We start from the raw sequence: 57,671 nt of genomic DNA on the forward strand, positions 1-57,671 counted from the left end.
CAGATTTCTTTGGAAGATAACTGGAATAAGTGATCATAATAGCAAAACCAACAGATAAACTAAAGAAAATTTGACCATATGCCGCGATCCAAACCTTTCCATCTCCAATTGCGCTCCAGTTTGGTTTAAAGAAAGCATGTAGACCTTCCATTGCTCCGTCTAACGTAACTGCTCGAATGACAATGATTAAAAATAGAATAATTAGTGTTGGTAGAAAGATTTTGTTTGCGGCTTCAATTCCTTTTTTGATTCCTTTTAATAAGACACCTAATGTCACAATCCATACAAGTACAAGCGGAATTAAAACGTGTAATACGAGGCTTCCTGTTTGTCCTGGTGCTTCAGCTAACTTTAAGTAATCTCCATATAAAAACGCTTCCGTATCGTTTCCCCAGCTTAACTTAAATGAAAAGATAAAATACGACATCGCCCACGCGATAATGACGGAATAGTAAACCGAAATAAAAAAGGAAATAGCTACTTGCCACCAACCTAGCCATTCAGCCTTGGGACTTAGTCTTGCTAATGATAAAGGAGAGGAACCTTTATATTTATGTCCAATAGCAAATTCCATGATTAAGATAGGAATCCCTGCCGTCAACAAAGCAAATAAATAGGGGAGAAAAAATGCCCCTCCTCCATTTTCATATGCAGTGGCTGGAAATCTCCATATATTCCCTAGTCCAATTGCTGAACCTGCTGCTGCTAAAATAAACCCTGCTCTTGATCCCCACTCCGGCCTATTTTCCACTGTAATTCCCCCTCTTGTTCTCTCCCTACTCTCTTTTTATCGTAGATCAACGAGAATTTTTATAATTTTTAGATTATTTTTTCTGTAACTTCCTATCTCAAATTATAGAAGGGAGAAGATAGTATGTCAAAATATTTTTTATAGAAAATTCAGACAAATTTCCCAATGAATAAAAGCAGATATGAAAGTATTTTTGAACTTCCGTACCTGCTTTTAAAATAACACTTTATCACGTTAATATAATATTGTTAATTTTTCTTCGGAAGTTCAATTGCCGGAGAAGACGAATTTCCACCGTTAAAATAATCAGGAACATTTCCAGGGATAACAGTCCCTCCTACAGGAATTGTAGCCGTAACGGTTGTTTTTCTCGTTGCAAACGGGATAATGATTTGCATGTTTACTTTTACTTTGATGGATACTTCAAGAAACGCATTATTTATTCCATACTCCTCGATTTTTCGCACTACGTCTGTTTGAACGTCACCAATAGCATGAAATTTAACCGGAATCAGCGGACCTAGATTTCCAAGCAGCGCATTATTAGTTGCTTGCCCAAGAGGAACTTGGTATACAATCCCTTGATTCCGCAGCTTTTCATTTTTTTCAATACGAATATCTGTTGGAAGTTCCAGTGCATCTAAATTCCCTTTCTCTGCCTCTTTTAAATTAGCTTGAACAAATGACGTAGTCTGAGCTCTAACCCGATTTACAAGCGCTGTGTCAATTTTCGCTACTTGACCGTTAGGTGTAGATTCAACTTTAATAACATCTACATCCAGTTGATCAAGTACCTGTTTATTCACCGCTTTATTAATAACTAAAGTTGCAATCTCTTTTGTTTGTGCTTCAGCATATTTCATTAACGTCGGTTCAATCCCTCTATTAATTAGCCATAATCCTACCCCTGTGGAAAGCATAAAAAAAAGAAAGGTGAGCAACAGAACGTAGCGAAAAGGAAGCGGGCCTTTTCTTGTTAATTTCCGACGAAGTTTAACCAAAAAAAATCCCTCCTTACAAGCTATATGTATGCATGTATAAGGAGGTTCACGCTTCTTTTAAAAAGTTTTATCTTAAATTTCCCACTATATTAAAGCATTTTCAATAAAGCATCTTTGCCAATTGTTCCTTTAAAAATTCCTCTTTTTTCAGCTTCAAGCGTTACAGATTCAAGCGGCGCTTCAAGAAGCTGTTCAATTGTACGTACACCTACAGCTCTTCCAGCTATTATTTGACGATCAGCTAATTTATCATTTAATAGACCTACGTCTAGTGCTCCGCACATAATGTACCCTTTATCTGATGAGATTGTTAACAGAGTTGTTTTTGGCAGCAATACGGTAACCGCATTAAATGTATGACCTTCAATTACGATAGGCTCTAAGGTAATCATAGTAGCTCACTCCTTTCTTAATCAATTTATGATTTTGAAAGAAAAAAAGTGAGGTTTTACATATACTTTTCTACCTATTTGACGTTTATATTCTTTCTTCCTTATTTATATAAACTTTTATAGGACTCAGTGCTAAAATTCATTAAAAAAATCTAATTGTTTAGGAGCTAAATTCTCATATTCAATATTTAATAAACTCATGAGCTGTTTGGCATTATGTACAGCATCTCCGCCGGAGTTATTATTAAATAACAGGTAAATGTCCTTCGTTTGTTTTTGCAGCTTTTCAAGACGTTCTTTCCACTCTAGGAGCTCTTTTTCATTGTAACGATACAAAAACCTTACTGCTCGCCAATTGCCTTCTGCGGGCTTGTTCCAGCCGTGTACGTTTCGTCCGTGAAAACGGATAAGTGTTTTCTGTTTATCTGTAGCATGAATCACAATAGGAATAGAGCCTTCTCCTGCCTGCGGTTCATCACAAATACCATGAATCCACTTCTCTTGTTCCATAAACGTCAGCGTTTTATCGTAGAAAAATGGCTTAAACCAAGATTGATTTCGAAACTCAAGAACTACTGGCAAATCTCCAAACTTCTCGCGGCTATATCTCAAATAGGCTACGTTTTCTTTTGTACAGTCAAACCAGGGCGGCATTTGAAATAAAATCATACCAAGCTTATTCGATGTTACGTAAGGCTTCACTGATTCTAAAAATGCATGAAACATTTCTTCTTTGCTATCAAACGGATTTCCTTCTCTCATATGCCCTGTCATACCTTGATAGGCTTTTACTACAAAACGAAAAGATTCCGGTGTATCATTCACCCACTTTTCTACATTTGATTTAGGTTGAATTGCATAAAAAGATGAGTCGACTTCAACAATTGGAAAATGGCCTGCATATACGGCAAGCTTGTCTCTTGATGAAACCCCCGCTTCATATAATGAATCATGATCTCCCCAGCCTGTAACTCCAATATAAATCATGCCACTCCTCCTCTATGTTCTTAGCTTCGCTTTTCTTTATTTTAATACAAACGATACAAAAAAACTCGTTTGCATAAACAGCAAACGAGTTTTGATCTATTATTAACCGATTGAACCTTCCATTTCAAATTTGATTAGACGGTTCATTTCTACTGCATATTCCATCGGAAGCTCTTTTGTAAATGGCTCAATAAAGCCCATTACAATCATTTCTGTTGCTTCTTCTTCAGAAATACCGCGGCTCATTAGATAGAATAATTGTTCTTCAGATACTTTCGATACCTTCGCTTCATGCTCAAGTGAGATGTTATCGTTTAAAATCTCATTGTACGGAATTGTATCAGAAGTTGATTGATTATCCATAATTAGCGTATCACACTCAATGTTCGCACGTGCACCCTCTGCTTTACGGCCGAAGTGTACGATACCACGGTATGTTACTTTACCGCCTTGTTTTGAAATTGATTTTGATACGATCGTTGAAGATGTGTTCGGTGCTAAGTGAATCATTTTTGCACCAGCATCTTGGTGCTGTCCTTTACCAGCAAGGGCAATAGATAATGTCATACCACGTGCACCTTCACCTTTTAAGATAACAGCTGGATATTTCATTGTTAACTTAGAACCGATGTTTCCATCAATCCATTCCATTGTTGCGTTTGCTTCACAAACCGCGCGTTTTGTTACAAGGTTGTATACGTTGTTCGCCCAGTTTTGAATTGTTGTATAGCGGCAATACGCATCTTTTTTAATGATGATTTCTACAACGGCACTGTGAAGAGAGTTTGTTGTATAAACAGGTGCTGTACAGCCCTCTACATAGTGGACGTGTGAGCCTTCATCAGCAATAATTAACGTACGCTCAAACTGTCCCATATTTTCAGAGTTAATACGGAAATAAGCTTGTAATGGTGTATCTACTTTTACGCCTTTTGGTACGTAAATAAATGATCCACCAGACCAAACCGCCGAGTTAAGAGCAGAGAATTTGTTATCCGTTGGCGGGATAACTTTTCCAAAATGCTCACGGAAAATATCTTCGTTTTCTTTTAGCGCCGTATCCGTATCTTTAAATACGATACCTTGGGCTTCAAGATCTTCTTTCATATTGTGATAAACAACTTCAGATTCGTACTGAGCTGATACACCCGCAAGATACTTTTGCTCTGCTTCAGGAATACCAAGTTTATCAAACGTTTGTTTAATTTCTTCAGGAACTTCATCCCAAGAGCGTTCAGACTTCTCAGATGGTTTTACGTAGTACGTAATTTCATCAAAGTCTAAGCTTGCCATGTCTCCGCCCCACTGTGGCATTGGCATGTTGTAGAAGTGCTCTAGAGATTTCAAACGGAAGTCAAGCATCCATTGTGGCTCCTCTTTCATACGAGAAATTTCTTCTACGATTTCTTTCGTTAAACCGCGTTTAGAGCGGAAAATTGATACGTCTTTATCGGAAAATCCATATTTATAATCGCCGATTTCTGGCATTTTTTTAGCCATCTTTTATTACCCCCTACTTGATAGGATTGGGAATGAATGAAGGTCTTATTTTTGTTCGTTAAGACCTTTTTCCATCGCTTTCCACGCTAGTGTTGCACATTTAATACGCGCAGGAAATTTTGCTACACCTTGAAGTGCTTCAATATCTCCTAAATCTATACTATCATCATACTCTTTACCTTGCATCATGTCAGAGAAGATATGGGCCATTTTAAACGCTTTGTCTACTTCTTGACCTTTAATTGCTTGTGTCATCATTGAAGCTGATGACATTGAAATTGAACATCCTTCACCTTCGAACTTTGCATCCACCACTTTGCCGTCCTCTACTTTTAAAGAAAGTTCAATGCGGTCTCCACACGTCGGGTTATTCATATGAATGTTCACAGTATCTTCATTCAACGTTCCACGATTACGCGGATTTTTATAATGGTCCATAATTACTTGACGATAGAGAGTATCTAAATTATTAAAAGCCATTTGTAAAATACTCCTTCGTTTTTATTAATGATGATACCAATTTATCTACTTCTTCTTCCGTGTTATACAAATAGAAGCTTGCACGTGCAGTAGAAGATACGTTTAAATATTTCATCAGCGGCTGCGCACAGTGATGACCTGCACGAATCGCAATTCCATCAGCGTCTACTACTGTTGCAACGTCGTGCGGATGCACATCTTCAATATTAAACGTCACAACACCCGCTCGCTCTTTCGGTCCGTAAATCGTAATTCCATCTACTTGCGATAAGCGATCCAGTGCATACTGCGCTAACTTGTGCTCATGTGCTTGAATATTATCTAAACCAACTTCTTCTAAGAAATCAATCGCTGCACCTAAACCAATTGCACCTGCAATGATTGGCGTACCTCCTTCAAATTTCCAAGGAAGCTCTTTCCACGTTGATTCGTATAGGTTTACGAAGTCAATCATTTCGCCGCCAAACTCGATTGGTTCCATTTTTTCAAGAAGCTCTTTCTTTCCATAAAGAGCCCCGATTCCAGTCGGTCCGCCCATTTTATGTCCAGAGAAAGCAAAGAAATCACAGTCTAAATCTTGTACATCCACCTTCATGTGAGGCGTACTTTGCGCACCATCCACAACCATTACTGCACCGTTAGCATGTGCAATTTCTGCAATCTCTTTTACTGGGTTAATTGTGCCCAATACGTTAGATACTTGCATAATCGATACAATTTTGGTGTTGGATGTAATCGTGCTTTTTACCTCTTCTAGTGAAAGTGCATGATCTTCTGTTAATGAAATATATTTTAACGTTGCACCTGTTTCCTTGGCAACTTGCTGCCAAGGAATGATGTTGCTGTGATGCTCCATATAAGTAATCACAATTTCATCACCAGGTTTGAGATTAGCACGGCCATAGCTTGCAGCTACTGTATTAAGAGCTGTCGTTGTACCGCGCGTAAAGATAATCTCTTCCGTTGATTTTGCATTAATAAACTTACGAACCTTTTCACGAGCGCCTTCGTATCCGTCTGTTGCTCTTGTACCAAGCGTGTGAACACCTCGGTGTACGTTTGAGTTATATTCTTTATAATACTTCTCAATTGCTTCAATTACAGCAAGCGGCTTTTGTGAAGTTGCTGCACTGTCTAAATAAACGAGTGGGCTGCCATTTACCTCTTGGTCTAAAATAGGAAATTGTTTACGAATATCAGAGATATTCATTATCGAACTTTCCTTTCAATTAAATCTGTTAATTGCTTTTTAACCGTTTCGATTGGCAACTCGTTTACAACTGGTGCTAAGAACCCGTGGATAACTAGACGTTCTGCTTCTGTTTGCGGAATACCGCGGCTCATTAAGTAGTAAAGCTGAATTGGATCTACGCGTCCAACAGATGCAGCGTGTCCTGCTGTTACATCGTCTTCATCAATTAGAAGAATTGGATTTGCGTCTCCACGTGCTTTTTCACTTAACATTAACACACGAGATTCTTGCTCAGCGTTTGATTTAGACGCACCGTGTTCAATTTTACCGATACCGTTAAAGATTGAAGACGCGCTTTCTTTCATAACGCCGTGTTTTAAAATGTAGCCTTCAGAATGTTTTCCAAAATGTACGATACTTGTTGTTAAGTTTTGAGACTGCTCTCCACGTCCAACTGTTACCGTTTTTGTATCTCCATATGAACCGTCGCCCATTAGATACGTTGTATTTTCTGAAACAGTATTTCCTTCACTCATTAAGCCTAAAGCCCACTCAATGCGACCATCTTTGCCCGCTACGCCGCGGCGGTTCACATAAGTAGTTGTACCTTTAGCTAAGTAGTCAACAGCCCCAAATGTTACTTTTGCATTGCTGTTAGCAAATACTTCTGTCACGATATTGACAACACCGTTTGACTCTTCAGCAGTAGCAATGTAGTTTTCTACATATGTTACTGAGCTGTTGTCTTCAGCTACAACAATCACATGGTTGAATAAAGCAGCTTCTTCATCTTCACGGACAAATACAGCTTGAAGCGGCTCTTGTACTTCTACATTTTTAGGAACGTATACAAATACACCGCCGTTTAATAACGCTGCGTTTAATGCAGTTAAACGGTGCTCATCTACTTTAACTCCGTTTTTCATGAAGTACTTCTCAACAAGGTCGCTATGCTCTTTAGCAGCTGTTTGAATATCTGTGAAGATAACGCCTTGAGACTTTAGCTCTTCTGTTAATGTTGAATATGCAGCTGTTTGGTCACGCTGAACATATAAATTTTTAACAGCTTCTGTATCAATCAATGCTTTAACCACTTCTGGAAGCTCGTCTACAGATGAGATTGTGCTTGCCTGTGAAGTGTGCTTGTCAAATGCAGTAAAGTTCCATTTCGAAATGTTTGTTTTATCTGGCTTTGGAAGTGCAAGATCTTCTGCTTTCGCAAGAGCTTGTAAGCGAAGATCTAGCAGCCAACTTGGTTCATTAGCTTCTTTTGAAAAGCTGCTGATGTACTCTTGATCAAATGGTAATTTCGTATCAATAGTCATAGAGATCCTCCTAACTCTTAAGCTTCTTGCTCTACAGTTTCGTCTTCAATACCTAATTCTTGTTTGATCCAGTCATAACCTTCTGCCTCTAGACGCTGTGCTAATTCTGGTCCGCCTGATTTTACAACGCGACCTTGCATCATAACGTGAACTTTATCTGGTGTAATGTAGTTTAGTAAACGTTGGTAGTGAGTAATCATTAAGCAACCAAACTCGCTGCCGCGCAGTTCATTAATACCTTTTGATACAACTTTTAACGCATCGATATCTAAACCAGAGTCGATTTCATCTAAAATTGCAATTCCTGGTTGAAGCATCATTAATTGAAGAATTTCATTACGTTTCTTCTCACCGCCAGAGAAACCTTCGTTTAGGTAACGCTGAGCCATGTCTTGATCCATTTCTAAGAAATCCATGTTTTTGTCTAATTGACGGATGAATTTCATTAGTGAAATTTCTTCGCCTTCTTCACGACGAGCATTAATTGCTGAACGTAAGAAGTCAGCATTTGTTACCCCGCTGATTTCACTTGGATATTGCATAGCTAGGAATAGACCTGCACGAGCGCGTTCATCTACTTCCATCTCAAGTACATCTTCGCCGTCTAGCGTGATGCTTCCTTGTGTAACCTCGTATTTAGGATGTCCCATGATTGCTGAAGATAATGTTGATTTACCAGTACCGTTTGGTCCCATGATTGCATGGATTTCGCCGCCCTTAACTTCTAAATTAACACCTTTTAAAATTTCTTTACCTTCAATTGCAACATGAAGATCTTTAATTGTTAAAGTTGACCCTGCCATATTAAAACCTCCAGTTATAGACGTATATAGTAAAAAACGATATACCTATATCTTTTTAATTATTCTCATTTTATTCTCATTACAATCTTATAACAAATGAAAACTTATAGCAACCTTTTGACCCAAAAGGTTTTAAACCATTATGTACGTTTTTCAAGACTAAATCCACTCATAAAAAAGTTGCCTTAAAAGACTCTATAGAGCCTTCTAAGACAAGCTTTTTTACTCACTTTATTTACTTAGTGCGTGTGGCTAGTCAGTTCTGAAATACACTCTTGGACAAGCGTAACGGACTGACTCATCGCTGCGCCTCCGCCAAATGCTGCTGACACTCCGCATGCTTCTAAAATTTCTTGCTCAGTTGCACCTTGATCAATGCAGCCTTTTGTATGATAAATCATACAGTACTCGTCTTGAGCTACTACGCTGATTCCTAACGCGATTAGCTGCTTTTCTTTTTTAGAAAGAGAACCTTCTCCAAAACATGCTTCAGTAAACGCATTAAACGTTTTTGTTACTTCCGGCAATTTTTCGCTAAATTTCCCAACACCCATTTTATAATCATGAAGTGCTTGCTCAGTTGAATGACGTGCTTCTTGCTGCATAACGTCAGCTCCCATCATCAGTAAAGTTTTCACGGTTAGTATGCGTGAGAAAAATAAGAGTTATTCGTTTTCCCGCATACAAAAAAAGCACTTGCCCAGAGTGGGCAAGCGCTTTTCTTCTATTATTTACTTACCGGCAGTACTCCGCCTTTGTATTTTTCTTTAATGTAGTCTTGAATTTCTTTAGAGTGAAGAACTTTCACTAAAGCTTTCACTGTATCTTTATTTTCGTCGCCTTTGTGAACCGTAATGATGTTTGCATAAGGGTTATTTTCTTTGCTTTCCACTGCGATTGGATCTTTTACTGGATCTAAACCAGCATCGATAGCATAGTTAGCATTGATAACAACAGCGTCACCTTCATTATTTTTGTACATTTGAGGTAACAATCCGCCTTCAACATCGGCTTTAAATTTTAAATTCTTTGGGTTTTCTACGATATCTTTAATTTGTGCATCTGTTTTCTTTACGCCTGGTTTTAATTTGATTACGCCGGCTTTTTCAAAAATCGATAAAATACGTCCTTGCTCTGCTACTGCATCACGCATAATAACTGTGCCGTTTTTCGGAAGATCTTTTAAGCTTTTGTATTTTTTAGAGTAGATACCGATTGGTTCAATGTGAATGGCACCGGCACTTACAAAATCATACCCTTTTTCACCCTTGTGATCTTTTAGCACTGAATTCATATAAGGAACGTGCTGGAAGTAGTTTGCATCAATTTCATTGTTTGCAAGAGCTGTGTTCGGTAAGATATAATCTTGGAATTTTTTAATTTCCAAGTCGATTCCTTGTTTTTCTAAAATCGGTTTTGCTTGTTCTAAAATTTCAGCATGAGGCGTATTAGATGCACCCACAACAATTTTCTTTTCATCTTTTGATCCATTGTTAGATCCACATGCAGCTAATCCTACTACTAGCGCAGATGTTAGTGCTAAAGCCGAAAGCCATTTTTTCATAATAAATAATCCTCCCTTTATCTTTTATCAATTTTTGCAGTAATCGCATCTCCAATGAGTTGGATAATAAATACAATAATCAAAATTAAGATCGTAGCAGCTAGCGTTACATCATTATGACTGCGCTGGAATCCTTCTAAATATGCAAGATTCCCGAGACCTCCAGCTCCAATCACACCCGCCATTGCCGTATAGCCGACTAACGCAATCGTCGTTACCGTCAAACCAGAAATTAAAGCTGGCAGCGATTCAGGTAACAGCACTTTAAAGATAATAGTGCTTGTTGTTGCTCCCATTGATTTAGCAGCTTCAATAACACCTTTATCAATTTCGCGCAGACCAATTTCTACAAGACGCGCATAAAATGGTGCTGCTCCAACAATTAAAGCAGGTAACGCTGCATTAGCGCCTAAAATACTTCCTACCAATGCTTTGGTAAATGGAATCAGTAAAACAATTAAAATAATGAATGGAATGGAACGAAAGATATTTATAACTGCTGACACAATGGCATATAAAGGTTTGTTTTGCCAAAGCTGTCCTTTGGACGTTAAAAATAAAAGCAAGCCCAATAAAATACCTAGAACAAACGTGGCTATAACTGAAATAGCCGTCATATATAGTGTTTCATTTGTCGCTTGAATAAAATCATCTAAAATAACGTTTGGAAATAGTTTCTCAAGCATTTGTCATTACCTCCACTTCTACCTGCTGCTCATGAATGTATGCAATGACTTTTTCAACTTCTGTTAATTCTCCGTCTAAATGAACGAACAACGTTCCGTATGAACCTGTTTGTGTATGAGAAATCTTTCCTTGCAAAATATTAATCGTTACATCAAACTGTTTTAAAATCGTTGTAATGAGCGGTTGCTCTGCTTTTCCGCCAACAAACGTCAGCTGAATAATTTGCCCGCTTGGATATAACTCCTGTACTTGTTCAATTGTTTCAAACGTTTCTTCTGGTTCAGAAATCTGTTGAACGAATCGTTTTGTAATCGGCTGCTTAGGTTTTCTGAATACTTCTAGCACTTGTCCTTCTTCTACCACTGCCCCATTTTCCATAACGGCTACCCGATGACAAATTTTACGAATAACGTGCATTTCATGAGTAATCAATACAATGGTTAACCCTAGCTTCTCATTAATATCTACTAACAGATCTAAAATGGAATCTGTCGTTTGAGGATCAAGCGCTGATGTTGCTTCATCACACAGCAATACTTTTGGGTTATTGGCTAGCGCTCGAGCAATACCAACGCGCTGCTTTTGTCCACCGCTAAGCTGTGATGGATAAGCATTTTCACGCCCTTCAAGCCCGACTAGCTTGATAAGCTCGTCTACTCGTTTCATTCTTTTTTCTTTTGAGATCCCTGCTATTTCTAACGGAAATGCAATATTTTCTCGCACCGTACGCGACCACAAGATATTAAAGTGCTGAAACACCATACTAATTTCTTGTCTAGCTTTTCTGAGTTTTCCGCCTTTAATTTTTCCAATATCATTACCTGCTACTTCGACCTTTCCTGTCGTTGGTGTTTCTAACCCGTTTAGCAAGCGAATTAAAGAACTTTTCCCCGCTCCGCTATAACCAATAATTCCGTAAATTTCACCTTGGTTAACGGTTAGATTCACATTATCAACAGCTGTTACTTGACCGCTTTTAGCCTGATAAATTTTTGTAACGTCTGTTAATGTAATCATATTTCTTCACCTTCTTTAGTAAAAACTTAATTATGTTAGGTTGCCCTATAGGATGAAAAAGCCGTAAAACAATTTTCCCCATTAAAAAAGCCTCTCTGCGCATGACAGAAAGGCTCGATATTTAATCCTTTCTCTCATCTTTCAAAGCGCATAGCTTTGCAGGAATTGGCACCATTTCAGTTAGTCTGACGGTTGCCGGGTTTCACAGGGCTCAGTCCCTCCACCTCTCTTGATAAGAGTTCGCAACAATTATTTTGTTTTTGGGAAATATTCATTCATTTATGAACATTCATGAGTGTGATTTTAGCATGTGTCAGATAGGCTGTCAACAGATTTTACTCTTGGGATAATATCCCAAGATTTCAACAACCCCAACGGTTTGCTCTCTTTCAATTTCTTCATTTTAAACAAACGTTTGATTATCGAAGCTCTTCAAGTACGTGCTCGATGGAATGAAACGCATAGAGTTTTTTTACCATTTCGCCATTTTTCACTTCAATCAAACAAGGTACACTTTCAATTGAAAATACTTCTGCTTTTGAAGGCATATAATTTAAATTGCTCATTCCGATGGTCACACCGGGCAGCATCGCTTCTGCTACGGTTAACATTTTTTTTGCCAGCTGACATGTCCCGCAAAAAGGTGTATGGAAAAAGATAAACGCTCTTTGTCCTTCTTTCAACTGATCGTCAAGCTGTTTTTCGCTCCATTCTTGCATGTTGCTCATTCCTTTTATGTTAAAAATTCTGCATTAACATCGATATTGGCACTCAGTAATACTGTTGCTATGTGATGTCTAGGGGCGGCAGCAACCTCTCGGTACATTTTATCAATATATAGATGCTCTGCTTCCGGAAGCTCTCGTTTAAATTGTTTTCTTAGCTTATTCCCTGAATCATCAGAGTCAACGAGTATGTATACCTCTTTGTTAAACGTACAGTCAATAATTTCATCCAGCTTTGATAAACTAATCGTACCGTTTGTACAGATAATTTCAATTGGTTCTCGAATGATATCTTGAATACGTTTTTTATCTGATTTCCCTTCGACAATAATTACTTTTTCAATTTCAATTAGCCCCATTTTCATCACCCATAATCGTCAGTTGTATAGTAACATCATTTCTTTATGCTATACAATATTCGTTAATGTATCACAGTTCACCTGTTTTTTAAAAGAAATTTGCAAGAAAGAACTGTTTTTAAAGGCAGCTTAGGCCATATTTTTTCCATAAAACGAGAAAAACAGCGGCAGTTGCCACTGTTTAGCACCATCCTGCTTCTTCGTCGCAGTCTGTATATTTTTGCGTTTCACCTTGCTTTTGTACATCCGTATATTGGTAGAACTTATTATTTTCTTGCGAATACCCTTCTTCAAAGCGATATTCATTGCCGCTTGTTCCGTAACTAACTTCACCAATTGGCTGCTTATCAACATATAATTTCATACCGCCGTCATGAAATTTAGCTGTAACGCGATCTGTAACGTCCATTTTTTGTTTTTCAAACATAAAAAGACACTCCTTTAGCTTGTTTACTAATAGAGTGTCCAGTCAAAAACTTTTCATAAAGACAATTTATGGAGGAATATTATCCTTCGTTTGTCATTTCTTCGTATTGCTCTGCTGTCATTAGCTTGTCTACTTGAGAAGCATCAGATGGTTTGATTGTAATCATCCATGCTTCTTCGTATGGAGATTCATTAACAAGTTCAGGGCTATCGCTTAAGTTATCGTTTACTGCTACAACTTCACCGCTAATTGGTGCATAAAGCTCAGAAACTGTTTTTACTGATTCAACGCTGCCAAACGGCTCGTCAGCTTCTACTTTTGCTCCTACTTCTGGCAGTTCAACGAATACGATGTCGCCAAGCTCAGCTTGAGCGAAATGCGTAATACCTACGCGGACAACGTCTCCTTCTGTTTTTACCCATTCATGCTCTTCAGAATAACGCAAATCTTTTGGTGTACTCATCTTAATCCCTCCAAAATATGTATCGTAATTTGTTTATATAAAAAGCGCCTTCAACGTGGAGAACACTTTCTACAACCTAAAATAACTTCCTATTAACAGTGTAACGTAAAAGGTAAAAATTTTCTATTTGAAAACTTACTTCCACACGTCCTCAAACTGCTCTTCTTTGAAGCCAAGCGTTACTTTTTGTCCATCTGTTAGCAGCGGACGCTTAATTAACATGCCATCTGACGCAAGAATAGACAGAAGTTCGTCTTCACTCGCACCGCTTACTTTATCTTTAAGCCCTAATTCGCGATACTTTTTACCGCTTGTATTAAAGAATTTTTTTAATTCTAAGCCGCTGTTCTGATAATAAGCTTGCAGCTGCTCTTTTGTTGGCGGGTTTTCTACAATATGAATTTCTTCATATGCTACTCCGTTATCATCCAGCCACTTCTTGGCTTTTCGGCATGTACCGCACTTTGGATATGAATAAAAAAATAATGACATTTCGTCAACCACCCTTTATTTTAAGCTTTTTTCGTATTTTAACACATCCTTTATCATTTACCTAGATAGAGGCTTCTTAAACAAAAAGAAGCTCGCGAAACGAGCTCCTTTTTGCATTAAACTGTGAATTTCTCTACTTCTAGAAGCGTTTTTGCAATCTCGCGCTTTACGCTAATCACATTGATTGGTGTGTAACGCGTTAGCTTGCGAAGAGATGAAAGCATAACTCTAAGCGTATCACCTTGTTCAATGCCAATTAATGTTTCTTTTGCATCTGCTTCAATTCGATTAAATGCTTCTTGGCAAAATACTTGCGTATATTTTACTTTTAAGCTGTTTTGATCTGCTCCTGTTTTAGAAATGGCTTTTTCAGTACGTAAAACAGTGGATTCCATTGCATATACGTTACTGATCATATCAGAAATATTAACGAGAATTTCTTGTTCTTTCTCTAATTCTTTACCATACTTCTGTGCAGCTAGACCTAAAAGCAAGAGCGCAATTTTCTTTCCATTTTGCACAAGCATCTTTTCTTGATCTAACGGCTCATTTCCTACTTCTTGTGGCATAAGCATCATCAATTCTTCTTGAAGCGTTTGTGCTTTTTGAAGCAACGGAAGCTCTCCTTTTAGCGCTTTGCGTAAATACGTGCCTGGTACTAAGAGACGATTAATTTCATTTGTTCCTTCAAAAATACGGTTAATGCGGGAATCACGATACAGGCGCTCAATTTCATACTCACTCATAAAACCATAGCCTCCGTGAAGCTGGACGCCTTCATCTACGATGTAGTCAAGAGATTCCGTTGCAAACACTTTATTTAATGAACACTCAATAGCATATTCAGCAATGGAAGCGGCAATTTGCTTTCCGTCTTTTTGCTGTTCTTCTGAAAGCTGGCCCATATGGTCTTCAAAAAGTCCTACCGTACGATAGACAGAGCTTTCAGTTGCATACAATTTAGAAGCCATTGTTGCTAACTTTTCTTGGGTTAATGAAAATTTAGCGATGGGCGTTTTAAACTGCTGACGCTGGTTAACATATTGAGACGTAATTTCTAACGCACGTTTACCTGCCCCAACTGCTCCAACTCCAAGCTTATAGCGCCCAATATTTAAGATGTTAAACGCAATCACATGGCCTTTTCCAATTTCACCTAACACGTTTTCTTTTGGAACAAGCGCATCTTCAAGAATCAACGTTCTTGTTGATGAACTCTTGATTCCCATCTTCTTCTCTTCCGGTCCAACCGAAACGCCTGGGAATTCGCGTTCAACGATAAAAGCAGAAAATTTATCACCGTCGATTTTCGCATACACTACGAACACATCAGCAAATCCGGCATTCGTAATCCACTGCTTTTCTCCATTTAACACATAGTGTGTGCCTTCGGCGTTAAGGCGAGCTGTTGTGCGAGCACCGAGGGCATCGGAACCAGAACCAGGTTCTGTTAACGCATATGCTGCTATTTTTTCCCCAACTGCTAAAGCAGGTAAATATGCTTGTTTTTGCTCTTCTGTTCCAAATAAGACGATTGGCAATGACCCAATTCCTACGTGAGCACCATGAGTGATGGAAAATCCGCCTGCTCGAGACATTTTTTCAGCAATTAAAGCCGAGGTAATTTTATCTAAACCGAGTCCACCGTATTCTTCCGGTACATCTGCACCAAGTAACCCTAATTCACCAGCTTGTTTTAATAACTTTACAGAGCGGTCAAACTCATGCTTTTCTAAATATTCCACTTGTGGAAGGACTTCATTTTCTACAAATTCATCTGTCGTTTTGGCAATCATCTTTTGTTCAGATGTATAATCCTCCGGCGTATAAACGCGGCTTGCATCACCTTCTTCAATTAAAAAGCTTCCACCTTTAATCATTTGTTTTGTTTTATTTGACATGTTCATATCCCCCTTTGAAATGATTATGCTAACAATTCAAATACACCAGCAGCTCCCATTCCTCCGCCAATACACATCGTGACAATACCAAACTGCTCATTCCGACGCTGCATTTCGTGCATTAAGCTAAGAGTCAGCTTAGCTCCGGTACAACCTAATGGATGACCTAAGGCAATAGCGCCTCCGTTTACATTTACTTTATCTTCATTAATATTTAATTCACGAATAACGCCAAGTGCTTGAGAAGCAAATGCTTCATTTAATTCAAACAATCCGATATCAGAAAGCTCCAGCCCTGCTAGTTTAAGAGCTTTAGGGATGGCAGCTACCGGGCCAATCCCCATTACTTCAGGTGGAACTCCTCCAACTGCAAATGAGCGAAACTTAAGCAAAGGCTTTAAGCCTTCTGCTTCAGCTTGTTCTTTATCCATTAGAAAAACGGATGCAGCTCCGTCACTTGTCTGTGAAGAGTTTCCAGCCGTTACGGATCCTTTAATCGAAAAAGCTGGACGAAGTTTCCCTAATACGTCCGCAGTTGTGCCGGGACGAACTCCTTCATCTTGAGAGAACATCAGCTTTTGTTCACGGAGCTTATTGTTTTCATCCACTTTTCGAAGCGTCACTTCCACCGGAACAATTTCGTCGTTAAACTTCCCTTCTTGAAGTGCTTTTGCTGCTTTTTGATGGCTGCGTACAGCAAACGCATCCTGGTCTTCACGTGAAATGCCGTATTTCATCGCCACTTGTTCTGCTGTATGTCCCATGCCCATATAATATTCCGGCGCATTTTCAACCAGCTGAACATTCGGACGCGCTACGTTTCCAAACATCGGAACAAAACTCATTGATTCTGCTCCTCCAGCTAACACCGCTTTGGCTTGCCCTAGCATAATTCGTTCTGCACCGTAGGCAATACTTTGCAAACCTGATGAACAATAACGATTAATCGTTATTGCTGGCACCGTATAAGGCAAACCCGCAAGAGCGCCAATATTTCGAGCCATATTCAAACCTTGTTCTGCTTCAGGCATCGCACAACCAATAATTAAATCATCAATTGGTCCTTCGTATCCTCCTGCTCGGCGAAGAGTTTCTTTAACCGCAATGGCTCCCAAATCATCAGGTCTAACACTTGCCAGTGAACCTTTTTTTGCTTTTCCGACCGGTGTCCTAGCACCTGCTACAATAACTGCTTCTCTCATTTTTTCTCCCCCTTAATTACGCAGTGGTTTTCCTTTAACTAACATGTGCTGCATACGTTCTTGAGACTTCGCTTCTCCAACAAGGCTTAAAAATGCTTCTCTCTCTAAGTCCAGCAAATACTCTTCATCAACTTCCGAACCAAACGCTACACGTCCTCCGGCTAACACAAATGCTAACTTACTAGCAATTTTATAATCATGTTCTGATATATATCCTGAATACTTCATGGATTGAGCTCCTAGCAGCAACGTTGCATATCCTGTTTCTCCAACCACAGGAATTTTAGTTCTTACAGGTGGTTTATAGCCCGTGTCATGTAAAGCAAGGACTGAGTTCTTCGCATCATTCAGCAAGTGATCTCCGTTTACGCTGATGCCATCATGGCGGTTTAAAAAGTTTAGCTGTCTAGCTTCTGCAGCGGAAGTAGATACTTTTGCAGTAGCAATTGTTTCAAATGTTTTATTGGCAATTTGCTGAAGATCGAGCGTTACACCGTTCGGTAAACCATTTAGCTGTTTGATATAAAGCTCCTTATTACCTCCTCCACCAGGAATGAGTCCGACTCCTACTTCTACAAGGCCCATGTAAGTTTCAGCAGAAGCTTGGATTTTAGCTGACGGTAAGCAAATTTCTGCTCCTCCTCCAAGAGTCATCGCAAATGGAGCTGCAACAACCGGCTTTTCATTGTATTTCACCTTCATCATTGCCTGTTGAAATTGTTTAATGACAAATTCAATTTCAAAATAATTGTCATCTTGTGCTTCCATTAAAATCATAGCCAAGTTAGCGCCAACACAGAAATTTTTCCCTTGATTTCCTATGACCAGCCCTTTATAGTTCTTATTCACTTCTTCAAGAGACTGATTTAATAAGCTAATAATATCTAGCCCGATTGCATTATTAGGAGAGGTGAACTGCAGGCACGCCACATCATCTCCTAAATCAATTAAACTCGCTCCGCTGTTTTCTAAAATGACATTATTTTGAGAACGTAAAGATGACAGGTGAATCACCTTTTTATTTTCTTTTACTGCTTTATACTCATCATCTTCGTAGTAAAGCGTTTGACCTTCCATTTCTTTATAGAAGCTTGTAAATCCATTTTCCTGCATTTGTTTTACCCACTGCGGAACTGCTAAACCGGACTGCTCCATCTTCTCAATTGACTTTTCTAAACCAATTGCATCCCACGTCTCAAAAGGACCCATTTTCCAGCCAAATCCCCACTTCATAGCTTGATCAATGGCCACGATATCGTCGGCGATTTCATTTTTTAACTGTGCTGCATATACAAGAACGGGACTGATCACATTCCAAAGAAGCTGGCCGGCACGATCACCAGAATATATAAGCGCTTTCATTTTATTTTGTAGCCCTTTTGCCTGCTTGCTTAATTCAGTAGAAGCTGTTTTTAACTTCTTTCTCTCGACGTATTGAAGTGTACTAGGATCAAGTTCCAAAATTTCCTTTCCTTTCTTCAAAAAGAAGCCTTGCCCCGACTTGCTTCCCAGCCAGCCATTTTCCTGCATTTGTTTCATAAATAAAGGGACATCGAACACTTCTTTTTCTTTGCCTTCTACTTTGTCAAATACATTGTTGGCCACATGAATAAATGTGTCTAGTCCCACTACGTCTAATGTTCGAAACGTTGCGCTTTTTGGTCTTCCAATTAAGGGGCCCGTCACAGAGTCAACTTCTCCCACGCTGTAATTACCTTTTAACATTTCTTGAACGGTCACAAGTAAACCGTACGTACCGATACGGTTGGCGATAAAGTTAGGCGTATCTTTTGCAATAACTACTCCTTTACCTAATACATCTTCACCAAACGTTTTCATATATTCAACAATTTCTGATTTTGTGTCATGAGTTGGAATGATTTCTAATAACTTTAAATAACGCGGTGGATTAAAAAAGTGCGTTCCTAAAAAATGCGCTTTAAAATCTTCTGAGCGTCCTTTAGCCATTTCGTGGATCGATATTCCTGAAGTATTTGAACTTACGATACTTCCTTTTTTTCGTACACTGTCAATTCTTTCAAACAACTGCTGTTTAATATCAAGACGTTCCACTACTACTTCAATAATCCAATCACAGTCGCTTAACTGCTGTAAATGATCTTCAAGATTTCCTGGAGTAATTAACGATAGTGATGACTTCGACGTTAAAGGCGCCGGTTTTTGCTTCGTTAATTTAGCTAGAGCAGTTGTACTCAACCGATTTCTCACTTGCCTATCTTCAAGTGTTAGCTGTTTTTTTTCCTCGTCTGCTGTTAATGAAGTTGGAACCACGTCTAGCAAAAGCGTTGGAATTCCTACATTTGCTAAATGAGCTGCAATTCCAGAGCCCATAACTCCTGAACCTAAAACGGCGGCTTTTTTTATGTTCATAATTATCCCCACATCCCCTTTAATATATTGAATGAATGGTCATTCATTTTATGCGTAAAAAAAGAGAGTCACTGTTAATCTCTGATTTTACTATAAAACATTTTTTAAATTTTCGCAATATATTCACAATATTATCTCTAACTATTTTTAATGTGTTTGGTTATCTTAATACACAGGAGGTGATTTTGTGAGCAAATTAAAGAAGGATCCATCGTCAGCAGGCGTAAGCGCAGCAAGCGTTAAAGGAAATGCTGGACCGGTCAATGAACCGCACGGACGCGGTAAAAAGACATCTCAAAACCAACAGTACACAAAGCATAACACTCAAGGACATTAACCCCAAAATCGAACATGAGTAATCGAATCATGTTCGATTTTTGATTATTTCTTACTTTGTCATCACGACCATTTCATTATTATTTTTTTACAATTCCTTTTAAGACAAATGCGACATTTGCAGGTCTTTCTGCAAGGCGCCTCATAAAGTACCCATACCAGTCCGTTCCATAAGGAACGTACACTCTCATTTTATATTGTTCTGCTACGAGCTGAACTTGCCTTTCTGATCGAATGCCGTATAGCATCTGAAATTCAAACTGATTCATTGAAATTCCATGCTTTTTAACAAACTCTTTTGCATACTGAATGATTCGTTCATCGTGAGTAGCAACTGCTGTGTAGTGACCGTTTAATAAGTGGAGTCCAATTATGTTTTTGAAGTTTTCGTCTACATCTTCTTTATCAGGAAACGCCACGTCTGCTGCTTCTTTGTACGCCCCTTTCACTAACCTTAATTTAGGAGCATAAGCATCTAATTCACGGACGTCACTTTCTGTTCGATATAAATATGCTTGAAGCACCGTCCCTACGTGTTCATACTCATTTTTTAATTGTTTAAATAGCTTAATCGTCTTGCTGCATCGCTTATAGTCCTCCATATCAATCGTCACAAATACGCTATATTTTTCCGCTTCTTCAAGAATACGCCGCATATGATGAAGTGCCAAATCCTCTGAAATATCCAGTCCCATAGACGTTAATTTTAAAGAAATTTCTGAATCCAATCTTTCTTTGTGTATAAGGTGAATGGCCTTTATGCATTGAGCTGCAGCATGATCAACTTCAGCTTCACTTTCCACAAACTCGCCAAGATAATCAATCGTTACTTTTAATCCCTGTTCATTTAGCTTTTTTACCACACTAACAGCTTCATCGATGGTTTCCCCTGCAACAAAACGTGCTGCTCCAAAACGTAAGCCATAGCGCTTAGCCAGCTTTGTTAACTTTTTGCTTTTTGATAACAATAAAAAAAAGTTTCTTATCGTTTGTTCCAAAGCAACCCCCCGCCTTCACTTGTCATACACCTAACATAATTTATTTAATTATCATTAATTTTACCATTTTCTAAACTAGATAGATAGGCACCCTTTATTAACATATGCATACAAAATCAAAAAACGACCGAGAGCTTTTGGATAAAAAAACATCCATCAGCTTTGTGATGAATGTTTTTATTCTGGTTTTCGCTGTGACGCTCGATGCGCTTCATTCAGCTCTTTTATTTCCTTCACAATCTCGACCATTTCCGCTTTTGCTTCTGGATATAATTGATTCCAATGCTTTGTTAAAGGCGGCATGGATTTTGAGATATGGTTGTAAAGTGCCCACATTTTCACTTTTTCCTGCAGCTGTTCGTCACTTTGACCAACCATTAGTTCCGTATACTTTTCAATCAAACCGTCGAATTGCTCTTGAAAGGTTTTACTCATGCACAATCACTTCTTTCTTTGGTTTACAAATAACCGGACACGTTCGACAATAAGTCTTTTTATCTCCTGTTTGGTAAGACAAACAGCACGTTTGCCGACCTCTTATCTCCTGCTTTTGCTTCTCTACATATGGAGGAGGTGAACTGTACCTAGCAAACGGATTATGATGGTATGAACCAAAGTGGTGACCCTCAGCTTCTTCCAACACGTATCGTAAATTCTTTTGTACTTGCACATTTTCTATTTCTTCATTTGCTAAAAGCAAATCATAAAGCCAGTGGATATAAACAGCTACGTTTTCCCACAGCGTCAGCTTCGAGATTTTTGTCACTTTACGCAGCGATGACCATATCGGCTCAATGTGATGAGCAAACAATTCATCAAGAAGTTCATCAAGAAGAATTTTCCGATTGTCCTCTGTTACTTCTTTCGTCTCAATTTCTGAGATAAACACTTTTGGGATCCACATCGTTTCAGCTTCTTCTGTATGCAACGAAACATTTTTAGTCGATGCGTTTATCTTTTTTTGAAACACAATAAATGAATACAAAGCCGCCACCACAACAAAGCTATACCGCTTCGCTAACATGGAAGCAGCTGCTCTCAAGTTATCAGCCTCCATCGTCTGTTGAATCCACAGCAGCTGCATCCTCAGCCTGCTTTCGTCCATGCAGCTGGAGGGAGACAACCTATACAGCGAGTTATCTTTAAACGTACAGCGGAATTTTTCTGCTAACTCGCTTTGCTCTTTCTTATTGAGCATGCTGCGTTTCAACGCGCAGCTTATTCACAATACATCGTCCGCGCCCATGAGGAATACAAAGAGGCGTTCCAAATAACGGATCCACCGTCACTTCACAGTTCATATTAAAGACTCGCTGTACTAAATCGCAGTTAATGACTTCTTCTGGTCTTCCCTGTGCATAGATTTTTTTATCTTGAAGCGCCACAATATGATGAGCATAGCGGCAGGCTAAGTTTAAATCATGCAGCACCATTACGATGGTACGATTTTCTTTTTCATTCAGTTCAAACAACAAGTCCAAGATCTCAATTTGATGCGTCATATCTAAATACGTTGTCGGTTCATCAAGTAAAATAATATCCGTATCTTGTGCTAATGTCATGGCAATCCATGCGCGCTGACGCTGTCCTCCAGAAAGCGAATCAACTTGACGATCAGCCAAGTCTGCTAACCCTGTTGCTTCGAGTGCATTTTGTACTTTTTCTTCATCTTCTTGAGACCACTGACGGAACCAATTTTGATACGGATAGCGCCCTTGTTTAACAAGCTGAAGCACTGTCAGCCCTTCAGGTGCAACAGGACCTTGCGGAAGGATTGCTAGCTGCTTTGCAATTTCCTTTGTAGGAAGAGAGGAAATTTTAGAGCCTTCTAGTAAAATAGAGCCGGCATGTGGCTTTAATAATCTTGCTAGTGAACGCAGCAGCGTAGATTTTCCGCATCCATTACTGCCGATAAAAACCGTAATCTCACCCTTTGGGATGGTAACGTCAAGCTCATCTATAATCATCGCTTCTCCATATGATAATGTTAGCGATTTTGTTTCTAACGAATGCATGCGAATCGCTCCTTCTACAAAGAATGCTATACGTTTCTTTGTTTGTATAGTAAATAAATGAAGTACGGTGCGCCAATTGCAGCTGTAAATACACCTGCTGGCACTTCGATTGGCAAGAAAAATGTTCGGCCAATTAAATCTGCTGCTGTGATTAAAATCGCTCCGATTAGTGCCGATAGCGGTATTAAAGCTCCGAATGAAGAACCTACCAGCTTTCGGGCAATATGTGGAGCAAGCAATCCTACAAAGCTAATTCCGCCGGCAAATGCAACGGCGCTTCCTGTTAAAGCTGTACTCATCAGCAATAGTGCCAATCGATTTTTTTGAACGCGACTTCCAACGTTAGTCGCAATTTCTTCACCTAATTCTTGAACATTTAAATTTCGAATCATTAAAATCGTGATGATAACCAGCCCTATTGTAACAGGAACTAGTACGGAAACACTGGCCCAGTTTGAGCCATACACCGTTCCAGTAATCCAAATATTTGCCTGGCTGGCGCGATAGATAGGACCCATAATCATAAACAGCGTGGTCATAGCTTTCGTTAACGCTGTTAATCCAATTCCTATTAATACTAGTGTAATAGGAGAGACGCCATTTTTCCAGGCAAACACATAAAGTAAAAGCGCCACTGCCACTGCACCTAAAAATGCGCTAACAGGCATCCAATTAATACTTACGGTTAACGAGTTGCTTTTATCACTAAATAGTGTCAAAAATAACACTACACCGACTGACGCTCCTCCTGTTAATCCAATTAAGTCTGGTGAAGCAAGCGGATTTCTCACAAGCCCCTGCAAGATAGCACCTGCAATGGCTAAACAAATACCGGCACAAATGGCAACGATAATGCGCGGAAGTCTAAAGGAGGTAACAACTAACCGTTCAAACTCCAGTCCATGACCCGCTAAAATGTTAATCACACGAAAGGGATTGATAAATAAGTCACCCGTACCTGCACTTAATAAAAAAAGGGCAACAAGTGCAGCTAAAAAACCAGTGATAATCAAAGCTGCTTTTATGTTAACTAAAAATGAAATCCGCTTTAAGCGAAGAGATAAGTATGTTTTCATGACGCTTTGGCCCCTTTCCTTGCCATATAGATAAAGAAAGGTGTACCAATAACAGCAGTCATGACTCCAACAGGGATTTCTTGAGGCATAATGACATACCTGGCCGCAACATCAGCTAATAAAATTAAAATCCCGCCGGCAACCGCACTATAGGGAAATACCCAGCGATAATCTTGTCCTACAATTGCTCTTACAACATGAGGAACAATGATTCCAACAAAGCTAATCGGACCGGCTACTGCAACGGCTCCACCAGCTAAGATGGCAATAATGATCCCGCTTATAATTTTGACAAGAGCCGTTCTTTGACCTAATCCTTTAGCTACATCTTCACCAATCGTTAAAATATTAATTTTTGAAGCAATAAAAAACGTGACAATAATTGCTAGCACTACATAAGGCAGTATGCCATACAGCATTTCCACCTTGCGCCCTTGAACAGACCCAGCCAGCCAAAAGAGAACTTGATCAAGTGAAGATTCATCCACAGCCAGCAGTCCTTGTGTTAAAGAAGAGAAAAAGGCTGCAATAGCCGCTCCTGCGAGCGTCAATTTAATAGGTGTTAATCCTTCTTTTCCGATGGACCCAAGAAAATAGACAACCACTACGGTTAATGCCGCTCCTACAAATGCAATCCATGTAAAAGCTTGAAGTGAATTGACCGAAAAAATCATCACTGCAACAACAATAAAAAAGCTGGCCCCAGCGTTCACACCAATAATATCTGGTGAAGCAAGTGGGTTTTTCGTTAACGCCTGCATCATTGCTCCTGCAATTCCTAAACAAATACCTACCACAGCACCGATTATAGCGCGCGGCAATCGAATATTTTGAATAACTATGTGCTCATTCGAACCGTTAAACGCTTGAAAAGCTTCAAATGCTGTCTTGATACTTGTATCTGTGTATCCGAGTACGATACTTAATCCAATACAGATTAAAAGCAGCATGATTCCAATGATGAGCCCCATTACTTTCATTTGAATACTGCGTAGCATCATTTTCATTGCTCTCCTCTAAGATGATTCCTATATATATCTAACCTTTAGTTTAGGAAACATTGAAAAAAGTGTCAATGATTTTGAGAATCATTTTCAATTTTTAATTGACACCGCTTAAAAGTTAGAATATTATCTTAATTGTTAATGAAAATCATTATCACTTATAAGGGGGAAAAGATGTGAATACATATTCTAAAGGCAAGTTGTCATATTTGTTATCCATTCTTACCATTATGACACTGCTTGTGCTGGCAGCCTGCGGTAATTCAAACAGCGCTGACGGCGATAAAAAAGAAAAAACTGAGGGTTCTGGCGAAACTTATACAGTAAAACACGCAATGGATAAAACAGATATTAAAGGAACACCTAAACGAGTGGTCGTTTTAACAAACGAAGGTACTGAAGCTCTTCTTGCAATGGGTGTAAAGCCTGTGGGTGCTGTTCAATCATGGTTAGGAAATCCGTGGTATGACCATATTAAAGGTCAGATGAAAGGCGTTAAAAGTGTGGGTACAGAAAGCGAGCCAAGCTTAGAAGCAATCGCTGCTTTAAAGCCTGACTTGATTATTGGAAATAAAATGCGCCAAGAAAAAGTATACGATCAGCTTAGTCAAATTGCTCCGACTGTATTTTCTGAAGAGCTACGCGGAGACTGGAAATCAAACTTTAAGCTATATGCAAAAGCTGTAAATAAAGAAGAAAAAGGTAAAGAAGTATTAGCTGACTATAACAATCGCGTAGCAGATTTAAAGAAACGCCTTGGAGATCAGTTAAAACAAAAAATCTCAGTTGTACGCTTTACAGCTGGAGACGTTCGTATCTATCATAAAGATTCGTTCTCAGGCGTTATTTTAGATCAGCTTGGCTTTGCTCGCCCTGAGTCTCAAGACAAAAATGATTTTGCTGAAATGAATGCAACAAAAGAACGCATTCCGGCAATGGACGGCGATCAGCTATTCTACTTCTCTTATGAAACGGGAGACGGCGAAGCAACAAAACTTGAAAAAGAATGGATAAACGATCCGCTTTTCAAAAAGTTAAAAGTAGCTCAAGAAGACGATGTTCATAAAGTAGATGATGCTACTTGGAATACAGCAGGCGGTGTGTTAGCAGCTAATATCGTACTTGATGATATTGAAAAAATCTTCTTAGATAAAAAACAACAATAATTATGAAAGAAAGAGCTTCGACGAATCGAAGCTCTTTTTGCATGTATAATGCATTTCCTTTCATCGCACACTAACCGTGGTCTCACTTTATTAAATAGGAGTGGTGAAAATGAATTCAAAAAAACAGCCTAAAAAGCAGCCTGATACAAATGAAATGGCTGACCGTCAGTTCGAAACAGAAGATTATAACCGACAAGATGCACTCTCACAAGGTCTAGCAGAAACACATGAGCAAGTAAGCGACGCCTACCAAGAAGGATCATTTGAAGATACAGATCGTTAATAAAAAAAGAGCTGACTCTAAGTCAGCTCTTTTTTATTTTGAATGCTGCCATGCCGTTTTAGGCAATGACATGGACATCCACTGCTGGCGCTTTGATTTATCAATCGTTACTTTCTTTGCTTTAATTCCTTGTTGAATCAGCTGTTTCATTAGTTTATCAATTGACTTCATCGCTATTCACCTCAAAAGCGGAAATTTGTTTTGCTTCTACTCTTTTACTTTTTTGCGCTTAAACTTCATAAAAAACTCATAGACAATTGGAACGATAATGAGCGTAAGCAGCGTAGAACTTGTTAGTCCTCCGATTACCGTAACCCCTAGCCCTTTTGAAATAAGGCCTCCACCTTCAAATCCAAAAGCTAATGGAAGCAGTGCACCAATCGTTGCAATAGCTGTCATTAAGATTGGGCGAAGACGTGTCATTCCAGCTTCTAGTAACGCTTCACGCGTTGAGAGACCCTCGTGCTCTTTATGAATCACGCGATCAATCAGAACAATTGCATTTGTTACCACAATTCCAATCAGCATAAGAGCTCCAATCATCGAAGAAATGCTGATCGTTTCTCCAGAGATTAACAGCGCCACTAGTGCACCAATGAGTGTAAATGGAAGTGAGAATAAGATAGCAAACGGTGCTAAACCTCCACCAAATGTCAGTACTAGTACGAAATATACGATACCGATGGCTGCGAGCATAGCAATTCCTAATTGACTAAATGAGTCATTAATTTGCTCTGATGCTCCGCCAAAGTTAATATCCATATCACTTGGTAAATCAATTTTCTTCACTTCTTTTTGGACGTTAGAAGAAACGCCGCCTACATCGTCACTCTTAATATCGGCACTTACCTCTGCATAAATTTTATTATCACGGCGAGTTACCGTATTCGATGTTTTACCTTTTTTAATATCGACAACTTCATTTAATGTAACTTCCTGTCCAGTTTGAGAGGTCACTTTTGTGCTTGAAAGTTCGGCAAAAGTAGAGAAATCCTCTTTTTCTTTTGGAAGGTATACGTTAATTTCGTTTCCGTCTTTTTGGATAGTCGTTAATACTTCACGCTGTCCAAGGTTCGAAATTTGCATGCCGATTTGACTAGCAGACAAGCCCAGTTCAGCGGCTTTCTTTTGATTCGGTACTAGCGTATATTCATCAAACGTATCTGAAAGCGTAGAATCGACATTTTTCAGCTCTTTATGCTTTTCTAAAACATGCTGAACTTTATCAGCATAAGGTTTGATTTCATCTAAGCTATCTCCGTAAATAAGGACGTTTAATGAATTATTGCTGCCGCTAGACGCCGTATTCATTGAGCCCCATTCACCTTGATTCGCTTGTTTATTAAGAGCTTTTAATACTTTATCCTGCTCTTTATCAAAGTTTTGTGTATCCTCGTCATATTGCACAAATGTTAAAACGTTATTTTTGCTTCCCGGATTAAAAGAGTTACCTTCACCGAACGAATACTGAACCGTTTTGACACCATCTCTCTTCATCAAGTACGCTTCTGCGCGATTTGCTGCTTTTTCTACGTCGCTTTGAGACTGTCCAGCTTTCGGTGTATACGTAAGCGTCAGCGTTTTTTCTTGATCGGCTGATAAGAAGCTCACGCCAATAGAAGGAACTAAGAATAAACTTCCTACTAACAGTAGTACGGCTAACCCAAAGGAAATAAGCTTATGGTTTAGCGTCCAGTTCAAAATTCGCTTATATCCGTGCGCTAGTTTGCTTGGTTTTTCTTCTTTTACTTTTACATTTGTTTTAAATAACGAATGAGCAAGCATTGGCACGAGTGTTACCGCTACTAGCAGTGATGCTAACAGTGCAGAAACAACGGTTAACGCAAACGGTAAGAATAGCTCTCCTACCGGTCCTTCTACTAGACCTAACGGTAAGAATACGGCCACGGTTACGATTGTAGAAGAGAAAATTGGAACAAACATCTCTTTCGTCGCCGCGACAATTAAATCTTTTCCTTTAAGCTTTTCTTCCTGATAAGCCATGCGGCGGTAAATATTTTCAATAACGACAATGGAATCATCTACAACCCTTCCGATGGCTACAGTCATCGCTCCAAGCGTCATAATATTTAAAGAGATATCCATTGATTTGAGCGCTAAAATGGCGATTAATAACGAAAGCGGAATCGAAATAACGGCAATAATTGTTGAACGAATATCACGTAAAAATAAAAGAATAATAATAACCGCAAAGACCGCACCGATAATAGCTTTATTTAGCATCGTATGAACAGAATCTTCAATCGGTTTACCTTGATCAAAAATATTGTCAACGTGAAGGTCTTTGTTTTTCTTTTCCAGGCTATTCATTTTTTCTTTAATATCATTTACAACATTTACTGTGTTCGCATCCTTCGCTTTGACAACTTGTACAGCAATTGAAGGTTTTCCGTTCGTGCGAGAAATAGATTCTGCTTTCCCCGTCACTTTAATATCCGCAATTTCTTTTAATTTCACAGTTGGAATAGAAGCTCCGGACGGCGCCTGCTGCACGGCTCCTTGTGTCTGCTGCTGGCTCATTCCTTGTTGCTGATCTTGAGCAGCTCCTTGACTAGGAACAGCTGGAATCTCTAAGTTTTCCAAATCTTTTTCTGTTGTCATCTTTCCGTCTACCACAACAGATTTTTGAGATCCATCCATCGTATACGTACCAGCCGGCACTTTTGCATCAGATGCTTGGATAAGCTTTTTCACCGTATCTTCATCGAGTCCCAGCTGCTTGAGCTTGTCTTGTTTGAATACAAGTTCTGCTTCTTCAACTTGTTCTCCTGACACGCTGACCGAAGAAATCCCTTGCACTTTTTCAACTTGTGGAACAACGGTATTTTTTACATACTTCGTTAATTCTTCTAATGATTTTTTATCATCTGAAACGCTTAATGAAATAATCGGAAAATCACTAATGCTTTGTCTTGAAACATTTGGTTCCTCTACATCATCTGGCAGATCTACGTTTGAAAGAGCTCGTCTAACTTCGTCTTCTGCCTTCTCCATATCTTTACTAAAGCTATATTCAACTTGAATGGTAGCCATATTTTCATAAGAAGATGAGCTAACTGTGTCAACGCCGCTCAGCCCCTGAAGCTTTTGTTCAATCGGCTTACTCACCTTATCTGCCACTTGTTCCGGAGTGGCTCCCGGATAAGTTGCACTGACTGTTACAACAGGCGTTGAAATATCAGGAATGGTCTCTAGTTTCATATTAAACCCTGAATACAGCCCTGCAATAATGACAAAGAGTGTTAACAGCCATACTGCAAATTTATTTTTCAATGAAAATTTAATAAACTTCCCCAATGCATATCCTCCTTCAAATATATGTATACTAATAAAATTGACTAATTGGTCACAACAACTTAAAATATAAATGACTAACCGGTCAGTGTCAACCCTAAGCAGGCTCTCTCCTAACATGTTCATAATAAAGACATATTTACGATAAATCGTTTTTCAAAGGAACTGACTCTCGGTTTTAACTTTGATATATACCTTTATCTTTTTTAGTGTATGATACTATTATCTAACGAAATGAATGGCTAAATTGGTCAATAAAGGAGGTAGAATACATGAAAGAAAAAGAAAAGAGAATAATTGAAGCTTCGATTAAGCTTTTTGCAAAAAAAGGATTTAATGCTACCTCTGTGCAAGAAATTGTAGATGAATGCAACATTTCAAAAGGTGCATTTTACCTGCACTTCAAATCTAAGGATGCACTTTTATTATCAATTCTAAACTTTTACTATGAAAAGCTCTTTAGCTCTGTTTATGCTCTCGACGAGGAAGTAAACGATGCCCGCAGCCGCTATATGAATCAGCTCATCTATTTCTATGAATTTATTACGGAGAACAGAGATTTTATTATCATGCAAATTCGTGAAAAATCTATTCCATTTAACAAAGAAGCGGAGACCTTTGTTCATAAAATGCAGCGAGAAACGTTTTACTTTCATCGCAAAAGCCTCGTTAGCGTATATGGAGAAGACGTAACTCCTTATATCTCGGATTTAACGAAAATGATTGAAGGTATTCATCATTCCTTTTTAGAAATTATTATCTTCAATCAATACGAGCTTACCTTTAAAGAAGTAGCACAGTACATAATGGACCGAGTTGATGTATTAGTAGAAGATTTATTAGCTAGAAAACCTCGCCCCCTTATTCCCGCTTCTTTTGGTGAAGATATATACGGAAAGGAACAAACGACTTTTCTAAGTAAAAATGAGCAGGTAAAACAAGCTCTTGAGGAAATTAAACATCTGCTAGACACCAGCGATCATATTTCTGATGAGCACGCAGACAGCTTTCACATTTTACAAACGGAGCTAAAAAAAGATAAGCCTACCGCTGCTATTGTAAAAGGCATGGTTGGAAATTTAACGGAACTTAAACCGTTGGAAGAACCGCTTAATCTTTTAACAGCCTTACTCCAACAAAAATAACAGAAGGCTTCAACAAGCCTTCTGTTATTTTTCTGCTTTTGAACTAGATACTCCCCCAGATAACACAAACTTCATTGCTTCTTCCGGCTTAATATCTAACCATTCAATTTCTTCTTTTGGAATCAAAAAAGTAAAACCAGCTACTTGAAAAGTTTGTGGAACATAGACGGCGAAATGGTCTTTTAACGAGTGAATCACCTCTTCTACTTCTTCAGAGGTCACAAACCCTATGACTTTCATGGACGTGCCGGGCATCGTCACTAAAACTACTTTTGAAAAGGACTTTTTCTCTCCAAGAAAAGATTGAAACGTATCTTTAATGACGGTATATAGCGTTTTAACAAGCGGTATTCTTTCTAACAATCGGTCAATTAAGTTAATGATTTTCCCTGCAAAAAAACGAGTGGATAACCATCCTAAGAACGTAATTAAGACAAGAGTCGCTAAGATCCCAACCCCCGGTATATAATCCTGCTTCATATAGGGCTTCAATACGTTTCCTAAAATGCTGTCTAAAAAATTAAACACTCTTACCAAAATATAAATAACAAGGATAATAGGGACAATCGTTAAGAGTCCGTTAATAAAACTTTTTATGATTGCTTTCATGCAAACACCTCATTTTTTCTGACATACTGCTGTTCATTATACAATGGATTTGTTTTGCTGCGTTCCTTTATTTCTATTCACATATGTATAAACTAGCGACGTTTTATCAAAATAATAGATGGGTACATGAACATACATACTTATATATTTATTTTTTCGGAGGGGTACAATTGGGACGTTTAGAATCAAAAATTGCTGTTATTACGGGGTCAAGCTCTGGTATAGGAAAAGCAACCGCTGAGCGCTTTGCGAAAGAAGGCGCGGCTGTTATTTGTGCCGATATTAATTTAGACGGTGTGAAAAAAGCAGCACAAGAAATTAAAGACGCTGGCGGTGAAGCCTACGCCTACTATATAGATGTAGCTGAAGAAGAAAAAGTAAAAGAATTCACAGCGGAAATTGAAAAGAAATTTGGAAAAGTGGACATTCTTTTTAATAATGCAGGGACAGACACAGAAGGAGGCAAGCTTCACGAATATCCAGTAGAACTTTGGGATCGCTTAATGTCGGTAGATTTACGCGGAACGTTTCTTGTAAGCAAATACGTTATTCCGCTGATGTTAGAAAATGGCGGATCGATTATTAATAATTCATCCGTGTCCGGAATGGCAGCAGACTTAGACCGTTCTGGCTATAACGCGGCGAAAGGTGCTATTACCAACCTAACAAGAACCATGGCAATTGACTACGCTTGTGAAGGTATTCGCGTTAACTCAATTGCTCCTGGAACAATCGAAACACCTCTTCTTGATGATTTATCAGGCGCTGAAGAAGGAAAAAAATTCAGAAAAGCATATGAATGGGTCGATCCGATGGGCCGTCTAGGCAAACCGGAAGAAGTAGCCGGTGCTGTATTATTTTTAGCATCTGATGACAGCTCATATGTAACAGGTGATTGCATTACTGTAGACGGCGGTCATATGGCGTATACATGGCCTGGAAAAATGCTTTACGATAAAATATGAGAATAAAATTAGCTCTATGCCATTAGGTATAGAGCTTTTCCGCTTGAATTTTTTCTTTAAAATAGACGTGACATTATGTCAAGACAAGTGTAAACTTAAAGCAAAATTCTTTGCTTCTAGGAGGAAGACATGAAAACAAAACAATTATCAGAACGTCAGCTTCTTGGCATCGCAGGGCTCGGATGGCTCTTCGATGCAATGGATGTTGGCATTTTGTCTTTTATCATTGCAGCTCTTCACGCTGAATGGGGACTTTCCCCTACTGAAATGAGTTGGATAGGCAGCGTTAACTCGATCGGAATGGCGGTTGGAGCTTTGGTGTTTGGGTTGCTGGCTGATCGAATTGGGCGAAAAACCGTTTTTATTGTAACTCTTGTTCTTTTTTCAGTGGCAAGCGGCCTTTCGGCTCTTACTACTACCCTTGCTGCTTTTTTAGTATTTCGATTTTTAATTGGAATGGGTTTAGGAGGAGAGCTGCCTGTTGCTTCTACACTTGTTTCTGAGACCGTGGCGCCGGAAAAACGCGGTAAAGTGGTCGTGCTGTTAGAAAGTTTTTGGGCGTTCGGCTGGCTACTGGCAGCGCTTATTTCTTACTTTATAATCCCAGCTTACGGGTGGCAGCTAGCGCTTATCCTAACGGCTATTCCAGCGTTTTATGCCATTTATTTACGCATTAAACTGCCCGATTCTCCTCAGTTTGTGGAAGCGACAAAAGAAAAGAAACCGTCGATTGCGGACAATGTAAGAAGCGTGTGGTCTAAGCCTTATCGTCAATCTACCATTATGCTGTGGGTTCTGTGGTTTTGCGTTGTATTTTCATATTACGGCATGTTTTTATGGCTACCTAGCGTCATGGTCATTAAAGGTTTTAGCTTGATCAAAAGCTTTGAATACGTATTGATTATGACATTAGCTCAACTGCCTGGCTATTATACGGCTGCTTGGTTTATTGAACGCATGGGCCGAAAATTCGTGTTAGTCACATATCTGTTAGGTACGGCTGCCAGCGCATATATCTTCGGAAATGCGGAGGCACTTTGGTTGCTGCTAACAGCAGGTATGCTGTTGTCTTTCTTCAACTTAGGTGCTTGGGGTGCTTTATACGCGTATACACCTGAGCAATATCCGACATCTATCCGAGGCACAGGAGCTGGAATGGCTGCTTCTTTTGGACGAATTGGAGGAATTTTAGGACCGCTGTTAGTTGGATATATGTCAACGCAAGGTACGTCTTTAACCGTTACGTTCTCAATCTTTTGTGGAGCTATTTTAATCGGTGTTGGTTCGGTTGTTTTTCTAGGAAAAGAAACCAAACAAAAGCAGCTCGCATAAACAAAGACGCTCTTTTAGAGCGTCTTTGTTGTGCTTATTATTTATTTTCTACCAGCTCTTTTTCATCTGTCTCTACTTCCACGTCACGCTGAGCGAATACTTTCTTGGCTACGCTTAAAGCATTTAACACGCGAGGGAAACCTGTGTATGGGATTAATTGAATGATGCTCTCCACAATTTCATTCGGCTCTAGTCCAGCTGTTAAACCTGTATTTAAATGCAGCTCAAGCTGAGGCACTGTACCCTGAGTGACCAATGATGAAATGGTAACTAATGCTCGTTGCTTATTGGTTAAACCCGGTCGTGAATAAATGTCTCCATAGGCAAATTCAATAATATATTTCCCAACGTCAGGAGCTAGGTCTTTTAAGTCTTCTGTAATTTTTAAATGAGTTGAAATATCACCGTTACTCGTTAATGTATATTCCATTAATTTATCTAAACCTTTTTGATAACTATCTTGTGCCATGTAAAATCAACCTCCGTATTTTTTACTGACACCGCGCGGAATCAATGTTTGTTTTCTTGTATGTTTTCTACACTATCTACTTTAACGCACATTCTCTCTTTCGTAAAATACATATATTCAATACAACATATGCATTTTATCTATATAAAGCAGAATGCTGTTCATTCATATAGTGAAGAAATTGCTTAGAGGCATATGAAATATATTTATCTTTTTTTAAAATCAATCCTAAATCCCATGAAATTGAAGGGTTAGTAATAGGAACTGCTTTTACAATAGAGGAATCTACTTTTGCCGCAATGGACTGTGGAAAGATAGATACTCCTAAGTTTTCCGCAATCATTTCACCAATAAAATCCCATTGAGAGCTCTCGTAAGCTACGTTAGGTTCAAATCCCGCTTGTTGACATGCCTGAATAAGCCGGTCGTGAAGCGTAAAATCTTCATTAAATAAAATAAATTTCTCTTGGGCTAATTCATTAATTTCCACATGAGTTTTAGAGGCTAAAGGATGGGAATGGTGAACATATAAAAGCATTTTTTCAGAGATAAAAGGATTAATATCAAAAAGATGTTCATTTACCGGAAGCACCGCTACACCTAAATCTAACTCTCCTTTTTCTACTGCTTTTTGAACACGATTGGCTCCGTATTCAATAAGTTTAATCGTAATATCTGGATAGAGCTGCTGAAACCCTTTGATAATCTTTGGAAAGAACAGCACTCCAATCAATGGAGGAATTCCAATTTTAATCATCCCTTTCTTCAGATTCATCACATCATATAAATAAGTCGATAGCTCATCAATGGATGCCATGACTTTTTGTCCTTGCGCATACACCACTTCCCCGGCATCCGTTAAATCAATCTGTCTTGCGGACCGATCAATTAATTCTACTTCCAATTCTTCTTCTAAGTTTTTCACCATTTTGCTCAAGGTCGGCTGTGAAATATGGAGACTTTGAGATGCTTTAGTAAAGCTCCTTAATTTAGCGACTTCTAAAAAATAATTAAGCTGACGAATATCCATCTCTGCTCCTCCTATAGATAAAGCGAATATCTTTTATATTATTTATTCATTTTACCTATTATTTTTTAAGATATACAGTGAAAATATAAAGAAAAGATGGACACATAATAAATCAATTTAATCTAAATAAGGACAAATGGGATAAAGGCGCTAGTATGGACCGCTTGTGACACCGCTGTTGATTTCCGTGCAAGGCTTCGCTTTCTGCGGACGGCCGCTGAGCCTCCTCGTCACTTGCGCTCCAATCAACACCTAGAAGCTACTACATGCATGAAACCTACGCTTACCATAACATCAAAAAATCCGAACGATGAATCGTTCGGATATACCTTCACCTAAAATACTGTTGTCCCGTCCTCTTTTACGAATATTATTTAAAATGTTTTGGCTGCTTGTGCTGCTTGTTCTAGGCCACTTTCAATAATTTCTTGCGCACGATCTGGAAACTGATTATGTCCCTCAATAATAACAGAGTTCACATCCGTGATTCCAAAGAATTGAAGTACGCTGCTGACGTATTTAACGGCCATTTCGACCTCAGCTGCTGGACCTTCTGAATACACTCCGCCTCGCGCGTTTAATAACATCACTTTTTTATCGCCTAGTAATCCCACCGGACCTTCTGGCGTATACTTAAACGTTTTGCCTGCTTGATTTAAATAATCAAAGTACGTATGAAGCACGGCCGGCACAGTAAAATTCCAAAGCGGAAAGGCAATGACAATTTTATCTGCTCTCACAAATTGTTCTAAGTAGTAATTAGCAGTTTCTGCTGCTTTGTTTTCCGCTGCCGTCACTTCTAGCCCTCTTGCTAACTTAAACTGACCGTTTATCATGTCGGCACCTAAATAAGGAAGTTCTTCTTTAAACAAATTTAGCTCTATTATTTCTTCACCTTGGTGCGATTGTTGATAGCTTTCTAAAAATGCATCATATAATTTCACGCTAACCGCTTCACTTGCCGATCTGTCATTTGCTTTTATAAAAAGAGTATAACCCATACTAAAACCTCCACTGATTGTTGATACTCTTATTTTATTCGCTTTTTTCGTGCGTTTCGAACGACTTTATAATGAAATACCTTCATACTTTAGTCTGAGAAAAATGAAAAGATCCCAACGATTTATCGTTCGAATCTTCCTTCCACTAAACTAATTTTTTCCCAATCTCCTCATTTTACAGATAAAACGGGAAGGTGAATCACAACTTCCGTTCCTTGTTCTTCTTCACTCTTAATAAAAATCTCGCCTTTATGCTGACGGACAATAGTTTGTGCAATCGATAGTCCAAGCCCCGTTCCTCCCGTAGCTCTGCTTCTAGCTTTATCGACTCGATAGAAACGTTCAAAAATATGTGCAAGATCTTCTTTTGGAATGCCAATTCCATAGTCTTTTACTTTGATAATGACATCTTCCTGCTTTTTTTCAACGGTCACTTCAATTTTATCCGTACTGTATTTAATTGCATTATCAAGCAAAATAATCAACACTTGCTTCATTTTTAGTTCATCCACTTCAATTATAATGGGCGTTTGATCATAATGAAGAACTAATTCCCTTTTGTATACCTGCTGCAGCTGCTTAACGATTTGTTCAAAAATAAGAACAAGATCTGTTTGCTTCATATCAAGTGTTTGTTCTTTTTCCACGCTTGCCAGATCAAGCAGCGTTTCAATCATTTTTTGCATTTTGGTTGCTTCCGCATAGATGGTGTCGATCGCATCCAGCGTAATTTCTTCATTTTTAATCCCTCTTCTTCTTAATAAATTAGAATAACTGCGAATAACGGTTAGAGGGGTTTTTAATTCATGAGAAGCATCGGAAACAAACTGATTTTGCTTTTCAATATTTTCTCGCAAGCGGTCAATCATATGATTAAAGGTAACGGTCATCCCCTGCAGTTCATCTCTCGTTTCCGTTTGAATGAGGACTTTTTTAGGAACACCGCTCTCTTCGATCTCTTTCATCGTTGTGACCATATTTTTAATAGGATGCATAATGACGCGTGATAACCATCTTCCTCCTAAAAGAGACAGTAAAATGGATACAAGCGAACAAAAAATCAAAATTGATAGCAAAATATCTTTACGGGTTTCAAAACCAGTCAGGAGCTCACCAATCTCAAGCGTTTCAACGACTTGATTATTGACTTTGACAGGCATGCGAATAACCAATACTTGCTTTTCTCTGACTTTGCGAAGTTTCACCTTTTTTTTCTTTGAAAATTCGGGCTTAATTTTCACCAGATGAGGATCATTTGATACTTGGTTAATGACCGTAGAATTTTCTGAGACTGTTCGGATAAATGAATGGTTGGTCAAATAAAATTTTAGTAACTCCGGCGAGAGCTCCACGGAATGATCTTGTTGACCTTTTTGAATAATCTCGCGTGCTTTTTCGAATAAAATGTCCTGTTCCATATTCACCGTAGATTTAGTAAAGGAGAAAAAAACAACGATGTTCATGATTAATAAAATAACCACTAGCCATGCTGTTGTCAGCAAATTAATCTTCGTCGTGATCTTCATGTTTCTCCTCTTTCATCATATATCCTACGCCCCGCACCGTATGAATGAGACAAGTAGAAAAACCTTCATCTACTTTTTTTCTTAAGTGGCGAATATACACATCAATTACGTTCGTTTCTCCTTCATATTCATAGCCCCAAACGTTTGTGAGAATTCCTTCTCTCGTGACAATTTTATTTTTGTTCGTAAGCAAATACACGACTAAATCATACTCTTTCGGTGTCAACGTAATGGATTCATTGTTTCTTAGGACTTCCCTTGTTTCAAGATTAATGGTCAAATCACTGATCGTTAAGAGCTCCGCTTCAGCTTCTTTCGTTCCTGATGCTTCTACGAGCGAACGATAGCGAATACAAGAGCGAACCCGTGCTAACAGTTCTTCAATTTCAAACGGTTTTGTAACATAATCATTAGCCCCTTGGTCTAAGCCCATTACCTTATCTAGCGTCGTATTTCTGGCAGTTAATAAAATAACTGGCGTAAATACTTCCGCTTTCCGAAGTCTTCTTAACACCTCAATACCGCTCAGACTTGGAAGCATCACGTCTAGCAAAATGAGGTCATATTGAGCGGATATTGCCGTCTCTAACCCCGCTTTCCCGTCGTACTCAACATCTACTTCATAATCTTCAAATTCCAATTCAATCTTTAACACTTTCGCAATTTGCGCTTCATCTTCCACAATTAAAATTTTCTCTTTCATGTTATACACCTCTCACCACATGTCTTAAGTGAAAGAATAGCTTCTTTAGATAAAAAAACAACACCTTTTTCAAAAGATGTTTGTTTTTTTATCTAAATCCTACTTTTTCAACATACTTGTCTTTTAGCTTATCCTTATTGTTTGTAAACATGAATGTTTTACGCATGAAGACCCATCGTTTGCTTTTCACCTAAAATCCAATTGACTACTGCTAAAAGTTCTTCAGGCGTTTGTGCTTCGATTTCTTTATGGTAAGCAGCAATCGCGTTATATAATGTGCTCATTTTATCAGCATCCTGCAGGACTGCCTGCAGCTGACTTTCTAACGATTGATCCGCCTTTAGTTCTTGAACTAAGTTTCGTTCTGTTAAATAGCGTAAATTCACTTCTTCTTGACCTGGTAAAGCAGAATGAACAAAAATCGGTAAATTCTTGCGAAGAGCTTCACTGACCGTGATACCACCTGGCTTTGTTACAATAGCATCCACTCGTTCATACAGTTCATTCATTTCTGTGCGTGATGAAATGTACGGAATTGGTGTAACGTGCTGTAATTCCCATCCCTTGATTTCTTCATATAACTTTTGATTTTTACCGCATAAGACAAAGTAATGAAAATGGCGCGCATCTTTTAAATCATTGTAGAAATCCATAATATTGCCTAAGCCGCTGCTGCCTCCAGCAATTAAAATATTTCGGTTACCAGGATGCTTAAATGTTCTTGTTTTTGTTATTTTTTCATGTACCGGTATTCCTGTGACCATCATATTTTGAAGTGGAATTTCACTTTGAGCACGAAGTCCTTTTTTTACTTCTTCACTAGGGAGAAAGTGAAAGTCAATCTCTTCTTTCCCCCATAAATTATTAATAAAGAAATCCGTGTAGACATTTATAATAGGAACATAGCACTTGCCTTTTGCTTTTAATTGACTGAGCAAATAAGAAGGAAACCCATGTGTGCATATAATTAAATCCGGATTTTCTTCTTTAACTAAGTGCTCCATTTTTTTTGCGAATACGTGATGATACCATTTGAATGAATGAACAGGCGGTTCATAAAAGAGATGTTTGTATGCCATATTGTACGTTTCTGGAGCATAACGAATCCATTTCAAATATGTGCCTGTGACCACTTTTTCTAATAGTTCGTTTGTATAGCTTAATAAATCTATTTTTTTATAACAAATATTTGTTGTTCTTCTTTCCAATATATCCATTAACGCCTCTGCCACTTGATGATGGCCAGAAGGCATTTTTAGAAGAGGTAAAAATAAAACCTTTTTCAACTGTTTCATCTCCTATTCTAAAAGCAGTTTCTTCCTCTCCTTTTTATATCATTAAATGCCCTTAAATTTCGGATTTTAATTGATTTTTAATGTGAAATTCATCGTTTTTTTAGAGTGTCAATCTAAACTAAGAGTGAAAAGTACTGCATAAGGAGAAAACAAATGAACCTCAATTACGAAGTATTTCAATGGATTAACTCGTTTGCTGGTAAATCCAGCGCAATGGATTCTGTAATGATTATCATCACGAATAGCGTTCCTTATTTTATAATGGCTTGTTTGCTTTTGCTTTGGTTTAGCGGAAAAACAGAAAGAACAATTTATCACCGTTATACGGCTTTATACATGTTGTTTACAATTGTACTTTCTCTATGTATTAATGAAGTCATTCACCTGGTGTATTACCACCCGCGTCCGTTTGTGACTCATCACGTTCATAAGCTGATTCCGCACCCGGCTAATTCATCTTTCGTGAGTGATCATTCGATTTTAGTCTTTTCAGCTGCTTGGATCATGTGGTTACGAAAAAACAAATGGAGAAGCATCATTTTTATATGGGCTATCATTTCGGGCCTTTCACGTATTTACGTAGGCGTTCACTATCCAGCAGATGTACTTGGGGGCATGGTGATTGCGGGAGCTATCGGATGCTTTATTATATACGTTTCAGCTAAAACAGCTCCTCTTATTCAGCGATTATTCTGGATTCACGATTTGATTATCAAGCGTATTCCGTTTCTATCTCCCTATACGCATGAACAAATTAGCAAAAAAAATCATTCAGCTTAAAGAGGCTGAGACAAAAATAGTTTAGCTGAAGTGAAAAACGAACCACTAATCAAACTGTTTGATTAGTGGTTGGTTTTTTTTGTTATGGTGAACGTAGATTTTATCTGTTTCGTTCCTTCTAGCAGTTGATTGGAGGGCAAGGCGAAGACTCCTGCGGGAACAGCGAAAAAGGTGAGACCCCGCAGGAGCGCAAGCAACGAGGAGGCTCACCGGCCGCCCGCGGAAAGCGGAGCCTTGCACGGAAATCAACTGCCTTGTCACAAGCGGTCCATACGGGCTCATTTATCCCATTTCTTCGTCTTTATATTGAATTGATTTCGTTATGTCTCAATCTCTCTTTATTATTTGTAAAAAAAGAACGTTCACTTTCTTGACTTTCACTTTTATTTATTTTATATTAGTTGATATATCAAACATTGATGTATCAAATATTAATTCATCAATAAATATCATAGAAAAAGGAGCGACTTTCTTGTCACATTCATGTTCTGAAAAAGCAAATGTTCTGTATGCTCTGCAAGAAGTTAATAAACAAATTAATCAAAAGTTTGAGCATTGTACCGGTGTTAGCCAATCACGTCTTGATATTTTACATCAGCTTTATGAAACAGGTGAAATGAGTCAAAAGGCGCTTCAACAGCAAGTAAACATTGACAATGCTGCAATTACAAGGCATTTAAAGCAGCTCGAAGAAAGAGATGTTGTATCACGCCGTAAAAATCCTGATGACAACCGCGTAACATTTGTAAAGCTTACGAAAAGCGGACATGAAAAAATCGGTACATTTCGAAACGAAAAAGCTCGCTTTATTGATGAAGCATTTAAAGATTTCAGCGAAGAAGAACAGCTGCTGCTTTCCAAAATGCTCGAGCGTTTAAAAGTAAACATTTCGGCCATTGAACGGTCATAACATTTTTAAGATAAAGGAGAGTTCATCATGACACAAACAAAAACACTAAACAATGATTTCCAAGATATTATTACAGGGCGCAGATCTATTCGTTATTACGATCCATCTGTCAAAATCAGCCGTGAAGAAATGAAAGAAATTTTAACAGAAGCGACGCTAGCTCCCTCTTCTGTTAATGCACAGCCTTGGCGCTTTCTAGTAATTGATAGCCCTGAAGGAAAAGCAACATTAGCTCCGCTTGCTAAATTTAATCAATCACAAGTAGAAACATCAGCAGCTGTTATTGCGATATTCGGCGATTTAAAAAGTGAAGAAAATTTAGATGAAATTTACGATAAAGCTGTTGAACTAGGCTATATGCCACAAGAAATTAGAGACATGCAAATTCCTAAAATCAAAGCGCACTACGCAGCTGCTTCTAAAGAAGTAAATAAAGAAACAGTATTAATTGACGGCGGTTTAGTATCCATGCAGTTAATGCTTGCTGCACGTGCTCACGGTTATGATACAAACGCTATTGGCGGTTATGAAAAAGATCAAATTGCCGAAGCATTCGGTTTAGACAAAGAGCGCTATGCACCGGTTATGTTACTTTCAATCGGCAAAGCAGCAAATAGCGGTTACCCGTCTGTACGTTTACCAATCGAAAAAGTAGCTCAATTTAGATAATAAAAAAGGTGCTGTATATTCAGCACCTTTTTTTATCCTCCACTAACGGGCGGAATAAATGCGACGGTATCTCCCGTTCCAATGGTTTCTTCATCTGTTACAAACTCTTCGTTGACTGCTGTCATCGTTTGCTTCAGAGAGGACAGCTTATACGTTTTTTGCAAATACTCCTTTAATTCCTTCACTGTTATATCTTGCTTATCAACTGTTACTTGTTCCACTCCAGCCTCTTCACGTATAGCAGCGAAAAATAAGACGTTAATCATTTTTACATCTCCTTCAATGGCTTTCCTTCAGGATATTCTTTCGTTTCTAACTGATCTCCAATCCATTTTGTTCCGTCTTCCCAAAATTCCTTTTTCCAAATTGGCACAATCTGCTTGATACGTTCAATAGCATACTCGTTTGCTTCATAAGCTGTTTTGCGATGCGGAGAAGAAACGGCAATAACTACTGCGACTTCTGTTATATCAAGCTTCCCAATTCGATGAGTAATAGCTGTCAAAGCATCGGGCCATTTTTCCTGAATTTCGTCACCAATTTGGCTAAGCATTTTCACTGCCATTGGCACATAGGCTTGATATTCAAGAGAGAGCGTCTTCTTGCCTTTTGTAAATTCCCTTACCGTTCCAATAAATGTCGTAATAGCTCCCGCGTCTCTTCTAGAAACTTTTTTAATTATTTCATCTACGGCAATTGGCTGATTTACTACTTCAAATAAGTGCTGGTTCATCTTCTTTCCCCCACTTCTTTCAATAAAAAATTAAGATAAAGCTCGTCTTCTTGTAAGTGAAATATTGGATATGCTCCCTGCACTTCTTTTTTAAGCGGAACGTGACTAATCACGCATATAATATTGGTTAGAGAGGAAAGCGGAACAAGATCTTCTTCACTTCGAATCAAGACTGCTTTTGGATAGGATTCTTTTTTATATCCTTCAACAAAAATGACATCTGGCGAGAAAAATTGATAAAAATCAATCAGCTTTTTTAGGCTCCAGTCTTTACTACCTGCCGTAAGCTGAAGGATTCCACCTCCCTCTACACCTGTCACATCGGCACCTGCTTGCTGGTGGCGATGACTGTCTTTTAGCTCACTGATGCTATCTGGAGGTCCGCCGTGTCCATGGTGCTTAATAGAACCTACACATAGATTGAATTGTTTCGCTCTTTTAATTAGCTTTTCCACTAAAGTAGTTTTTCCGCTGTTTTGAAATCCAACTACTTGTAAAACGGTACAACAAGCTACCAAGGCCATTCACTTCCCCGCACGTCATCTAGTAATAAGACGTCAACCAGCATTCCTTCTTTGTATCCTCTCGTCCCTCCAGGAAATATAATTAACGTATCCGCATGAGCTAAAGAAGAAACAGCACTAGATTTTGTAAAGCTTAATGGAGAAGCAATCAGCTGTCCTTCCCTGTATGAAAGCCTGCCAGATACAAATCGCATAAAAGGATTTGGCTTTAAGAAGTCCTTTCCTAACAAAGCTTTCTCTTTCCGAAGATGAGGGGTTCTTTTACCCGCATATGTACTGATTACCGGACGAGCCAGAAGTTCAAAACCGACATAGCACGCTGTAGGGTTTCCCGAGAGGCCAAATAAAAGCTTTTCTTCCATACGAGCAACTGTTGTTACACTGCCTGGTCTCATCGCTATTTTATTAAAAAGAACTTCAGCTTGTAATTGCTTATACACATCTGGTAGATAATCATAGTCTCCTACTGAAACGCCGCCCGTTGTAATCAGCATGTCCACTTCTGATAGTGCAAATTTTACCGCATTGTAGCACTGACTTAAATCATCAGGCATAATACCAAAATAGTTCACTTCGCCTCCAGCTTTTTCAATTTGGGCACGAAGCATATGAGCATTGCTATTACGAATTTTGCCCCGTTCAACAGGATCACTCACTTCTACTAGTTCACTTCCAGTTGCAAGTAATCCAACTACAGGTTTTTTGAAGACAGCTACGTTACTATAGCCAAATGTGGCTAAAAGAGCAGCTACTCCCGGAGTGATATACGTTCCTTTTGAAGCTAACACAGTGCCTTTTATTGTTTCTTCTCCTTGAAAAGAAATGTTATCTCCGCTGTTAAACGAACGCTTGATTTGAACGATCGGCTGATTGTCTTTCGTATATTCTTTTGTTACTTCAAGCATCGCAACCGCATCGCAGCCTTTGGGAATAGGAGCTCCTGTCATAATACGCACAGCCTGCATCGCGTTGACTGTAGATTCAAAAACAGAACCCGCTCCTATTTCTCCTCGAACAGCCAGTTCTACTGGATGAAGTGATGATGCTTCTTTCGTATCTTGCGACCGAACGGCAAAACCATCATATGGAGAACGATCAAAAGCAGGAATATCATGATCTGCTATTAAATCTTCAGCTAAAAATCTGCCGTGAGCTTCTTCAAGCGCAATGATTTCTTGCTTTCTGTTTTTTGCATACTGCATCACTCGTCCAACGCATTCTCCGACAGGGATAGGAGTTCGCTTTTCTCTCATTCTTTTCACTCCTTTACTCATCCTAGTAAACGATAATATAAGCTTCTCGCAAATTGAATATCATTCGTTCCATGAATAAATACACGGCCATCTTGAAAAATTACAAAGCGATGCTCTGGAAGCTGACATGACAGAAGATATGGATTGCGGTCCACTTCCCCCTGTTTTTTTAACCGTTTTTCCAATTCATCGAAGTTGTACAGATGGCGCTGCGAGGGTCTGATTTGAACCGTCTCTCTGCCGCACAGAACTTCTGTTTTAAGCTGATTTTCATACGCTAAGTACGGATATGTTTGGGCCGATCCGCAAGAAGAACATTTATCACTTTTCATTTTGCCCGTCTTAAATTCAGCGTGCTGATTATTCCAGACGTCAAAGGTTAGAAATGTGTGGCGCAAAGCTTCAACATCTTCGACTAAAATTTTTAATGCTTCGGTTATTTGATAGGCTGCCACGATTTGAACAGCGGGGCTAATAATTCCTGCTGTCTCACAGGTTGCTCCTCCGACAGGCACTTTTTTCAATATGCAGTGCAGACAAGGGGTTACATTTGGGATAACGGTATAAGTGGTGCCATAACTCCCTACACATGAGCCGTATATCCAAGGAACTTCATACTTATGTGACAAATCATTTAAAATAAAACGGATGTCGAAGTTGTCTGTCGCATCGATGATCACATCGGCTGTTTGGACGATACTTTCTAAATTAGCAGGCTGAGCATCCATCACCAGCGCTTCAATCTTCACTTCCGTGTTTATTTGACGCAAACGATTTTTTGCTGCTACAGCTTTAGGTAGTTTGTTTTGCGCATCTTGTTCTGTATAAAGCTGCTGCCGCTGTAGATTACTCCATTCTACATAATCACGATCTACAAGAGTCAATTTTCCAATTCCAGCACGCACGAGGGCTTCTGCGCTAGCGCTGCCTAGAGCCCCTGCACCTACAACTAAAACATGCTTACTTCTAATTTGCTGCTGCCCTTTGTTTCCAACGGGCTGGAAAAGCTGCTGACGTGAATAACGTTCTGTCACTCTTTTCTCTCCCTTTCTCATTCAATCTCTGACTTCACTATCTATTCCTTCGTCAAAGATATTTCTTTAAAAACATGCTATTATACACATAAAGCTACGCTGCTTTACGGAGGCTTTTTTTTGCATAAATATACAAATATATTTTGATGGAGGTATTTAATAAATGTCCATTGCCGGCATTGTATTAGCAGGAGGAAAATCTTCTCGCTACGGTCAACCAAAAATGTTTGAAACCTATAACAAGAAATCATTTTACGAATATAGTATAGATGCATTAAAAGAAAATCACGTCACACCTATACTTGTGTCTACCAACCAAGATTTACTCCCTTATTTCCAAAGAAAGGATGTTGCATTTGCAGTTGAAAAATGCCCGTATCAAGGTCCTTTGTATGCAATTCATCACGCTTTAACTGTTATCGATTGCTGCGCTGAATGGTTCTTTATTCTTTCTTGCGATATTCCTTTTATTAATGCTGAGTTTGTTCATCACATGATCACACTGACTCAAACGGACTCACCTGACATTGTTCTTCCTGTTCAGCCTGATCACATTCACCCGCTTCTAGCACTCTATCACCGTAGAACGCTTCCTCTTATTGAACAACTCGTTACACAAGGTGAAAGAAGGCTTACGCAATTGTTGAATCAGACAAACGTCCTTCGCGTGCCTTTTTCAGCAGAAGATCCCACTTTTATAAATGTGAATCATCGCAGTGATTGGCATGTATAAAGCTTTTTTGAATTATCCACCAATATGAGACATTTCCACTTTTTCAGCGCCTTGGACCTGTCCTCCGTTAGCTCGTTCGTCTGAGTAACGATCTTTCCGATGATTCCAGATATCAGAAATGGTGTCACAAACAGTATGATCAGATGCTTCTGACCGTATCAGTGTGCGGAGGTCATATCCTTTTGACGCGAACAAACAGGTATAGAGCTTTCCTTCAGCCGATACTCTTGCGCGTGAACAAGTGGAACAGAATGAATCTGTGACAGATGAAATGATACCAATTTCCTCTTCTGTCCCGACGTACCGATACCTGGTGGCTACTTCTCCCGTATAATGAGGTGGAATTTCTTCAAGAGGCATTTCTTGTCCAACTATATCAAGAATTTGTTTCTTTGTTATAACCTCATCCATTTTCCATCCGTTTGAATTTCCAACATCCATATATTCAATAAAACGCAGCGTATGTTTTTTGTCTTTAAAATATTGGGCCATCGGAAGAATATCCTGCTCATTCTTGCCTTTTTGGACAACCATGTTTATTTTGACTGAAATCCCCACAAGAGCTGCTGCTTCTATTCCTTCTAATACTCGTTTTACGCTTCCTCGGTTTCCATTCAGCTCTTGAAACCTCACTTCATCAAGCGAGTCTAAGCTAACGGTCACTCTTGATAATCCCGCTTTTGATAAGGCTTCTGCATGCTTCTTTAACAGTGAACCGTTTGTTGTTATGGCAATATCATCTATACCCTCAATTTGCTTCAGACGATTGATTAGATCTGGCAAGCCTTTTCTTAACAGCGGCTCTCCTCCCGTTATACGCACTTTTTTTACTCCTAGCGATGCGAATAATCTAGTGAGTCTCTCTAATTCATCAAACGAAAGAATGTTTTCGGCAGGTAAAAATGGATAGTCTGCTCCAAAAATTTCTTCAGGCATACAATATCGACAGCGAAAGTTACAGCGATCTGTTACTGACAAACGCAAGTCTCGTAAAGGACGCTTTAAAGTATCAACTATAGCGTATGACATCTGCCTCATCTCTCCTCTCTCTAGCTGTCAGCTTCTCCACAGCAGATTAACTCTCTCTTAAAATTCTTTCCGGGCATGTATAAATATTCAACGAATCATTTCGAATAAACCCTACCGTTGTAATTCCCAATTCTTCTGCTAGATTTAAAGCAAGTTCAGTCGGAGCAGATTTTGAAAGAACCACTTCACACCCGATCTTCGCTACTTTCAACAAAATTTCTGACGAAATACGGCCGCTGAAAACGACTACTTTATCTCTAATTGAAATATGGTGTTTTAAGCAATACCCGTATAGTTTATCTAGAGCATTATGCCTACCAATGTCCATTCTGCTAAGCATAAAACCATTTTTATCACAAATGGCAGCGTTATGAACGCCACCCGTTTCTTGAAACGTAGCAGCAGATTGCTGCAGCTTATTCATCAATTGAAAACAATCCTTAATTGAAAGTTCTACCGATATATCGTTCATTTTTTTAGCAGTCAGCGCATCATTTATAAAGACAAACCCTTGTCTGCTCGCCCCGCAGCAAGACGTGATATATCGTTTATTTTGAAGGTTTTGAAAATACGGGTTTAATTTATCTATTGTAACATGAACATACCCTTCTTTTTCTTGAACCCATATGTTTTTAATGTCTTTATATGCTCGAATAACCCCTTCAGATGCTAAATAGCCAATTACCATATCTTCAATGTATTGTGGGCTACATACCATCGTGACAAACTCTTCTTCATTAATTTTCACAGTCACAGGAAACTCCGTTACAATTTTATCTTCTACGCTTTCCATTTGACCATTTTTAAATCTAAGAACTGTACGCTTCTTAACGGTCGAGTTCATGTGATGTCTCCTTTTTTAAATAATGTTTTTATCAAAAACGAATACGGAAACCGCTATATTTTCTTTTATTTTCATATCTGAAAATAAATTAACCAACTTTGCTCCTACCAATTCTTCTAGCCCTTCCGGCGGATTCGATGCATATACATCTTGGATCATTTTTGTTCGAGCTAGATGAACCATGTCACATCCTTCAGCAGTGCTTGCAATAAATGTTTCTGTCGGAGTTAAATTTCCATACAGTGTTGAGACAGCCATATTTTCAACAAAAACCGTATGTATTCTTTCCGGTCCTTTTCCAAATAAATCTTTTCGAAGCTTCCGAATAATATCATTAAATTCATGAATAGTTTTTGACATAATCAACGCTCTCCCACCGATTAAAATTAAATTGTGCATTTTATTCCTACAGTTTTTTTATCATAAATCAACACTTCAAAAAATAAAAGCCTAAAATCTTTGCAGCAAAACTTTTGAAGAGAGTTGGGTATTTAAAAAAGTTGTGCATTTAAAAACGTAGCGATATAATTATAAATAACCGAGATGGAATAATAATAATAATGAATTGTTATTACTCTATCACTTTTTCTTAACGATATAAATGGGCCGGATTGGCATATTAGTAAGACCTGCTAGTAAACTATTCCACCATGATTGCACTTCCCTTATTTAATTAGGCGTGTGTATTCATGGTGGTTTTTTGTTTTTATATAAAGGAGGAAAACAAATGAGTCGTGAAACCATCACTGTTCATATAAATGGCAACGAATACAAAGCAGCTTCAGGCTCTACCATACTCGAAATTATTAATCAGCAAAGCATTGAGCACCCTCAGATTTGTTATGTTCCTGAAGTGGATCCTATTCAAACTTGTGACACATGTATCGTTGAAATGAATGGCGAGTTAGTTCGTTCTTGTTCTACAAAAGCTGAAAACGGCATGAAGATTGAATTACAATCAGAACCCGCAAAAGCGGCACAGACGGAAGCTATGGATCGTTTATTAGAGAATCATTTGCTATACTGCACCGTTTGCGACAATAACAATGGAAACTGTAAATTACATAACACAGCCGAAATGATGGAGATTGAACATCAAAAATACCCCTATACGCCAAAAGCCTCAGAGAATGAAGTCGATATGTCTCATCCGTTCTACCGTTATGACCCTAATCAATGCATTGCTTGTGGACAATGCGTAGAGGTTTGTCAAAATCTTCAAGTTAATGAAACACTCTCTATCGACTGGGAAGCGAAACGTCCCCGCGTTCTCTGGGATGACGGTGTAGCAATCAATGAATCTTCTTGTGTGAGCTGCGGTCAATGTGTAACGGTATGCCCTTGTAATGCCTTAATGGAAAAATCCATGCTTGGAGAAGCTGGATTTATGACTGGACTTCCAAAAGACGTTTTAAACCCAATGATTGATTTAGTTAAAGAAGTAGAACCTGGATACAGCGGAATTTTTGCTGTTTCAGAAGTGGAAGCCGCTATGCGCGAAACACGCACGAAAAAAACAAAAACTGTCTGTACATTTTGCGGAGTTGGATGTTCATTTGAAGTATGGACAAAAGGCCGTGAAATCCTTAAAGTTCAGCCTAGCTCTGATGCTCCCGCAAATGCTATTTCAACCTGTGTGAAAGGAAAATTCGGCTGGGATTTTGTAAACTCTGAAAAACGTATTACTAAGCCTTTAATCCGAAAAAATGGCGCATTTGTAGAGTCGTCATGGGAAGAAGCCCTCGACTTAGTAGCAAGCAGGTTAAGCTCTATTAATCAGCAGTATGGACATGGATCAGTTGGTTTTATTTCTTCTTCTAAGATTACAAACGAAGAAAACTATGTTATTCAAAAGCTGGCTCGCCAAATGTTTGAAACAAATGACGTAGACAACTGCTCTCGCTACTGTCAGTCTCCTGCAACTGATGGATTATTTCGAACAGTGGGAATGGGAGGCGATGCCGGCACGATAAAAGACATCGCAAAAGCTGGACTGGTTATCATCGTTGGAGCTAACCCTGCTGAAGGTCACCCTGTATTAGCAACTCGTATTAAACGCGCGCATAAGCTTCATGACCAAAAACTAATCGTCGCAGATTTGCGCAAAAACGAAATGGCTGAACGCTCTGACATTTTTATCAGTCCAAAACAAGGTACAGACCAAGTATGGCTAATGGCTGTAACAAAATACATGATTGACCAAGGATGGCACAATGAAAAATTCATCCAAGAAAACGTCAACTATTTTGAAGACTTTAACTCTTTGCTTGAAAAGTACACGCTTGAATATGCTCAACAAATTACGGGTATTCCAGCAGCAACGCTCATTCAAATAGCTGAAATGATTCGAGACGCCGATGGAACCTGTGTGCTGTGGGGCATGGGCGTAACGCAAAATACGGGAGGCTCTGATACATCAGCGGCTATCTCAAACCTGTTGCTTGCTACTGGAAACTATCGACGCCCTGGAGCAGGCGCTTATCCGCTCCGAGGCCACAATAACGTCCAAGGAGCATGTGATATGGGAACTCTTCCTGCTTGGCTTCCGGGCTATCAGCACGTCACAGACTCAGTCGCCCGAGCGAAATTTGAAAAAGCATACGGTGTAAAAATTAAAGATAAGCCAGGGCTTGATAATATTCAAATGCTGCATTCAATTGATGAAGGAAAAATGAAGGCCATGTACCTTGTCGGAGAAGATATGGCTCTTGTTGATTCAAATGCTAACCACGTACACGAAATATTATCAAATTTAGATTTTTTTGTCGTCCAAGACATTTTCCTTTCGAGAACGGCTCAATATGCTGATGTTGTACTCCCTGCTGTTCCTTCTCTTGAAAAAGATGGAACGTTTACCAATACGGAGCGACGTGTCCAAAGATTGTATCAAGCATTACCAACGCTCGGTGATTCAAAGCCGGATTGGTGGATTGTTCAAGAGATTGCCAACCGCTTAGGTGCGAACTGGACGTATACACATCCTGGTGATATCTTCGCAGAAATGGCTAGTCTATCACCCCTATTCAGCCAAGCCAGCTACGAAAACCTTGAAGGCTGGAATAGCTTCTTATGGGGGAGCTTAGAGGGAAAAAGCACGCCGTTACTTTACGTCGATGGGTTTAATTTCCCAGATAAAAAAGCGCGCTTTGCTTTATCACATTGGGTACTTCCTGCCGAATTCCCAGAAGAGTATGATCTACACATTAATAATGGAAGAATGTTAGAACATTTTCATGAAGGGAATATGACCAATAAATCGAGCGGCATCCAATCAAAAGTACCGGAAGTATTTGTAGAAATTTCACCTCAGCTTGCCAAGGAGCGTGAAATTGAAGAAGGTTCGCTTGTCAGATTAATCTCACCGTTTGGAGCAGTAAAAGTACAGGCATTAATTACAGAGCGAGTAAAAGCAAATGAGCTGTATCTTCCAATGCACTCTGTTCATAAAGATTCGGCTATTAACTTCTTGACGGGACCTGCAGTCGACCAACGAACAAATACGCCGGCTTACAAACAAACAAAAGTACGGATGGAAGTATTAAGTAAAGGTGGAGAAACGCCTTTACCGTCTACAAATCCGCGTAACAAAAAACGTCATCCTCAAAATGGGGTCGAGGTTCAGCGTAAATGGAACCGTCCTGGCTACGTCCATTTAACAAGTAAATAGGAGGAGAAAAGATGGCACAACCTATTACAGAAATTAAGAAACCTCTTCTAAGCGAGGAAGAAGAAAAACAACAAAAATTAGAAGATTTAACTTCTCTGCTGGCAGATAATGAAGAAGCGTTGAACCGTATTCTCGGTATTGTTGGCGAACTTAACGACATGGGTGTTCTTGAAGCTGCTGATTCAATGATTCAAGCGAAAGAAAAAATCTCAAAAATTGCGCTTCATCAAATTTCCAGAGAACCGGTAACCAATTTAATTAATACTCTTATGGGGGCAAGCAGCGGTTTGATGAAGGCAGATCCAGAGGTAACCGCTAAACTTGTAAATAGCGCAACAGCTGGTATGAACGAAGCGAATGAATATGTAAAAACAGGAAAAAAAGTAAGTGCATTAGCTCTTATAAAAGCGCTAAACGATCCAGATGTCAATCGTGCAATTGGATTTGGGCTTCACTTTTTAAAAGGAATGGGCAAAGCGTTGGAAGAATAAATGAAGCAGCGACTTGAAAGTTTTCCCCCTTTCAAGTCGCTGTTTTCTTTTTAAGAAGTCAAATTTTAAATGAACGTGATATAGTTATACTAAATTGCTTTACTACAACTAATTGAGGTGACACGATGCAACAATACTTTAAACCCTTATTCGCACTATTATTTTTAATTATGTTTACTGCTGCTTGTTCGAACGAAACAAATACCGATCAATCCGCAGCTCAGCACAAAAACATCAGCTTAACGATATCCGCTGCGGCCAGCTTAAAAGATGCGCTCACTGATATTCAAAAGCAATATGAAAAAAAGCATCCAAATATAGACTTGAAATTTAATTTTGGAGCTTCAGGCTCGCTGCAACAGCAAATTACAAACGGCGCACCTGTTGATTTATTTTTTTCAGCAGCAGAAGACAAGTTTGATGCACTAGTAAAAGCAGGAGCTATCTCCAAGGAAAATGGTATTGACTTGGTTGGCAATGACCTTGTGCTTATCGTGCCAAAGAATAATACGTCTGCTATCACAAATTTTGAAGATCTATCAAAGACGACTGTTCAAAAAATTGCACTTGGAATACCAGAATCCGTTCCTGCCGGACAGTATGCGAAGGAGACTTTTGAACACATGAACGTCTGGAAAAACATTGAGCCAAAAACCGTCTATGCGAAAGACGTACGCCAGGTGCTTTCCTACGTGGAGACAGGAAACGTTGAAGCTGGGGTGGTTTATAAAACCGATGCCTTGATTTCAAAAAAGGTGAAGATTGTCGCTACTGCAGATAATAGCACTCACAAACCAATTGTATATCCTGTAGGCGTTATTAAGGATTCCAAACATCCACAAGAAGCAAAAGCTTTTTATCAATTTTTACAAAGTAAGACGGCTCTTGACACTTTAAAGAAATACGGTTTCACTGCAAATTGAGGCCGCTATGATTCAAGAATTTTTATCTCCTCTTCAGCTATCGCTTAAAATTGCATTAGTAGCAGGATTTGTCGTTATTATTTTAGGCACTGTTATAGGAAAACTGTTATCCAGGAAACACTTTAAGGGAAAAGTGATGATTGAAACGGCGTTAATGCTCCCGTTGGTGCTCCCTCCGTCCGTTGTTGGATTTTTATTGATTGTCATATTCGGGAAACACAGCCTGCTCGGCCGGGCAATTGAATGGTTTTTTCAACAACCTGTTATTTTCACATGGTGGGCAGCTGTTATTGCATCTGTTGTCGTTGCGTTTCCGCTTATGTATCAATCTGCCAAAACAGGCTTTCAAGGCGTAGATTACGAAATTGAAGACGCAGCTCGAGTAGATGGTGCAAGCGAATGGAAAGTCTTTTTCTTTATTTCCATCCCTTTAGCTTCTCAAGCCATCGTAACAGGAGGAGTGCTAAGCCTGGCAAGAGCACTCGGAGAGTTTGGAGCCACTTTGATGTTTGCTGGCAATATTCCAGATGAAACTCAAACTGTGCCTACCGCTATCTACGTAGCGATTGACTCTGGAAACATGAATCTCGCTTGGCTATGGGTTATTTCAATCGTCTTTCTTTCCTTTCTTATGCTGCTTTTTGTTCAGCTTAAACAAAAGTAAAAGGATGTCTCTTTGTGTAAGAGGCATCCTTTTATTTCTTTCCTGCTTTTTTCAATTTTACATAAATCATAAATTAAAAAGGAGTTAATCAAATGAAGAACATACATTTGATTAACTCCTGTTATAAGTAAGGTAAGCCACCATACAATATGTATTGGTGGAGACGGTGGGAGTCGAACCCACGTCCAGAAATATCGCCACTTAAGCGTCTACGAGTGTAGTTGGCATATTGATAATTCGCGAGCTGTTCTGCCTACCAACAGGCGTCCCAGTCGCTAGTCTGATTATTCTCTTCCTTCGTCCTCAGACGGCGAACTCCGGCGTAGCCCACTTAAAGTGAGTCCCTTACCCTACCACATGGGCGATGGAGGGAGGAACCGCTAAGCTACTATTATGCAGCTAAAGCGAAGTTATTGTTAGATTTGCCAGTTATTATTGGCGTTGATGTTTTAACGAGGCCATCTCCTCGACTCGCAACCTAAGCTCGAACTACCCCTGTCGAATCCGTAACGTCCCCATATAAAAGGGAGTCGGAATGTGCAAGAAAAAATCTTACATCAGATAGCGACTTCAGTGTGCAAAATGAAATCTAACTGATAACAATACTTATTATATCACAAAATGAGCATTTTGCAATTGTAAGATTTTGTAATGTCACATCTTTTGACGATCACGAAATGCTCGTTCGATATCGCGCTTCGCTTCTTTTCGCTTTAAGTCTTCACGCTTATCATATTTCTTTTTACCCTTACCAAGCCCTAGTAAAACCTTTGCGTATCCATTTTTTAAATACACTTTTAAAGGAACTAATGAATAACCCGTTTCTTTTGAATAGCCAATTAGCTTGCTGATTTCACGCTTATGCAGCAATAGCTTTCGTGTACGCAACGGCTCATGATTGTATCGATTTCCTTGTTCGTAAGGACTAACGTGCATATTGTGTAGAAATACTTCTCCATTTTGCACACGAGCAAAAGAGTCCTTTAAATTTACACGCCCATTACGAATTGATTTAATTTCCGTTCCTTGTAGAACAATACCCGTCTCATATGTTTCTTCAATAAAAAAGTCGTGGCGGGCTTTTTTGTTTTGTGCAATTAATTTCCCTTCACCTTTTGGCATAAAACGTTCCTTCCCTTCAGCCGTACTTACGTATATGTATGATATTATGTATCATTTTACTGTATGGAAATCTAAACAACAACTAAAACGTTTAATGGAGCTGTTTTGAAGCAGAAGGAATACCCTTCTGCTTCACTGCTGTCGATTTCGATTATTTACGCTTTTTCTTTTTGCGCTTAACATTTGGGGCACCCTCGAAGAATCTCTTTTTCTTTTTCTTCTTTGGCTTTTGAGTAGACCACTCTTCATTTTTGCTTCGGCTGCCCTCGCGACCTTTTCCTTTGTCATCTTTGCGTGACTTTTGTTTTGCTTTAATCACTTTAGGACGGTCTTTAGATAAGCGTTTGCGACTTTCTTTCATTCCTACAATAATAAAGTCAACTGAACGCTCGTCTTTATTCACATCGGCGACTTTCACTTCAATTTCGTCTCCAATTCGGAAGACATTGCCCGTTTTTTCTCCAATCATCGCATAGTGACGTTCGTCGTAACGATAATAGTCATCTGTTAAGTCACTGACGTGAACTAAACCTTCAATCGTATTTTCTAGCTCCACGAACATTCCAAAGTTAGTAACAGAGCTAATAATACCATTAAATACTTCCCCAACTTTATCAGCCATAAACTCAGCTTTTTTCATATCGTCCGTTTCCCGCTCAGCGTCAACTGAACGACGTTCCATATTAGAAGAATGCTCAGCAACATCAGGCAGAAGCTCGCGCCATTTTTCTTGCGTTTGCTGATCTGTTTTTCCTTCAATTAAATACGTGCGAATTAGACGATGAACGATTAAATCCGGATAACGACGGATTGGAGACGTAAAATGCGTATAGAACTCAGCTGATAAACCAAAGTGGCCTAAACTTTCTGCTTCATATTTCGCTTGTTTCATCGAACGAAGCATAACAGTTGAAATAACCATCTCTTCAGGCGTACCTTTTACTTCTTCTAAAATATCCTGTAGCGCACGCGGATGAATATCGTTTCCTGTTCCTTTCACCGTGTAACCAAAGTTTGTAATGAACTCTAAGAAACGAGTAAGCTTCTCTGCATCTGGATCTTCATGAATACGATAAATGAACGGTACGTTCATCCAGTGAAAATGTTCTGCTACTGTTTCATTCGCCGCTAGCATAAATTCTTCGATTAGCTTTTCAGCAACCGAACGTTCACGCAAAATAACATCGTGAGGATGGCCATCATCGTCTACTAATACTTTTGCTTCTTTGAAATCAAAATCAATGGCACCGCGATCCATTCTCTTTTTACGAAGAATAGCTGCCAGCTTTTCCATACGCTCAAACATCGGAACAATTGGCTCGTAGCGTTCTAACACTTCTTCGTCTTTATCCACTAAGATTTTGTTAACGTCTGAATACGTCATTCGTTCTGTCGTTTTGATGACACTTTCAAAAATCTCATGTTTCACTACTTCACCCTGTGGATCGATTTCCATCTCACAAGAAAGCGTAAAACGGTTAACTTTTGGATTTAATGAGCAAATTCCATTAGATAAACGGTGAGGAATCATCGGAATAACTCGGTCTACTAAATAGACGCTTGTTCCGCGCTCTGCTGCTTCTACATCAATCGGAGAACCTTCTTTAACGTAGTGACTTACATCTGCAATATGGACGCCTAATTTGTAGTTTCCATTTTCAAGCTCTGTAACCGTTACGGCGTCATCCAAATCTTTTGCATCTGCTCCGTCAATGGTTACAATAACTTGATCACGAAGATCGCGGCGGTTGCCGATATCTTTTTCGTCAATTGTTTCAGGTGTATCAATTGCTTGTGTTAAAGCATCAGCAGGAAATTCTTGAGGAAGACCGTGCTTATGGATAACAGAAATGATATCGATCCCCGGATCGTTTTTATGTCCAAGAATTTGAACAACTTTTCCTTCTGCGTTCATGCGGCCTTCCGGATAGGTTGTCAGTTCTACTACTACTTTATGGCCTTCAACTGCACCGTTTCTTGCTGCTTTGGGAATAAAGATATCACCTGCAATTTTTTTGTCATCCGCAATCACAAAGCCAAAATTTTTGCTTTGCGTATACGTACCTACAATTTGCTGGGTACCTCGTTCTAAGATTTTTACAATGGTTCCTTCACGACGAGCACCTGATGATTCTGATGACACTCTTGCAAGCACAATATCTCCGTGCATAGCATTGTTTGTTTCAGTAGGGGGAATAAATACATCACCCGCATCTTTTTCTTCAGGAACTACGAACGCAAACCCTTTTGCATGTCCGCTTACTTTCCCTTTGACAAAATTCATTTGTTCCGGCAGCCCGTAGCGATCGTTTCTTGCTCGGATAATTAAACCCTTCTCTTCCATAATAACAAGTGCCTTCACAAACTC

General features: G+C 39.0%; 61 protein-coding genes, 1 other RNA gene and 1 riboswitch (2 of these 63 running past the window's edge). Of the genes, 15 read left to right on the forward strand and 47 right to left on the reverse strand.

The genetic code is table 11. The features are described from left to right. From ACN6NE_RS09490 to ACN6NE_RS09590, 21 genes are all read right to left on the reverse strand, one after another. Window positions 1-751, reverse strand: partial view of a sodium-dependent transporter gene (locus tag ACN6NE_RS09490; protein WP_474325258.1) — the beginning only. Its footprint begins 764 nt before the window's first position; 751 of the gene's 1,515 nt are visible here — the first part of the coding sequence; it begins with the start codon at window positions 749-751; its stop codon lies beyond the left edge, outside the window. Window positions 752-999: 248 nt separating this feature from the next. Beyond that, window positions 1,000-1,752 carry a sporulation protein YunB gene (yunB, locus tag ACN6NE_RS09495; protein ID WP_013059640.1) on the reverse strand — a complete coding sequence of 251 codons (753 nt, stop codon included), beginning with the start codon at window positions 1,750-1,752 and terminating at the stop codon, window positions 1,000-1,002. An 89-nt stretch (window positions 1,753-1,841) separates the two neighbouring features. Further along, complete coding sequence (locus ACN6NE_RS09500) at window positions 1,842-2,144, reverse strand: YunC family protein (protein ID WP_129705264.1); 303 nt, start codon at window positions 2,142-2,144, stop codon at window positions 1,842-1,844. 132 nt (window positions 2,145-2,276) lie between these two features. After that, complete coding sequence (locus ACN6NE_RS09505; protein ID WP_474325260.1) at window positions 2,277-3,131, reverse strand: DUF72 domain-containing protein; 855 nt, start codon at window positions 3,129-3,131, stop codon at window positions 2,277-2,279. A 102-nt stretch (window positions 3,132-3,233) separates the two neighbouring features. Next, a complete protein-coding gene (gene sufB, locus ACN6NE_RS09510) occupies window positions 3,234-4,631 on the reverse strand; it encodes a Fe-S cluster assembly protein SufB (protein WP_013059643.1) in 1,398 nt (465 codons plus the stop codon). 45 nt (window positions 4,632-4,676) lie between these two features. Then, window positions 4,677-5,111: a Fe-S cluster assembly sulfur transfer protein SufU gene (gene sufU / locus ACN6NE_RS09515; RefSeq protein WP_013085338.1), complete on the reverse strand. Its 435-nt coding sequence runs from the start codon at window positions 5,109-5,111 to the stop codon at window positions 4,677-4,679. Continuing rightward, window positions 5,101-6,321, reverse strand: coding sequence for a cysteine desulfurase (locus tag ACN6NE_RS09520; protein WP_013059645.1), 1,221 nt, complete (start codon window positions 6,319-6,321; stop codon window positions 5,101-5,103). The genes sufU and ACN6NE_RS09520 overlap by 11 nt, the downstream gene beginning before the upstream one ends. Further along, complete coding sequence (gene sufD, locus ACN6NE_RS09525; RefSeq protein WP_474325261.1) at window positions 6,321-7,628, reverse strand: Fe-S cluster assembly protein SufD; 1,308 nt, start codon at window positions 7,626-7,628, stop codon at window positions 6,321-6,323. The genes ACN6NE_RS09520 and sufD overlap by 1 nt, the downstream gene beginning before the upstream one ends. A gap of 17 nt (window positions 7,629-7,645) precedes the next feature. Further along, window positions 7,646-8,431, reverse strand: a complete 786-nt coding sequence (gene sufC, locus ACN6NE_RS09530; RefSeq protein WP_013059647.1) for a Fe-S cluster assembly ATPase SufC — start codon at window positions 8,429-8,431, stop codon at window positions 7,646-7,648. A gap of 239 nt (window positions 8,432-8,670) precedes the next feature. Beyond that, the gene (locus tag ACN6NE_RS09535) at window positions 8,671-9,036 is read right to left on the reverse strand and encodes a carboxymuconolactone decarboxylase family protein (RefSeq protein WP_013059648.1); all 366 of its coding nucleotides are present in this window, start codon (window positions 9,034-9,036) and stop codon (window positions 8,671-8,673) included. Window positions 9,037-9,158: 122 nt separating this feature from the next. Further along, complete coding sequence (locus tag ACN6NE_RS09540; protein WP_129705269.1) at window positions 9,159-9,995, reverse strand: MetQ/NlpA family ABC transporter substrate-binding protein; 837 nt, start codon at window positions 9,993-9,995, stop codon at window positions 9,159-9,161. 17 nt (window positions 9,996-10,012) lie between these two features. Next, the gene (locus tag ACN6NE_RS09545; RefSeq protein WP_129705271.1) at window positions 10,013-10,681 is read right to left on the reverse strand and encodes a methionine ABC transporter permease; all 669 of its coding nucleotides are present in this window, start codon (window positions 10,679-10,681) and stop codon (window positions 10,013-10,015) included. Beyond that, window positions 10,674-11,699: a methionine ABC transporter ATP-binding protein gene (locus tag ACN6NE_RS09550; RefSeq protein WP_129705273.1), complete on the reverse strand. Its 1,026-nt coding sequence runs from the start codon at window positions 11,697-11,699 to the stop codon at window positions 10,674-10,676. The genes ACN6NE_RS09545 and ACN6NE_RS09550 overlap by 8 nt, the downstream gene beginning before the upstream one ends. A gap of 131 nt (window positions 11,700-11,830) precedes the next feature. Beyond that, window positions 11,831-11,938: riboswitch (SAM riboswitch) on the reverse strand. Window positions 11,939-12,118: 180 nt separating this feature from the next. After that, entirely contained in the window at window positions 12,119-12,418 is a 300-nt protein-coding gene (locus ACN6NE_RS09555) for a thioredoxin family protein (RefSeq protein ID WP_013059652.1), read from the reverse strand. A gap of 14 nt (window positions 12,419-12,432) precedes the next feature. After that, on the reverse strand, window positions 12,433-12,783 hold the full coding sequence (locus tag ACN6NE_RS09560) for a toprim domain-containing protein (RefSeq protein ID WP_025752660.1): 351 nt from the start codon (window positions 12,781-12,783) through the stop codon (window positions 12,433-12,435). A 181-nt stretch (window positions 12,784-12,964) separates the two neighbouring features. Further along, the gene (locus tag ACN6NE_RS09565; RefSeq protein WP_013059654.1) at window positions 12,965-13,210 is read right to left on the reverse strand and encodes a YusG family protein; all 246 of its coding nucleotides are present in this window, start codon (window positions 13,208-13,210) and stop codon (window positions 12,965-12,967) included. Window positions 13,211-13,289: 79 nt separating this feature from the next. Then, window positions 13,290-13,673, reverse strand: a complete 384-nt coding sequence (gene gcvH / locus ACN6NE_RS09570; RefSeq protein WP_116077547.1) for a glycine cleavage system protein GcvH — start codon at window positions 13,671-13,673, stop codon at window positions 13,290-13,292. Between the two features lie 135 nt (window positions 13,674-13,808). Beyond that, window positions 13,809-14,165 carry an arsenate reductase family protein gene (locus ACN6NE_RS09575; protein ID WP_474325262.1) on the reverse strand — a complete coding sequence of 119 codons (357 nt, stop codon included), beginning with the start codon at window positions 14,163-14,165 and terminating at the stop codon, window positions 13,809-13,811. A gap of 116 nt (window positions 14,166-14,281) precedes the next feature. Continuing rightward, the gene (locus tag ACN6NE_RS09580; protein WP_129705276.1) at window positions 14,282-16,066 is read right to left on the reverse strand and encodes an acyl-CoA dehydrogenase family protein; all 1,785 of its coding nucleotides are present in this window, start codon (window positions 16,064-16,066) and stop codon (window positions 14,282-14,284) included. Between the two features lie 23 nt (window positions 16,067-16,089). After that, a complete protein-coding gene (locus ACN6NE_RS09585) occupies window positions 16,090-17,268 on the reverse strand; it encodes an acetyl-CoA C-acetyltransferase (protein ID WP_050688954.1) in 1,179 nt (392 codons plus the stop codon). Between the two features lie 12 nt (window positions 17,269-17,280). Then, on the reverse strand, window positions 17,281-19,662 hold the full coding sequence (locus tag ACN6NE_RS09590) for a 3-hydroxyacyl-CoA dehydrogenase/enoyl-CoA hydratase family protein (protein WP_205654878.1): 2,382 nt from the start codon (window positions 19,660-19,662) through the stop codon (window positions 17,281-17,283). 184 nt (window positions 19,663-19,846) lie between these two features. Here ACN6NE_RS09590 and ACN6NE_RS09595 point away from each other — a divergent pair, with 184 nt between their 5' ends. Further along, the gene (locus ACN6NE_RS09595) at window positions 19,847-19,996 is read left to right on the forward strand and encodes a YuzL family protein (protein WP_013059660.1); all 150 of its coding nucleotides are present in this window, start codon (window positions 19,847-19,849) and stop codon (window positions 19,994-19,996) included. A 79-nt stretch (window positions 19,997-20,075) separates the two neighbouring features. Here the strand turns inward: ACN6NE_RS09595 and ACN6NE_RS09600 are convergent, their stop codons facing one another. The 6 genes from ACN6NE_RS09600 to ACN6NE_RS09625 all read right to left on the reverse strand — a co-directional run bounded on the left by ACN6NE_RS09600 (window position 20,076) and on the right by ACN6NE_RS09625 (window position 25,085). Then, window positions 20,076-20,993 (reverse strand): proline dehydrogenase family protein, encoded by a 918-nt coding sequence (locus tag ACN6NE_RS09600; RefSeq protein ID WP_129705280.1) that lies wholly within the window; start codon window positions 20,991-20,993, stop codon window positions 20,076-20,078. Between the two features lie 177 nt (window positions 20,994-21,170). Beyond that, window positions 21,171-21,428, reverse strand: a complete 258-nt coding sequence (locus ACN6NE_RS09605) for a YusU family protein (RefSeq protein ID WP_013059662.1) — start codon at window positions 21,426-21,428, stop codon at window positions 21,171-21,173. Next, window positions 21,421-22,077 carry an IucA/IucC family C-terminal-domain containing protein gene (locus tag ACN6NE_RS09610; protein WP_240702561.1) on the reverse strand — a complete coding sequence of 219 codons (657 nt, stop codon included), beginning with the start codon at window positions 22,075-22,077 and terminating at the stop codon, window positions 21,421-21,423. The genes ACN6NE_RS09605 and ACN6NE_RS09610 overlap by 8 nt, the downstream gene beginning before the upstream one ends. A 103-nt stretch (window positions 22,078-22,180) precedes the next feature. Then, window positions 22,181-23,008, reverse strand: a complete 828-nt coding sequence (locus ACN6NE_RS09615) for an ABC transporter ATP-binding protein (RefSeq protein WP_013059664.1) — start codon at window positions 23,006-23,008, stop codon at window positions 22,181-22,183. 26 nt (window positions 23,009-23,034) lie between these two features. Beyond that, a complete protein-coding gene (locus tag ACN6NE_RS09620) occupies window positions 23,035-24,084 on the reverse strand; it encodes a FecCD family ABC transporter permease (RefSeq protein ID WP_129705285.1) in 1,050 nt (349 codons plus the stop codon). After that, complete coding sequence (locus ACN6NE_RS09625) at window positions 24,081-25,085, reverse strand: FecCD family ABC transporter permease (RefSeq protein ID WP_474325263.1); 1,005 nt, start codon at window positions 25,083-25,085, stop codon at window positions 24,081-24,083. Before ACN6NE_RS09625 ends, ACN6NE_RS09620 begins: the two co-directional genes overlap by 4 nt. A gap of 179 nt (window positions 25,086-25,264) precedes the next feature. Between ACN6NE_RS09625 and ACN6NE_RS09630 the strand changes: the two genes are divergently transcribed. Then, window positions 25,265-26,254 carry an ABC transporter substrate-binding protein gene (locus ACN6NE_RS09630; protein ID WP_129705287.1) on the forward strand — a complete coding sequence of 330 codons (990 nt, stop codon included), beginning with the start codon at window positions 25,265-25,267 and terminating at the stop codon, window positions 26,252-26,254. 109 nt (window positions 26,255-26,363) lie between these two features. Beyond that, the gene (locus ACN6NE_RS09635) at window positions 26,364-26,537 is read left to right on the forward strand and encodes a YozQ family protein (RefSeq protein WP_013085357.1); all 174 of its coding nucleotides are present in this window, start codon (window positions 26,364-26,366) and stop codon (window positions 26,535-26,537) included. 33 nt (window positions 26,538-26,570) lie between these two features. Here ACN6NE_RS09635 and ACN6NE_RS09640 read toward each other — a convergent pair whose 3' ends face one another. Further along, window positions 26,571-26,708 (reverse strand): hypothetical protein, encoded by a 138-nt coding sequence (locus ACN6NE_RS09640; RefSeq protein ID WP_014457868.1) that lies wholly within the window; start codon window positions 26,706-26,708, stop codon window positions 26,571-26,573. A 36-nt stretch (window positions 26,709-26,744) separates the two neighbouring features. Then, window positions 26,745-29,855, reverse strand: a complete 3,111-nt coding sequence (locus tag ACN6NE_RS09645; protein WP_474325264.1) for an efflux RND transporter permease subunit — start codon at window positions 29,853-29,855, stop codon at window positions 26,745-26,747. A 269-nt stretch (window positions 29,856-30,124) separates the two neighbouring features. On the opposite strand from ACN6NE_RS09645, the gene ACN6NE_RS09650 reads away from it, so the two are divergent. After that, the gene (locus ACN6NE_RS09650; RefSeq protein ID WP_474325265.1) at window positions 30,125-30,997 is read left to right on the forward strand and encodes a TetR/AcrR family transcriptional regulator; all 873 of its coding nucleotides are present in this window, start codon (window positions 30,125-30,127) and stop codon (window positions 30,995-30,997) included. Between the two features lie 24 nt (window positions 30,998-31,021). Here the strand turns inward: ACN6NE_RS09650 and ACN6NE_RS09655 are convergent, their stop codons facing one another. Then, on the reverse strand, window positions 31,022-31,606 hold the full coding sequence (locus ACN6NE_RS09655) for a DUF502 domain-containing protein (RefSeq protein WP_075421564.1): 585 nt from the start codon (window positions 31,604-31,606) through the stop codon (window positions 31,022-31,024). 170 nt (window positions 31,607-31,776) lie between these two features. Between ACN6NE_RS09655 and ACN6NE_RS09660 the strand changes: the two genes are divergently transcribed. After that, window positions 31,777-32,571: an SDR family oxidoreductase gene (locus tag ACN6NE_RS09660; protein ID WP_474325266.1), complete on the forward strand. Its 795-nt coding sequence runs from the start codon at window positions 31,777-31,779 to the stop codon at window positions 32,569-32,571. 129 nt (window positions 32,572-32,700) lie between these two features. Next, the gene (locus ACN6NE_RS09665; RefSeq protein ID WP_129705298.1) at window positions 32,701-33,903 is read left to right on the forward strand and encodes an MFS transporter; all 1,203 of its coding nucleotides are present in this window, start codon (window positions 32,701-32,703) and stop codon (window positions 33,901-33,903) included. 37 nt (window positions 33,904-33,940) lie between these two features. Here ACN6NE_RS09665 and ACN6NE_RS09670 read toward each other — a convergent pair whose 3' ends face one another. The 6 genes from ACN6NE_RS09670 to ACN6NE_RS09695 form a co-directional block, all read right to left on the reverse strand. Beyond that, a complete protein-coding gene (locus ACN6NE_RS09670; RefSeq protein ID WP_129705300.1) occupies window positions 33,941-34,372 on the reverse strand; it encodes a carboxymuconolactone decarboxylase family protein in 432 nt (143 codons plus the stop codon). Between the two features lie 136 nt (window positions 34,373-34,508). Next, window positions 34,509-35,402 (reverse strand): LysR family transcriptional regulator, encoded by an 894-nt coding sequence (locus ACN6NE_RS09675; protein WP_129705302.1) that lies wholly within the window; start codon window positions 35,400-35,402, stop codon window positions 34,509-34,511. Window positions 35,403-35,776: 374 nt separating this feature from the next. Next, window positions 35,777-36,403: an FMN-dependent NADH-azoreductase gene (locus ACN6NE_RS09680; RefSeq protein ID WP_129705304.1), complete on the reverse strand. Its 627-nt coding sequence runs from the start codon at window positions 36,401-36,403 to the stop codon at window positions 35,777-35,779. Window positions 36,404-36,573: 170 nt separating this feature from the next. Further along, entirely contained in the window at window positions 36,574-37,929 is a 1,356-nt protein-coding gene (locus ACN6NE_RS09685; RefSeq protein WP_129705306.1) for a sensor histidine kinase, read from the reverse strand. Next, complete coding sequence (locus ACN6NE_RS09690) at window positions 37,907-38,632, reverse strand: response regulator transcription factor (RefSeq protein WP_129705308.1); 726 nt, start codon at window positions 38,630-38,632, stop codon at window positions 37,907-37,909. The genes ACN6NE_RS09685 and ACN6NE_RS09690 overlap by 23 nt, the downstream gene beginning before the upstream one ends. 158 nt (window positions 38,633-38,790) lie before the next feature. Then, the gene (locus ACN6NE_RS09695) at window positions 38,791-39,918 is read right to left on the reverse strand and encodes an MGDG synthase family glycosyltransferase (RefSeq protein ID WP_474325267.1); all 1,128 of its coding nucleotides are present in this window, start codon (window positions 39,916-39,918) and stop codon (window positions 38,791-38,793) included. A gap of 162 nt (window positions 39,919-40,080) precedes the next feature. Between ACN6NE_RS09695 and ACN6NE_RS09700 the strand changes: the two genes are divergently transcribed. From ACN6NE_RS09700 to ACN6NE_RS09715, 4 genes are all read left to right on the forward strand, one after another. Beyond that, complete coding sequence (locus tag ACN6NE_RS09700) at window positions 40,081-40,707, forward strand: undecaprenyl-diphosphatase (protein WP_129705312.1); 627 nt, start codon at window positions 40,081-40,083, stop codon at window positions 40,705-40,707. A gap of 125 nt (window positions 40,708-40,832) precedes the next feature. Then, the gene (locus ACN6NE_RS09705; protein WP_129705314.1) at window positions 40,833-41,081 is read left to right on the forward strand and encodes a hypothetical protein; all 249 of its coding nucleotides are present in this window, start codon (window positions 40,833-40,835) and stop codon (window positions 41,079-41,081) included. A gap of 98 nt (window positions 41,082-41,179) precedes the next feature. Then, window positions 41,180-41,617 (forward strand): MarR family winged helix-turn-helix transcriptional regulator, encoded by a 438-nt coding sequence (locus tag ACN6NE_RS09710; RefSeq protein ID WP_129705316.1) that lies wholly within the window; start codon window positions 41,180-41,182, stop codon window positions 41,615-41,617. Window positions 41,618-41,644: 27 nt separating this feature from the next. After that, complete coding sequence (locus ACN6NE_RS09715) at window positions 41,645-42,286, forward strand: nitroreductase family protein (protein WP_474325268.1); 642 nt, start codon at window positions 41,645-41,647, stop codon at window positions 42,284-42,286. 32 nt (window positions 42,287-42,318) lie between these two features. On the opposite strand, the gene moaD is transcribed toward ACN6NE_RS09715, so the two are convergent. Genes moaD through ACN6NE_RS09740 form a run of 5 tightly spaced genes read right to left on the reverse strand, consistent with a single transcriptional unit; the run spans window position 42,319 to window position 45,830 of the window. After that, window positions 42,319-42,552, reverse strand: a complete 234-nt coding sequence (gene moaD / locus ACN6NE_RS09720; RefSeq protein ID WP_129705320.1) for a molybdopterin converting factor subunit 1 — start codon at window positions 42,550-42,552, stop codon at window positions 42,319-42,321. 2 nt (window positions 42,553-42,554) lie between these two features. Further along, the gene (locus tag ACN6NE_RS09725) at window positions 42,555-43,019 is read right to left on the reverse strand and encodes a molybdenum cofactor biosynthesis protein MoaE (RefSeq protein ID WP_025752620.1); all 465 of its coding nucleotides are present in this window, start codon (window positions 43,017-43,019) and stop codon (window positions 42,555-42,557) included. Further along, window positions 43,016-43,543, reverse strand: a complete 528-nt coding sequence (gene mobB, locus ACN6NE_RS09730; RefSeq protein ID WP_129705322.1) for a molybdopterin-guanine dinucleotide biosynthesis protein B — start codon at window positions 43,541-43,543, stop codon at window positions 43,016-43,018. Before mobB ends, ACN6NE_RS09725 begins: the two co-directional genes overlap by 4 nt. Further along, window positions 43,531-44,796 carry a molybdopterin molybdotransferase MoeA gene (locus ACN6NE_RS09735; RefSeq protein ID WP_474325269.1) on the reverse strand — a complete coding sequence of 422 codons (1,266 nt, stop codon included), beginning with the start codon at window positions 44,794-44,796 and terminating at the stop codon, window positions 43,531-43,533. The genes mobB and ACN6NE_RS09735 overlap by 13 nt, the downstream gene beginning before the upstream one ends. A gap of 17 nt (window positions 44,797-44,813) precedes the next feature. Then, window positions 44,814-45,830: a molybdopterin-synthase adenylyltransferase MoeB gene (locus tag ACN6NE_RS09740; protein WP_474325270.1), complete on the reverse strand. Its 1,017-nt coding sequence runs from the start codon at window positions 45,828-45,830 to the stop codon at window positions 44,814-44,816. A 163-nt stretch (window positions 45,831-45,993) separates the two neighbouring features. Here ACN6NE_RS09740 and mobA point away from each other — a divergent pair, with 163 nt between their 5' ends. Continuing rightward, on the forward strand, window positions 45,994-46,563 hold the full coding sequence (gene mobA, locus ACN6NE_RS09745) for a molybdenum cofactor guanylyltransferase (protein ID WP_129705329.1): 570 nt from the start codon (window positions 45,994-45,996) through the stop codon (window positions 46,561-46,563). 12 nt (window positions 46,564-46,575) lie between these two features. Here the strand turns inward: mobA and moaA are convergent, their stop codons facing one another. The 3 genes from moaA to ACN6NE_RS09760 form a co-directional block, all read right to left on the reverse strand. Further along, window positions 46,576-47,592 (reverse strand): GTP 3',8-cyclase MoaA, encoded by a 1,017-nt coding sequence (gene moaA / locus ACN6NE_RS09750; protein ID WP_129705331.1) that lies wholly within the window; start codon window positions 47,590-47,592, stop codon window positions 46,576-46,578. A 46-nt stretch (window positions 47,593-47,638) separates the two neighbouring features. After that, a complete protein-coding gene (gene fdhD / locus ACN6NE_RS09755; RefSeq protein WP_409338971.1) occupies window positions 47,639-48,385 on the reverse strand; it encodes a formate dehydrogenase accessory sulfurtransferase FdhD in 747 nt (248 codons plus the stop codon). Window positions 48,386-48,451: 66 nt separating this feature from the next. Further along, window positions 48,452-48,796, reverse strand: coding sequence for a Na-translocating system protein MpsC family protein (locus ACN6NE_RS09760; RefSeq protein ID WP_013085380.1), 345 nt, complete (start codon window positions 48,794-48,796; stop codon window positions 48,452-48,454). Between the two features lie 367 nt (window positions 48,797-49,163). Here ACN6NE_RS09760 and fdhF point away from each other — a divergent pair, with 367 nt between their 5' ends. The 4 genes from fdhF to modB all read left to right on the forward strand — a co-directional run bounded on the left by fdhF (window position 49,164) and on the right by modB (window position 54,181). Next, complete coding sequence (gene fdhF / locus ACN6NE_RS09765) at window positions 49,164-52,103, forward strand: formate dehydrogenase subunit alpha (protein ID WP_129705335.1); 2,940 nt, start codon at window positions 49,164-49,166, stop codon at window positions 52,101-52,103. An 11-nt stretch (window positions 52,104-52,114) separates the two neighbouring features. Further along, window positions 52,115-52,594, forward strand: a complete 480-nt coding sequence (locus ACN6NE_RS09770; protein ID WP_013085382.1) for a helical membrane plugin domain-containing protein — start codon at window positions 52,115-52,117, stop codon at window positions 52,592-52,594. A gap of 125 nt (window positions 52,595-52,719) precedes the next feature. Beyond that, window positions 52,720-53,517 (forward strand): molybdate ABC transporter substrate-binding protein, encoded by a 798-nt coding sequence (gene modA / locus ACN6NE_RS09775; RefSeq protein WP_474325271.1) that lies wholly within the window; start codon window positions 52,720-52,722, stop codon window positions 53,515-53,517. A gap of 7 nt (window positions 53,518-53,524) precedes the next feature. Next, window positions 53,525-54,181, forward strand: a complete 657-nt coding sequence (gene modB / locus ACN6NE_RS09780; protein ID WP_474325272.1) for a molybdate ABC transporter permease subunit — start codon at window positions 53,525-53,527, stop codon at window positions 54,179-54,181. A 155-nt stretch (window positions 54,182-54,336) separates the two neighbouring features. Here the strand turns inward: modB and ssrA are convergent. The 3 genes from ssrA to rnr all read right to left on the reverse strand — a co-directional run. Continuing rightward, window positions 54,337-54,698: a transfer-messenger RNA gene (gene ssrA, locus ACN6NE_RS09785) on the reverse strand. Between the two features lie 137 nt (window positions 54,699-54,835). Then, a complete protein-coding gene (gene smpB, locus ACN6NE_RS09790) occupies window positions 54,836-55,303 on the reverse strand; it encodes an SsrA-binding protein SmpB (protein ID WP_013059694.1) in 468 nt (155 codons plus the stop codon). Between the two features lie 151 nt (window positions 55,304-55,454). Next, window positions 55,455-57,671 carry the 3' portion of a ribonuclease R gene (gene rnr, locus ACN6NE_RS09795; protein ID WP_013059695.1) on the reverse strand. 126 nt of this gene lie beyond the right edge of the window, so only the last 2,217 of its 2,343 coding nucleotides appear in the window; its start codon lies beyond the right edge, outside the window — the gene reads right to left on this strand; its stop codon occupies window positions 55,455-55,457.

The organism is Priestia sp. 53B2, from assembly GCF_056099005.1.

Coding starts and splice junctions, on each gene's coding strand:
- ACN6NE_RS09680 (WP_129705304.1), bottom strand. CDS start 36,403: ATGGGTTATACTCTTTTTATAAAAGCAAATGACAGATCGGCAAGTGAA.
- ACN6NE_RS09545 (WP_129705271.1), bottom strand. CDS start 10,681: ATGCTTGAGAAACTATTTCCAAACGTTATTTTAGATGATTTTATTCAA.
- fdhF (WP_129705335.1), top strand. CDS start 49,164: ATGAGTCGTGAAACCATCACTGTTCATATAAATGGCAACGAATACAAA.
- ACN6NE_RS09665 (WP_129705298.1), top strand. CDS start 32,701: ATGAAAACAAAACAATTATCAGAACGTCAGCTTCTTGGCATCGCAGGG.
- ACN6NE_RS09770 (WP_013085382.1), top strand. CDS start 52,115: ATGGCACAACCTATTACAGAAATTAAGAAACCTCTTCTAAGCGAGGAA.
- modB (WP_474325272.1), top strand. CDS start 53,525: ATGATTCAAGAATTTTTATCTCCTCTTCAGCTATCGCTTAAAATTGCA.
- sufB (WP_013059643.1), bottom strand. CDS start 4,631: ATGGCTAAAAAAATGCCAGAAATCGGCGATTATAAATATGGATTTTCC.
- ACN6NE_RS09675 (WP_129705302.1), bottom strand. CDS start 35,402: ATGGATATTCGTCAGCTTAATTATTTTTTAGAAGTCGCTAAATTAAGG.
- mobB (WP_129705322.1), bottom strand. CDS start 43,543: ATGGCCTTGGTAGCTTGTTGTACCGTTTTACAAGTAGTTGGATTTCAA.
- ACN6NE_RS09565 (WP_013059654.1), bottom strand. CDS start 13,210: ATGTTTGAAAAACAAAAAATGGACGTTACAGATCGCGTTACAGCTAAA.
- ACN6NE_RS09555 (WP_013059652.1), bottom strand. CDS start 12,418: ATGCAAGAATGGAGCGAAAAACAGCTTGACGATCAGTTGAAAGAAGGA.
- ACN6NE_RS09620 (WP_129705285.1), bottom strand. CDS start 24,084: ATGAAAACATACTTATCTCTTCGCTTAAAGCGGATTTCATTTTTAGTT.
- ACN6NE_RS09580 (WP_129705276.1), bottom strand. CDS start 16,066: ATGTCAAATAAAACAAAACAAATGATTAAAGGTGGAAGCTTTTTAATT.
- ACN6NE_RS09500 (WP_129705264.1), bottom strand. CDS start 2,144: ATGATTACCTTAGAGCCTATCGTAATTGAAGGTCATACATTTAATGCG.
- modA (WP_474325271.1), top strand. CDS start 52,720: ATGCAACAATACTTTAAACCCTTATTCGCACTATTATTTTTAATTATG.
- ACN6NE_RS09685 (WP_129705306.1), bottom strand. CDS start 37,929: ATGAAGATCACGACGAAGATTAATTTGCTGACAACAGCATGGCTAGTG.
- ACN6NE_RS09650 (WP_474325265.1), top strand. CDS start 30,125: ATGAAAGAAAAAGAAAAGAGAATAATTGAAGCTTCGATTAAGCTTTTT.
- ACN6NE_RS09670 (WP_129705300.1), bottom strand. CDS start 34,372: ATGGCACAAGATAGTTATCAAAAAGGTTTAGATAAATTAATGGAATAT.
- ACN6NE_RS09540 (WP_129705269.1), bottom strand. CDS start 9,995: ATGAAAAAATGGCTTTCGGCTTTAGCACTAACATCTGCGCTAGTAGTA.
- ACN6NE_RS09605 (WP_013059662.1), bottom strand. CDS start 21,428: ATGAGTAAAACCTTTCAAGAGCAATTCGACGGTTTGATTGAAAAGTAT.
- smpB (WP_013059694.1), bottom strand. CDS start 55,303: ATGCCAAAAGGTGAAGGGAAATTAATTGCACAAAACAAAAAAGCCCGC.
- ACN6NE_RS09760 (WP_013085380.1), bottom strand. CDS start 48,796: ATGTCAAAAACTATTCATGAATTTAATGATATTATTCGGAAGCTTCGA.
- ACN6NE_RS09610 (WP_240702561.1), bottom strand. CDS start 22,077: ATGCAGCTGCTGTGGATTCAACAGACGATGGAGGCTGATAACTTGAGA.
- mobA (WP_129705329.1), top strand. CDS start 45,994: ATGTCCATTGCCGGCATTGTATTAGCAGGAGGAAAATCTTCTCGCTAC.
- moaD (WP_129705320.1), bottom strand. CDS start 42,552: ATGATTAACGTCTTATTTTTCGCTGCTATACGTGAAGAGGCTGGAGTG.
- fdhD (WP_409338971.1), bottom strand. CDS start 48,385: ATGGAAAGCGTAGAAGATAAAATTGTAACGGAGTTTCCTGTGACTGTG.
- ACN6NE_RS09690 (WP_129705308.1), bottom strand. CDS start 38,632: ATGAAAGAGAAAATTTTAATTGTGGAAGATGAAGCGCAAATTGCGAAA.
- ACN6NE_RS09575 (WP_474325262.1), bottom strand. CDS start 14,165: ATGTCATTATTTTTTTATTCATATCCAAAGTGCGGTACATGCCGAAAA.
- ACN6NE_RS09550 (WP_129705273.1), bottom strand. CDS start 11,699: ATGATTACATTAACAGACGTTACAAAAATTTATCAGGCTAAAAGCGGT.
- sufU (WP_013085338.1), bottom strand. CDS start 5,111: ATGGCTTTTAATAATTTAGATACTCTCTATCGTCAAGTAATTATGGAC.
- sufC (WP_013059647.1), bottom strand. CDS start 8,431: ATGGCAGGGTCAACTTTAACAATTAAAGATCTTCATGTTGCAATTGAA.
- ACN6NE_RS09560 (WP_025752660.1), bottom strand. CDS start 12,783: ATGGGGCTAATTGAAATTGAAAAAGTAATTATTGTCGAAGGGAAATCA.
- ACN6NE_RS09640 (WP_014457868.1), bottom strand. CDS start 26,708: ATGAAGTCAATTGATAAACTAATGAAACAGCTGATTCAACAAGGAATT.
- ACN6NE_RS09535 (WP_013059648.1), bottom strand. CDS start 9,036: ATGCAGCAAGAAGCACGTCATTCAACTGAGCAAGCACTTCATGATTAT.
- ACN6NE_RS09520 (WP_013059645.1), bottom strand. CDS start 6,321: ATGAATATCTCTGATATTCGTAAACAATTTCCTATTTTAGACCAAGAG.
- ACN6NE_RS09585 (WP_050688954.1), bottom strand. CDS start 17,268: ATGAGAGAAGCAGTTATTGTAGCAGGTGCTAGGACACCGGTCGGAAAA.
- ACN6NE_RS09635 (WP_013085357.1), top strand. CDS start 26,364: ATGAATTCAAAAAAACAGCCTAAAAAGCAGCCTGATACAAATGAAATG.
- ACN6NE_RS09505 (WP_474325260.1), bottom strand. CDS start 3,131: ATGATTTATATTGGAGTTACAGGCTGGGGAGATCATGATTCATTATAT.
- ACN6NE_RS09655 (WP_075421564.1), bottom strand. CDS start 31,606: ATGAAAGCAATCATAAAAAGTTTTATTAACGGACTCTTAACGATTGTC.
- gcvH (WP_116077547.1), bottom strand. CDS start 13,673: ATGAGTACACCAAAAGATTTGCGTTATTCTGAAGAGCATGAATGGGTA.
- moaA (WP_129705331.1), bottom strand. CDS start 47,592: ATGTCATACGCTATAGTTGATACTTTAAAGCGTCCTTTACGAGACTTG.
- ACN6NE_RS09725 (WP_025752620.1), bottom strand. CDS start 43,019: ATGAACCAGCACTTATTTGAAGTAGTAAATCAGCCAATTGCCGTAGAT.
- sufD (WP_474325261.1), bottom strand. CDS start 7,628: ATGACTATTGATACGAAATTACCATTTGATCAAGAGTACATCAGCAGC.
- ACN6NE_RS09625 (WP_474325263.1), bottom strand. CDS start 25,085: ATGATGCTACGCAGTATTCAAATGAAAGTAATGGGGCTCATCATTGGA.
- ACN6NE_RS09615 (WP_013059664.1), bottom strand. CDS start 23,008: ATGCATTCGTTAGAAACAAAATCGCTAACATTATCATATGGAGAAGCG.
- ACN6NE_RS09715 (WP_474325268.1), top strand. CDS start 41,645: ATGACACAAACAAAAACACTAAACAATGATTTCCAAGATATTATTACA.
- ACN6NE_RS09735 (WP_474325269.1), bottom strand. CDS start 44,796: ATGAGAGAAAAGCGAACTCCTATCCCTGTCGGAGAATGCGTTGGACGA.
- ACN6NE_RS09700 (WP_129705312.1), top strand. CDS start 40,081: ATGAACCTCAATTACGAAGTATTTCAATGGATTAACTCGTTTGCTGGT.